Below are 56,566 nucleotides of genomic sequence, written 5' to 3'. Positions count from 1 at the left end.
CCAGACGATTAAAAGGGTAATCACCACTAATGCGATGGCGTTAACAAACGCGGCCAGCGTTGTCAGTCTCAGCCAGCCGAAAGTGTGGCGAATGGTTGGAGGACGACGGGAAAACTGTACGGCCATCAGAGCGAACAACAGGGCTGCGGCATCGGTAAGCATATGCCCGGCATCGGCCAGCAGCGCCAGCGATCCTGAAAGAATGCCGCCCACCACTTCAACCAGCATAAATCCGGAGGTGACACAAAATGCGAACAGCAACCGACGGGCGTTCTTATCTTCCGGCAGATGCGAAGCAGTATGAGAGTGTGAATGTGCCATCGTGTCATCCCTTTGTTATTTTCATTATTACTGTATGACATCATACAAGTTTTGGGCTGACAAAATAAAAAGGAGAGCGTCAGCTCTCCCGTTACCAGGCCTTTTTTCAGGCTTACTGCGTGGTGCCATCGGTTTTAGTATCAACGTCGTTGTTGATGCCGTCGCCGGTCTCCACTTTCTTATTCACGTCCGGGCAGCGGCCGTCCTTACACATGGTGTTTTTATGCACTTCATCGGAGGTCATGCCGTCGTGGTTCATTGATGAGCCATCCGGGTGAAGCATGGTGCCGCCGGAATTAATCTGACTGTTGTCCACATTGTTTGGCGCGACGTTTTCGCGGGCGTCAGGGGCGACCTGTCCGGCATCCGCCGAAGAGTTTGCCTGTCCGTTGTTGGACTGCGTATTCGCGTCAGCGGCCAACGCTGCGCCACTGGCAAGGCTGAGTATGGCAGTAAGAAAAAGTGTGGCCAGTTTTGTCATTTTCATAAGATGCTCCTGTTATGGTCGATATGTCGGATAACTCTTCCAACAGTGCATGTGCCAGTAAAATCTCAGAGAGGGGTTAAAGATCCCGCACTGGCGATTTAGCCCAGCAGAGAATCTTGAAAAAACTCACAAAAAGAGTGTTTGCAGTTAAAAATTGTAGGTTAGATCTCGTTTTTCGCTACTTTCTGGCGTTTTTTTCTCTAATTCCAGGATTAGTCCGTTCGAAGTGTAAAAGTCAGTTTACACTTTTTAGCCAAAGAGATAGATTGAAGGGATTGCATTTAATTAGATAAGTATGGCAACACTGGAATAATCATGAATTATCAGAACGACGATTTACGTATTAAAGAGATCAACGAGTTATTACCGCCAGTCGCACTCCTTGAAAAATTTCCCGCTACAGAGAATGCAGCAAACACCGTTGCCCATGCCCGCAAAGCGATTCATAAAATCCTGAAAGGGAATGACGATCGCCTGCTGGTGGTGATTGGGCCGTGCTCAATTCATGATCCGGTTGCCGCCAAAGAGTATGCCGCTCGTTTAATGACGCTGCGTGAAGAGCTAAAAGGCGAGCTTGAAATTGTCATGCGCGTCTATTTTGAAAAACCGCGCACCACGGTGGGCTGGAAAGGGCTGATCAACGATCCGCATATGGATAACAGCTTCCAGATTAACGATGGCCTGCGTATTGCTCGCAAGCTATTGCTCGACATTAACGACAGCGGATTACCTGCTGCGGGTGAGTTCCTTGATATGATCACCCCGCAATATCTGGCGGATCTGATGAGCTGGGGCGCGATTGGCGCACGTACCACGGAGTCTCAGGTTCACCGCGAGCTGGCCTCCGGTCTTTCCTGCCCGGTCGGCTTTAAAAATGGCACCGACGGCACCATCAAAGTGGCGATTGACGCCATCAATGCCGCCGGTGCGCCTCACTGCTTCCTCTCCGTCACTAAGTGGGGGCACTCCGCCATTGTGAATACCAGCGGCAACGGCGACTGCCACATTATTCTGCGTGGAGGCAAAGAGCCAAACTACAGCGCGCAACATGTGGCAGAAGTAAAAGAAGGTCTTGCTAAAGCGGGGCTTGCGCCGCAGGTTATGATCGATTTCAGCCATGCGAACTCCTCCAAACAGTTTAAAAAGCAGATGGACGTTTGTGCGGATGTTTGCCAGCAGATTGCGCGTGGCGAAAACGCGATCATTGGCGTGATGGTGGAAAGCCATCTGGTGGAAGGTAATCAGAGCCTGGAAAGCGGCGAACCGCTGACCTACGGTAAGAGCGTTACCGATGCCTGCATCGGCTGGGAAGATACGGATGCGCTGCTGCGTCAGTTGTCGAATGCGGTGAAAGCCCGTCGCGGATAATTCCTCCTGCCAACGCACGTTGCGCAATTGAAAAACCGGCAAATCAGGCCGGTTTTTTTCTACTAACTGTTTGTAATCCAAAAGAGTTAGTTCTTTGTTTAAAAGTTTTGATGTGATCGTGATCAACTTTTTACACTTATATCGGTCGTAATATAAATTTTTACATAACGATTGATAATACAAATGAATAAGCCCACTCAACTGGCAACGCTGTTGCCTCTTCTCATTTCCCTGGCGCCGCACAGCGCACATGCGGCAAACACCTCTGAAGATGAAATTATCGTCACCAGCCAGCCTTCTGCCGATACCACGCATGCCGCTTCCGGCGCTGGATTCAAAACCAATGATATCGATGTCGGGCCGCTGGGCAATAAAGCCTGGGTTGATACACCGTATTCGACCACGACCGTCACCAAAGAGATGATTGAGAACCAGCAGGCGCAAAGCGTGAGCGAACTGCTGAAATACTCGCCCAGCACACAAATGCAGGCGCGCGGCGGCATGGATGTCGGCAGACCGCAGAGCCGGGGGATGCAGGGCAGCGTGGTTGCCAACAGCCGCCTGGATGGGTTGAACATCGTCTCAACCACCGCTTTCCCCGTTGAGATGCTGGAACGCCTGGATGTGCTCAACAGCCTGACCGGCGCGCTGTACGGCCCGGCAAGTCCGGCCGGGCAGTTTAATTTTGTCGCCAAACGCCCAACGGAAGAGACGCTGCGCAAAGTCACTCTGGGTTATCAAAGCCGGAGCGCCTTCACCGGGCATGTTGATTTGGGCGGACACATTGATGATGACAACCGTTTTGGCTATCGCGTGAATGTGCTGAATCAGGAAGGTGAAGGGAATCTGGATGACAGTACGCTGCGCCGTAAGTTGCTTTCCGTGGCGCTGGACTGGAATATTCAGCCAGGAACGCAATTACAGCTGGATGCCAGCCACTATGAGTTTATTCAAAAAGGCTATCCGGGAAGCTTCAGCTATGGCCCGAACATTAAATTACCTTCCGCACCCGATCCCAAAGATAAAAATCTGGCGCTCAGCACGGCCGGGAACGATCTGACAACCGACACGGTGAGCACGCGTCTTATTCATTATCTCAATGATGACTGGTCCGTAACGGCAGGCGTTGGCTGGCAGCAGGCGGATCGTGCGATGCGTAACGTATCCAGCAAAATTATCAATAACCAGGGCGATATCAGCCGTTCGCTGAAAGACTCTACTGCCGCAGGACGTTTTCGCGTACTGAGCAATACCGCCACGCTTAACGGTCATGTTGATACCGGTTCTGTCGGGCATGATATTGCGCTCTCGACCACCGGTTATGTCTGGTCTCTGTACAGTGCGAAAGGGACGGGGTCGTCTTATAGCTGGGACACCACCAATATGTACCACCCCTCTGAGATGTACGAAAAGGGCGATGGCAAAATCATAACCGGTGGGGATCGTTATAAATCCAGCGTCAACACGCAACAGAGCATTACCCTTGGGGATACCGTGACTTTCACGCCGAAATGGTCGGCGATGTTCTACTTGAGCCAGAGCTGGATTCAGTCGCAGAACTACAATAAAAGCGGTCATAAAACCGGCCAGATTGATGAGAACGGTTTAAGCCCAAATGCGGCGTTGATGTATAAAATCACCCCGAATGTGATGGCCTACGTCAGCTATGCGGAGTCGCTGGAACAGGGCGGGACGGCGCCAACCAATAGCGACGTGAAAAATGCCGGGCAAACCCTCGACCCGTATCGCAGCAAACAATATGAGATGGGGCTAAAAGCCGATGTCTCCGGGATGAATCTGGGGGCGGCGCTGTTCCGTCTTGAGCGTCCATTTGCCTATGTCGATCCCGGCGACAACGTCTATAAGGAACAGGGGAACCAGGTCAATAACGGTCTGGAGCTGACGGCCTCCGGTAATGTCTGGCAAGGGCTGAATATCTACAGCGGCGTGACGCTCCTCGATCCGAAACTGAAAGATACGGTGAGCGATACCACCAGCGATAAACGGGTGGTAGGCGTACCGAAAGTGCAGGCGAACATGCTGGCGGAGTACAGCTTACCGTCGATGCCGGAATGGGTATACAGCGCTAACGTTCACTATACCGGCAAGCGTGCCGCCAACGATACCAACACCGCATGGGCCAGCAGCTACACCACCTGGGACCTGGGCACCCGCTACACCACGAAAATCAGCAACGTGCCGACCACCTTCCGCGTGGTGGTTAACAACGTGTTCGATAAACACTACTGGGCATCAATCTTCCCGTCAGGCACCGATGGCGATAACGGTTCACCCAGCGCCTTTATCGGCAGCGGGCGTGAAGTTCGCGCCTCCGTCACGTTTGATTTTTAAAGGATGGAGTCATGACGCTAACCCGCATTTTCCCCGCGCTGGCCTGGCTGGTGGCGGGGAGCCTGTTTGCCGCGCAGCCGCACAACGATGTGCGCATCGCTTCGCCGTGGCCGGCGCAAAACACCATCATCACCATGCTGGGGTATGGCGATAATATTGTTGGCACGTCGATGATTGCAAAGACGATTCCGCTTTTTCGCCAGAGTCTGCCGCGTATTGAGAATGTCGCCGTTGTCAGCGTCAACAGCGGTCACGAACTGGACCCGGAGCAGATCATCTCGCTCGGTACGCAACTGCTGTTTGTGCCAAAATCGATGACGGTGCCGAGGGCGTCGCTGCTCCAGCAGGCGGGGGTGCGCGTACTGGCGTTTGAGGCGAACTCCATGCAGGCGCTGACCGCCCGGGTGCATAAAACAGCGGAGGTGCTGGGGCCGGATGCGCAGGATAAAGCGCAGCGGTATCAGCAGTATTTTGACCGCAATGTGGAGCGGGTAAAGGCGCGCTTAAGCGATCTTCCTGAAGATCAGCGAATGACCCTCTATCACAGCATGGGCAATCCGCTGACCACTTCCGGCAGGCCGTCGCTTAATCAGGACTGGATGGATCTGGCCGGTGCAAAAAACGTCGCCGAGCGCTGGTTTAGCCACAAGCAAAACCGGACGGGGGAAGTTGCTCTTGAGCAGATTGTCGCGGCAAATCCGGCGGTGATTGTCGCCATGAATAAGCGGGATGCGGATGCCATCCTGACTTCTCCCCAGTGGGCGCAGGTGGATGCCGTGATTCATCATCGCGTGTATGTGAACCCGAAAGGGATGTTCTGGTGGTGTCGGGAGACCAGCGAAGAGGCGTTACAATTCCTCTGGCTGGCAAAAACGCTCTACCCGCAGCGCTTTGCCGATGTGGATATGCGCAAGGAGACCCGCCGCTTTTACCAGGACTTCTTTGGCATTACACTCAGCGACGCGCAGATTAGCGATGTGCTCAATCCGCCGAAATGACTCTACAGGTAAGGAACGTTATGTCGCTATCCGCTAATGCTCCGTCGATCGACGATCGCTACCGTCTTGTGGTACGCAAGCGGTTGATGCTGGCGCTGCTGATTATTGCGGCGATAGTCGCCTCGCTGGTGCTGGACTCTACGCTTGGCCCGTCTGGTCTGTCGCTCGGCGAGCTCTGGCAAACGCTGCTGCACCCGGCAAGCGTTAATGCGGGGACGCGCGTTATCGTCTGGGATATCCGTTTACCCTATGCGCTGATGGCGTTACTGGTGGGAATGGCTTTGGGGTTGGCGGGCGCCGAAATGCAGACGATCCTGAACAACCCGCTGGCGAGTCCGTTCACGCTGGGCGTTTCTTCCGCAGCAGCCTTTGGCGCTGCGCTGGCGATCGTGTTGGGTATCGGCATTCCCGGCGTTCCTGCCGCCTGGTTTATTCCCGCGAATGCCTTTGCTTTTGCGCTGCTGTCCGCCCTGCTGCTGGACGGGATTACTCGCTGGACGCGCGTGGCGACCTCTGGCGTGGTGCTGTTCGGTATCGCGCTGGTGTTTACCTTTAATGCGCTGGTGTCGATGATGCAGTTCGTTGCCGATGAGGACACGCTACAGGGGCTGGTGTTCTGGACGATGGGCAGCCTGGCGCGCGCGTCGTGGGAAAAGCTCGGCGTGCTGGCGTTGGTGTTTGCCATTGTGCTGCCGTGGTCGATGCGTAGCGCCTGGCAATTGACGGCGCTGCGGTTGGGGGAAGATCGGGCGATGAGTTTTGGCATTGACGTGCGGCGCCTGCGCCTGTCATCGCTGCTGCGCATCAGCCTGCTATCGGCGCTGTCGGTGGCGTTTGTCGGGCCAATCGGTTTTATCGGTCTGGTCGCGCCACACATTGCGCGAATGCTGTTTGGTGAAGATCACCGGTTCTATCTGCCGGGCAGCGTGTTGACGGGGGGGCTGGTGCTGTCGCTGGCCTCGATCGCGTCGAAGAATATTGTTCCTGGGGTGATCATCCCGGTAGGCATCGTAACGTCGCTGGTGGGTGTGCCATTCTTCCTGAGCATTATTTTGCGCCACCGGGGGAGCATGTCATGAGCGGGTTGATCCTCAAGGGAATAAGCGCCGGTTATCCGAAACATCCGGTTATTCGCGATCTCAGCGTGCCTGAGCTGCCGCGCGGTAAAATTACCGTTCTGCTGGGGCCGAACGGCTGCGGGAAATCAACGTTATTACGCGCGCTGGCCGGGCTGAATAAAGCCCGTGGCGAGGTCATGCTGGACGGTGAGAACCTGATGTCGCTGCCGTTTGCCCGGCGTGCGGAAAAGGTGGTGTTTTTACCTCAGTCGCTGCCGCAGGGCGTACATCTGCATGTGCTGGAGTCAATTATCGTGGCGCAGCGGGCGTCCGGCGGGCGGGATGGCGCGAACAGCCACTCGCAGGTGCTGGCAATCCTGGATCAACTCGGCATTGCGCATCTGGCGCTGCACTATCTTGACCAGCTTTCCGGCGGCCAGCGGCAACTGGTGGGGCTGGCGCAGTCGTTGATTCGCTACCCGGAACTTTTGTTGCTGGACGAGCCGCTTAGCGCGCTGGATCTGAACTATCAGTTTCACGTTATGGATCTGATCGCGCGGGAAACGCGGGCGCGCAATATGGTGACGGTTGTGGTGGTGCATGACATTAATATCGCGCTACGCCACAGCGAACATGTGCTGATGCTGAAGGAGGGCAGGCTGGTGGCCAGCGGCGCGCCGGAAGCGGTTATTACCGCAGAAAGCCTGGCGGAAGTGTATAACGTTCGGGGTCGTGTGGAACGTTGTTCACAGGGCAGGGCGCAGGTGGTGCTCGACGGGGTTATCGGGGTTTAAGTGCATGTATTGCCGGATGGCGGCTTACGCCTTATCCGGCCTACAGGACGCATATTGCCAACCCGTAGGCCCGATAAGCGAAGCGCCATCAGGCAAATCAGATTACTTCGCTTTACCCTGGTTCGCTACGGCCGCCGCTTTTGCCGCGATCTCGTCAGCGTTACCCAGATAGTAATGTTTGATCGGTTTGAAGTTTTCGTCGAACTCGTACACCAGCGGTACACCGGTCGGGATGTTCAGTTCGAGAATCTCTTCTTCGCTCATGTTATCCAGGTATTTCACCAGCGCACGCAGAGAGTTACCGTGAGCGGCGATGATGATGCGCTCACCGCTTTTCATGCGCGGCAGAATGGTTTCGTTCCAGTAAGGGATCACGCGATCGATAGTCAGCGCCAGGCTTTCAGTCAGCGGTAGCTCTTTCTCGGTCAGTTGCGCATAACGCGGATCGTGGCTCGGGTAACGCTCGTCATCTTTGGTCAGCTCCGGCGGGGTTACGGCAAAACCGCGACGCCACTGTTTAACCTGCTCATCACCGTATTTTTCAGCGGTTTCCGCTTTGTTCAGACCCTGTAGTGCGCCGTAGTGACGTTCGTTCAGCTTCCAGGATTTCTCAACCGGCAGCCAGGCCTGATCCAGTTCGTCCAGGACGTTCCACAGCGTGTGGATGGCACGTTTCAGCACGGAGGTATAAGCAAAATCGAAGCTATAGCCTTCCTCTTTCAGCAGTTTACCTGCCGCTTTTGCTTCACCCACGCCTTTCTCGGACAGGTCAACATCGTACCAACCGGTGAAACGGTTTTCGTTGTTCCACTGACTTTCGCCGTGACGTACCAGAACCAGCTTAGTTACAGCCATACTCTCACTCCTCAAGCTTTATTGAATGATAATAATTCTCATTATATTGCCGTGACAGGTCAGCGGCAACGCTTACGCATAACCATAGCGAAAATAGTGACGCAGTGTAAGGTTCTTGTGAACCCGGAGTTGCGATTTTGTCTTTGAGTGGTGGGGATTTGAGCAAAGCGACGCGCCACAGGCCCGATAGCTGGCACCATCGGGCCTGTTATGGCTCATCGTCAGGCCGGAATAAACTGATATTCCGTCAGGCTGGCGTACTCGTCGCCGGGATGCAACACGCAGTCAGGTTGCGGCCATTCCGGGTGGTTCGGGCTGTCTGGCAGAAATTCGCTTTCCAGCGCCAGGCCTTGCCAGTCGGCATAAGGTTCAGGCCCGCGCGACGGCGTGCCGCCCAGATAGTTGCCGGAATAGAATTGCAGCGCCGGAGCGGAGGTATAAACCTTCATCTGCAATTTCTCATCCTGCGACCACAGGTGCGCGGCTGGCTGGCTGGCATCGCCTTTGGTCTGCAATAAGAAGGCGTGATCGTAACCTTTTACCTTGCGCTGATCGTCATCGGCAAGAAACGCGCTGGCGATGGTTTTTGCGCTGCGGAAGTCGAACGAGGTTCCGGCAACGGATTTCAGCCCGTCGCGTGGAATACCGCTTTCATCAACCGGCAGGTACGTATCAGCCAGAATCTGTAGCTTGTGCTGGCGTACGTCTGACTGCTCGCCGTCCAGGTTAAAGTAGACGTGATTGGTCAGGTTCACCGGGCAGGGCTTATCTACCGTCGCTCGATAGGTAATGGAGATTCGGTTATCGTTGGTGAGACGATACTGCGCGGTGGCGCAGAGATGGCCGGGGAAGCCCTGATCGCCATCGTCAGACGTCAGTGCGAACAGCACCTGACGATCGTTCTGGTTGACTATCTGCCAGCGACGTTTGTCAAAGCCGTCCGGCCCGCCGTGCAGCTGGTTTTCCCCCTGACTCGGCAGCAGACTGACGGTTTCACCCGCCCAGGTGTAACGGCTGTTGGCAATGCGATTGGCGTAGCGGCCAATCGATGCGCCAAGAAAGGCGGCCTGATCCTGGTAATATTCCGGGCTGGCGCACCCCAGCAACGCTTCACGGACGCTGCCATCGGTTAGCGGGATACGGGCGGAAAGTAGTGTGGCGCCCCAGTCCATCAGCGTGACCACCATCCCTGCATCGTTGCGCAGGGTGAGCAGGCGGTACGGCTGACCATCTGGCGCCAGTGCGGGCGTTTCGTTTAGCACTGTCCGGCTCCTTGTGAGGGTTTGCATACGTAAAACGTTTCTTTGATTCCGGTTTTCGCTTCATACTGCGTGGCCACGGCCTGCTGTACGGCAGGAACCAGCGCTTCCGGGATCAACGCGACGACGCAGCCGCCGAAGCCGCCGCCGGTCATGCGTACGCCGCCTTTATCGCCGATGGTCGCTTTCACAATTTCGACCAGCGTGTCGATCTGCGGGACGGTGATTTCGAAGTCATCGCGCATTGAGGCGTGAGATTCCGCCATCAATTCACCCATGCGTTTCAGGTCGCCTTTCTCCAGCGCGCTGGCGGCTTCAACGGTACGGGCGTTTTCGGTCAGTACGTGGCGAACACGTTTGGCGACAATCGGGTCCAGCTCGCTGGCCACCGCGTTGAACGCCGCAAGGCTGACATCGCGCAACGCCGGTTGCTGGAAGAAACGCGCGCCCGTTTCACACTGCTCGCGGCGGGTATTGTACTCGCTGCCCACCAGCGTACGTTTAAAGTTACTGTTGATGATCACCACCGCCACGCCTTCCGGCATGGAAACCGCTTTCGTACCCAGCGTGCGGCAGTCAATCAGCAGGGCATGATCTTTTTTACCCAGCGCGGAGATCAGCTGATCCATAATGCCGCAGTTGCAGCCGACGAACTGATTCTCCGCTTCCTGGCCGTTGAGCGCGATTTGCGCGCCATCCAGCGGCAGGTGGTACAACTGCTGGAATACGGTGCCGACCGCGACTTCCAGCGACGCAGAAGAACTGAGTCCCGCGCCCTGCGGCACGTTGCCGCTGATAACCAGATCCGCGCCGCCAAATGCGTTATTTCGTTTTTGCAGATGCTTCACCACGCCGCGCACGTAGTTTGACCACTGCTGGCTGTCGTGGGTAACGATCGGCGCATCAAGGGAGAATTCATCAACCTGGTTGTCGTAGTCAGCCGCAATCACGCGCACTTTGCGATCGTCACGCGTGGCGCAGCTAATCACCGTCTGGTAGTCGATAGCGCAAGGCAGCACGAAGCCGTCGTTGTAATCGGTGTGCTCGCCGATCAGATTGACGCGACCAGGCGCCTGAATGGTGTGGGTAGCAGGGTAGCCGAAAATTTCTGCAAACAGAGATTGTGTTTTCTCTTTCAGACTCATTATTTAAACTCCTGATTCGCGAAAATGAATGTCGCTGACCGCGCGCAGACGCTCCGCCGCTTGTTCTGCCGTCAGATCGCGCTGGGTCTCCGCCAGCATTTCATAACCGACCATAAATTTACGGACGGTCGCGGAACGTAGCAGCGGTGGATAAAAGTGCGCGTGCAGTTGCCAGTGCCCGTTCTCTTCACCGTTAAACGGCGCGCCGTGCCAGCCCATGGAGTAGGGGAAGGAGCACTGGAACAGGTTGTCATAACGACTGGTCAGCTTTTTCAGCGCCAGCGCCAGGGAGTCGCGCTGATCGTCGGTCAAATCGGTAATGCGCAGCACATGCGCTTTGGGCAGCAGCAGCGTTTCAAACGGCCAGGCCGCCCAGTAAGGCACGACCGCCAGCCAGTGCTCGGTTTCAACCACCGTACGGCTGCCGTCCGCCAGTTCGCGCTGCACATAATCCACCAGCATTGGGGAGTGCTGTTCGGCGAAGTAGGCTTTTTGCAAACGATCTTCACGCTCGGCTTCGTTCGGCAGGAAGCTGTTGGCCCAAATCTGGCCGTGCGGATGCGGGTTGGAGCAGCCCATCGCCGCGCCTTTATTCTCAAAAACCTGCACCCAGGGGTAGGTTTTTCCCAGATCGGCAGTCTGTTCTTGCCAGGTTTTGATGATGTCCGTCAGCGCGGGGAGGCTCAGTTCCGGCAGCGTCTTGCTGTGATCGGGAGAAAAGCAGATCACGCGGCTGGTGCCGCGGGCGCTCTGGCAACGCATCAACGGGTCATGGCTGTCTGGCGCGTCCGGGGTGTCAGACATCAGCGCGGCAAAGTCATTTGTAAAGACATAGGTGCCGGTGTAATCCGGGTTTTTATCTCCGGTTACGCGCGTATTGCCCGCGCACAGGAAGCAGTCCGGGTCATGGGCGGGAAGCGCCTGCTGAGATGGCGTTTCCTGCGCCCCCTGCCAGGGGCGCTTTGCGCGATGCGGTGAAACCAGAATCCACTGTCCGGTTAGCGGGTTAAAACGGCGATGTGGATGATCGACAGGATTAAATTGCGTCATGACATGTCCTTAGTCTGGATATCCCTGCGGATGGCGTGACTGCCAACGCCAGGTGTCCTGTGCCATTTCGTCAAGTGTGCGGGTTACGCGCCAGTCCAGTTCGCGGTCGGCTTTGCTGGCGTCCGCCCAGTAGGCCGGAAGGTCGCCTTCACGGCGTGGGGCAAAATGATAAGCAACGGGTTTACCGCAGGCTTTACTGAAAGCGTTAACCACATCCAGCACGCTGTTGCCAACACCGGCGCCAAGGTTGTAAATATGCACGCCTTGTTTGCCAGCCAGTTTTTCCATCGCGGTTACGTGGCCGTCGGCAAGATCCATCACATGGATGTAATCACGCACACCGGTGCCGTCTTCGGTAGGGTAGTCGTTGCCAAAGACCGCGAGTGATTCGCGACGGCCAACGGCGACCTGGGCGATGTACGGCATCAGGTTGTTAGGAATGCCCTGCGGATCTTCGCCCATATCACCTGACGGATGCGCGCCGACCGGGTTGAAGTAGCGCAGCAGGGCGATGCTCCAGTCCGGCTGCGCTTTTTGCAGGTCGGTCAGGATCTGTTCGACCATCAGTTTACTTTTGCCATATGGGCTCTGCGGCGTGCCGGTCGGGAAACTTTCGACATAAGGAATTTTGGGCTGATCGCCGTAGACGGTGGCGGAGGAGCTGAAGATGAAGTTTTTGACATTGGCGGCGCGCATGGCGCTGATTAAACGCAGCGTACCGTTGACGTTGTTGTCATAGTATTCCAGCGGTTTGGCGACAGATTCGCCCACGGCTTTCAGACCGGCAAAGTGAATGACGGCGTCAATCGCGTGGTCATGCAGAATTTCAGTCATCAGCGCTTCGTTACGAATATCGCCTTCAACGAAAGTTGGGTGCTTACCACTTAATCGCTCGATAACAGGCAGTACGCTGCGCTTACTGTTGCAGAGGTTATCAAGGATGATGACATCGTGACCGTTTTTCAGTAACTGTACACAAGTATGACTTCCAATGTAACCGCTACCACCGGTGACCAGTACTCTCATAATTCGCTCCGTTAAGCCTATGGTATGGAATAACCATAGCATAACAAAGATGCGAAAAGTGTGACATGGAATATATTAGTGGAATCGTTTACACTTCGGTTTTTTCACCCGCCGACGACTGTTATTTAATGATAAATCATATGCTTTAAGAATGATTGCGCCTTTTATCTGAAAAAGCAGTGAAAAAAGGGGCGTGGCCGCACGCCCCCAGTGAACCGCTAACGCAGCGTCGTCTGTTGGTAGCGGTAACTCTCGCCTTCCGGTACAAACTCCAGCCGATGGGTAATGCAGCCTGGGGCGTCTTCCGCGTGATGGGAGACAAACAGCAACTGCGTTTCTCCCTCGCTAATCAGTACATCGACAAAGCGGCGAACGAGCTGACGATTCAGCGGGTCCAGGCCTTGTAAGGGCTCATCAAGAATCAGCAGCGTAGGGTGTTTGACCAGCGCACGGGCAATCAGCGCCAGTCGTTGTTGCCCCCAGGACAGGCTGTGGAAAGGCGCATCCGCAGTGCGTTTGTCTATTCCCAGAATATCCAGCCATTGCTGCGCCAGCTTGTGCTGCCTGTCGGAAACCGCCTGGTAGATGCCAATCGAGTCAAAGTAACCGGAGAGAATGACATTACGCACCGTGGTGCTGACGCGGTAATCCAGATGCAGGCTGCTGCTGACATAGCCGATATGTTTTTTGATATCCCAGATTGTTTCACCACTCCCGCGACGGCGGCCAAACAGCGTCAGGTCGTTGCTGTATCCCTGCGGATGGTCGCCGGTGATTAAACTTAGCAGGGTGGATTTTCCCGCGCCGTTAGGCCCGACAATCTGCCAGTGTTCACCCGGATTCACCTGCCAGCTCAGATGATTAAGAATAGGGCGATCGTTATAGGAGACGACGCCATCGTTGAGAATAATGCGCGCCGCGCCGTCCGGCAGGGCGTGACGGGCAGAAGGTTCATCCGGTTCGGGCAACTGTACGCCTTCCAGTCGTTCGCTATGCGCGAGTTGGGCAATCAGCGCTCGCTGGAGCAAATCCGCTTTTTCCCCCGTTTCCGTTAACGTGCAGTCGGCAAGGACTCCCGCATACTGAACGAATTCGGGGATCTCATCGAAGCGGTTTAACACCAGCACCAGCGTGTAGCCCGACTGGTGCAGCGTGGCGAGAAGATTCGCCAGTTGCTGGCGGGAGGCGACATCCAGCCCGTCAAACGGTTCATCGAGGATTAATAAATCCGGTTCTGACATCAGCGCCTGACAAAGCAGCGTTTTGCGCGTTTCGCCCGTAGAAAGGTATTTAAAACGTCTGTCGAGCAGAGAAGAAATGCCAAACTGCTGCGCCAGTTCGGCACAGCGGGCGGGATCGCTCACCTCATCCTGAATGATTTCTGCCGTAGTACGTCCGGTGTCGTCTTCGCCAGGGCTGAGCAGGTCGGTGTTATTGCGCTGCCATTCATCGCTGACCAGTTTTTGCAACTGTTCGAATGAGAGGCGGGTGACGCGCGCGAACTGAGACTGGCGCTCGCCTTTCAGTAGCGTCAGTTCTCCCGCCAGCGCGCGGGCCAGCGCCGATTTCCCGCTTCCATTGGTGCCGACAAAAGCCCAGCTCTCCCCCGCCTGCAACGTCAGCGCACTTAACTGAAGTGTTTTTGTGTCGCTCAGGCGAAACGTACCTTGCGAAATATGCAATGATGACATTTTGTATCCCATTTTTTGCAGCGATGAATGACAGGGATACGTGTTCAAAGAACAGATGTCAATGCACTTAGCACAACGTAGCGATAATCACTCTGTCAGCATTAAAATATGCCGTCACGTTAGCACCTTCTTCCAGCGTGGCGGTCTCTTCAACGGGCAGGGTGGCGCACAACGTCTGGCCGTCAGGTAATGTCATGAGGACTTCGCACTGCTCGGCGCCGCGTTCAATATGGCTGATGGTTCCCTGAAGCTGGTTGTCGGCAGCCCGGGCAATCGCCTCGTCCTGGGTAATGCCAACCCACGGCGCTTTCAGCAGGATCAGGACTTCTTTACCTTCATCAAGGCCAAGACGCTCGCCGCTTTGCGCAGTGATGGCGACCTTCAGTCGCGTTTCGCCGTCGGCCAGCAGCACATCGACATGCTGTTGAACCTGATCGTGATCGCGTGCGGTAATGGTGCCGAACCACTGGTTACGGGCGCTGGTTTGCAAAGAGAAACGGGAAATGGCGGCCAGCAGGCTGTCGAGCGGCAGGGCGTCGTCGTCGCTCAGCACGTCGAACGCTTTTTGCTGAATCTGGGCGAGCAAATCGTAAAGCTGGATCAGACGCTGACCGTAGCGGGTCAGTATCGCGCCGCCGCCGCCTTTGCCGCCCGTTGCGCGCTCGACGAGCGTCTGCTCGCTGAGTTGGTTCATCTCGTTAATGGCATCCCAGGCGCTTTTGTAGCTGATGCCCGCATCTTTCGCCCCCTGGCTGATGGAGCCGGAAAGCGCGATATGCTTGAGCAGCGAAATGCGGCGGGGGTCCGCAAACAATTTTTGTTGAAGTTTGAGTGTAAGGAGGATTTCGGCCTGCATAACAAGATCCTGGCAAAAGGGTTATTGTGACGGAAAACCGCTTCCGCGCAAAGTCGACCGCACAAAAGGGGAGTGCTTTTCTCATTTATGCAGTTAGAATATCAAAAGAATCCTATCTGGAGTTGACCATGTTAGAGTTATTGAAAAGTCTGGTATTCGCCGTAGTCATGGTTCCGGTGGTCATGGCCATCATTCTGGGGCTGATTTACGGTCTGGGTGAAGTGTTCAACATTTTCTCCGGTATCGGTCAGAAAGACCAGTCCAGACAGAACCATTGATTTTTAAACGCCCGCTCAGTCGGGCGTTTTACTTTCTTCGACTTTCAGGCCGCATTTTTGTTGGCTGTGCCTGTGAGTCTCAGCGCAACCCGAAATCCATTGGGTAGCGCCCCTCAAGATCCTGCTTTTCCTGCCGATATTTTCTTTGCGTAACCTCAATTGGGTATCAATAACTTCTGGGAAAAACCTTATTTTCTCGCTATATTTGCGCCTACATAACGACACTCAAAGGAGTTACAGATGGCACGTACATGGTTACGCCTGTTTGCTGGGGCAACATTATCTCTGACTGTTGCCGGACATGCGCTGGCGGATGAAGGGAAAATCACCGTATTCGCGGCGGCTTCGCTGACCAACGCAATGCAGGATATTGCGGTTGAATACAAAAAAGAGAAGAACGTTGACGTTGTCTCTTCATTTGCCTCTTCTTCTACGCTGGCTCGCCAGATTGAAGCGGGAGCACCAGCGGATCTGTTTATCTCTGCTGACCAGAAATGGATGGACTACGCGGTAGACAAAAAAGCGATTGATACCGCAACGCGTGAAACGCTGCTTGGCAACAGCCTGGTTGTGGTCGCGCCAAAAGCCAGTGAACAGAAAGACATCACCATCGACAGCAAAACCAACTGGACGACTCTGCTGAATGGCGGTCGTCTGGCGGTGGGCGACCCGGAACACGTTCCGGCTGGCATTTATGCAAAAGAAGCGCTGCAAAAACTGGGCGCATGGGATACCCTGGCGCCGAAACTGGCTCCTGCGGAAGACGTGCGTGGCGCACTGGCGCTGGTGGAGCGTAGCGAAGCACCGCTGGGCATCGTTTACGGTTCTGATGCCGTTGCCAGCAAAGGCGTGAAAGTGGTTGGCACGTTCCCGGAAGATTCCCATAAGAAAGTGGAATACCCGATCGCGATTGTTGATGGACACAAAAACGCAACGGTCAGCGCGTTCTATGACTACCTGAAAGGACCGCAGGCTTCCGAAATCTTTAAACGTTATGGATTTACGACGAAGTAATGATACTGACTGATCCAGAATGGCAGGCCGTTCTACTGAGCCTGAAAGTTTCTTCCCTGGCCGTGTTGTTTAGTCTGCCGTTTGGGATCTTTTTTGCCTGGTTACTTGTGCGATGCAAGTTTCCAGGCAAAGCGTTGCTCGACAGCGTACTGCATCTGCCGCTGGTTTTACCGCCCGTGGTGGTCGGTTATCTGCTGCTTGTCGCGATGGGCCGACGCGGATTTATTGGTCAGTGGCTTTATGACTGGTTCGGCATTACCTTTGCCTTTAGCTGGCGAGGCGCCGTGCTGGCGGCGGCGGTGATGTCTTTCCCGTTAATGGTTCGCGCTATTCGTCTGGCGCTTGAAGGGGTCGACATTAAGCTGGAGCAGGCCGCCAGAACGCTGGGCGCAGGACGCTGGCGTGTTTTCCTCACCATTACGCTACCGCTGACATTGCCTGGCATCATCGTCGGAACCGTGCTGGCGTTTGCCCGTTCGCTCGGCGAGTTCGGCGCTACCATCACTTTCGTGTCTAACATTCCGGGTGAAACCCGCACCATTCCTTCCGCGATGTATACCCTGATCCAGACCCCTGGCGGCGAAAGCGCGGCGGCGAGATTGTGCATTATTTCTATTGTGCTGGCGCTGATCTCATTGTTGATTTCGGAATGGCTGGCGCGTATCAGCCGTGAGCGCGCGGGGAGATAAACATGCTGGAACTCAATTTCTCCCAGACGCTGGGCACCCACTGTCTGACGCTCAATGAAACGCTACCTGCCAATGGGATCACCGCTATTTTTGGCGTTTCCGGCGCTGGGAAAACATCGCTGATCAATGCCATCAGCGGACTGACGCGCCCGCAAAAAGGGCGCATTGTGCTCAATGGTCGCGTGCTTAATGATGTTGAAAATGGCATCTGCCTGACGCCGGAAAAACGGCGCGTCGGTTATGTGTTCCAGGATGCCCGACTGTTTCCGCATTACAAAGTGCGCGGCAATCTGCGCTATGGCATGGCGAAAAGCATGGCCGGACAGTTCGACAAGCTGGTGGATCTGCTCGGTATCGAACCTTTGCTGGAGCGTTTGCCTGGCAGCCTTTCCGGCGGGGAAAAACAGCGTGTGGCGATTGGCCGCGCGTTGCTGACCGCGCCGGAGCTACTGTTGCTTGATGAGCCGCTGGCTTCGCTGGATATTCCGCGCAAACGCGAACTGCTGCCGTATCTGCAACGCCTGGCGCGCGAAATTAATATCCCCCTGCTGTACGTCAGCCACTCGCTGGACGAGATTTTACATCTGGCAGACAGAGTCATGGTGCTGGAAAACGGGCAGGTGAAAGCGTTTGGCGCGCTGGAAGAGGTCTGGGGCAGCAGTGTGATGCACCCGTGGCTGCCGAAAGAGCAGCAGAGCAGCATCCTGAAAGTGAGCGTGCTGGAGCATCATCCGCATTATGCAATGACCGCGCTGGCGCTGGGCGATCAGCACCTGTGGGTCAACAAACTGGAAGAGCCGCTGCAAACCGTGCTGCGTATTCGTATTCAGGCCTCGGACGTGTCGCTGGTATTACAGCCACCGATGCAAACCAGTATCCGTAATATCCTGCGGGCAAAAGTGGCAAACTGTTATGACGATAACGGGCAGGTGGAAGTCCAGCTTGAAGTCGGCGGGAAAACGCTGTGGGCGAGAATCAGCCCGTGGGCCAGGGATGAGCTGGGCATCAAACCTGGCCTGTGGCTGTACGCGCAAATCAAGAGTGTTTCAATTACCGCCTGATTACAGCAGGTGGGTATAAATAAACTTCGCAATGCTGTCCGTGGTGTTATCGCCGATCACGATATTCGCCTGCGTTTTCACCGCGTCGTCAGCATTGCCCATCGCGACGCCGGTGCCTGCCGCTTCCAGCATACTGATATCATTGTAGTTATCGCCAAACGCCACCACATTCTCCATCGACCAGCCCTGCGCTTCAATCCACTGGGTAAGGCGCTTCCCTTTGCTGTTCCCTTTACGCGCGATATCCACCTGATCGTGCCAGGACCATTCGCATTCCAGACCCAGCTGATGCTCAACCTGCTGCACGAACTGTTGCAGTTTTGGCAGATTTTCATCGGTCAGCGCGAATTTCCAGACGGCGTTGACGTCGCGTGCCGACTGCGCCAGCGACGGCACCTGAGTAAAGGTCGGGCGCTGTTCCGGCGGCAGCGTCTGCGCCCAGTTAGCGGTACGGATCACATGGCCGGTCGGGCGTTCATAAACCATCGCGTCATCAACGTACATCAGACCGTGAATCTGATGCGCATCCAGCAGATCAATCAATTGCAATGCCTGATCGACAGGCAGCGGATCGGCTTCAAGAACATTTTTTGCTTGATAATCATACAAGTAAGTGCCGTTACAGCAAATTGCAGGTGTATCCAGCGCCAGTGCCTGATAAAAAGGATGAATCGCAACGTGATGACGGCCAGTGACGATGATAAGTTGGTAGCCTGCCTCTCTGGCGCGAGAAAGCGCCTCAAGCGAGGAGGGGAGCAATGTTTTTTTCGGCGTCAGTAAGGTGCCGTCTAAATCCAGGGCAATCACACGAGCGGTCATAGGGAGTTCCAGATTAAGGTTGAGAATTTTGCCTGCGGGAATGGTACACCGAGACGGTTGGCCGGACAAAATTCTGAGCGTTAATTCAGCATTCACCGTTAAAAGCGTCTACGTTAAGCTGTATTCCGCAATTGCAGACAGTTGCCATAAGGAAGGAGTAGTCATGAAGCAAACCGTTTATACCGCCAGCCCTGAGAGCCAGCAAATTCACGTCTGGAGCCTGAATCATGACGGCTCGCTGAAGCTGGTGCAGGTGGTTGATGTTCCGGGGCAGGTTCAGCCGATGGTGGTCAGCCCTGATAAGCGCTATCTCTATGTTGGCGTCCGTCCTGAGTTCCGCGTGCTGGCTTACCGTATTGCGCCGGATGACGGCGCGCTGACCTTCGCGGCGGAGTCCGCTCTGCCGGGTAGCCCAACCCATATCTCTACCGATCATCAGGGCCGTTTTGTGTTTGTTGGCTCGTACAATGCCGGTAACGTCAGCGTGACCCGTCTGGATGATGGCCTGCCGGCTGGCGTGGTGGATGTCGTTGAAGGGCTGGAAGGGTGCCACTCAGCGAATATCTCACCGGATAACCGGACGCTGTGGGTGCCTGCGCTGAAGCAGGATCGCATTTGCCTGTTTACGCTCAGTGACGACGGCAAACTGGTCGCCCAGGAACCGGCGGAAGTCACCACCGTTGAAGGGGCCGGGCCGCGCCATATGGCGTTCCACCCGAACCAGCAATATGCCTACTGTGTGAATGAACTGAACAGCTCTGTTGATGTCTGGGAGCTGAAAGATCCGCACGGCAATATTGAATGCGTGCAGACGCTGGATATGATGCCTGCCGATTTTTCTGACACGCGTTGGGCGGCGGATATCCATATTACGCCGGATGGCCGTCATCTGTATGCCTGCGACCGTACCGCCAGCCTGATTACCGTTTTTAGCGTTTCTGAAGACGGCAGCGTACTGACGAAAGAGGGCTTCCAGCCGACTGAAACGCAGCCGCGCGGCTTTAACGTCGATCATAGCGGTAATTACCTGATTGCCGCCGGGCAGAAGTCACACCATATTGCGGTGTATGCCATTGCCGGTGAGCAGGGGCTGCTGACGGAGAAAGGCCGTTATGCGGTAGGCCAGGGGCCAATGTGGGTCGTGGTTAACGCGTATTAATATTCCGTGACGTTGTGCCCGGTGGCGCTCGCTTACCGGGCCGTCGGCCGGATACGGCGTTATTGTTGCCGCTGTGGTTCAGCAAAGGGCGTCCACAGCGTGTCTTTATCATCGGCCCAGACATTCAAAAGTAGAGAGAAAAAACGCTCTGCCGGAGGAGAGAGAACGGCGTCTTTGCGCCGGATAATCCCTAACGTGCGTCTGATAACGGGTTCGATCAACGGGATCCCGATAAGCGTGGGATGCACTGTCTGAGGCATTGCCAGCCCCGGCAGCGCAGAAATACCCAGCCCGGCCTCAACCAGGCCAAGCGAGGTCGATAAATGACGAACCTCGTAAAACCAGTCCAGCTTCCAGGGTTTATCTGCCAGATTGTGCTCAATAAGCAGCCTGTTACCGCTGGATGACCGCACGCCAATCAATTTGTAGCCCACCAACTCCTGCCATTCGACCAGTTGCTTACTGGCTAAGGGATGGTTTCGTCGACAGGCCAGAACAAACGGTTCATTCACCAGCGGGGTGAAGTCAATAGCAGAATTTGTGATGCTGTTCATATTTATGCCGAAATCAGCTTCGTTACCCAACACCGATTCCATGCAGTTGTTCGTACCTTTTTCAAGAATTCGTATTTTGATATTGGGGTACAACTCATTAAATTTTCCGATAGCAAGGGGTAGAAAATAGAAAACAGCGGTCGGAATACAGGACAATGTGATCGTGCCGTGGTGATAAGCATTCATTTCGCGAACATTAAAAAGAGCTTCATCCAGTTTTCTTATTAATTCTCTGGCTTCCGGTAACAGCATCCTCCCCGCTTTTGTTAATTCTACTTTACGTGTTGTTCTCTCAAAAAGCAGGGTATGTAAATCATCTTCCATCTTTTTTATTCTGCGAGTTAATGCAGGTTGCGTAATGTTAAGTAATTTAGCGGCTTTGTTAAATGATCCTGCCTCTGCCAGTGTGACAAATGCCTTCATACTTGATAATTCGTGTTTCATCATAACTCCAGAAAATAGAATCCAGGGATTCCCTGATTTGCTGCCCCAGGAGAGAAAAACGTAGTTTATATGTAAATTATCCGTCTTGATTAATGCAAATAAATTATCAATCATAAATTTAAAGTCATTAGCCTCTCTATTCTGCGCGTGCAACCATGTCCTCATTAACGCTAATGTTTTTTAATTGAGGGCAATGTTATGAAAAAAATTCCCTGCACGTTGATGCGAGGGGGAACATCCAGAGGGGCGTTTTTATTAGCAGAACACCTTCCTGAGGAGAGACAGCGGCGCGATGCCATATTGATGGCAATTATGGGATCGGGGAATGAGCTGGAAATAGATGGCATTGGCGGCGGTAATCCGTTGACCAGTAAAGTGGCCATTATCCGTCGTTCGGATGACTCAAAAGCAGATATCGACTATTTATTTGCTCAGGTTCTGGTACATGAACACCGCGTTGATACCACGCCGAACTGTGGAAATATGCTTTCCGCGGTAGGCGCATTTGCGATTGAACATGGCTTAATTGAGACTACGCCGCCCGTCACGCGCGTGCGTATACGTAATGTAAATACAAATACGTATATCGAAGCGGACGTGCAGACGCCGGACGGCGCCGTTGAGTACGAAGGCCAGGCAAAAATCGATGGCGTACCGGGAACGGCCGCGCCCGTGGCACTCACGTTTTTGAACGCTGCTGGCGCCAAAACCGGGCAAATTTTTCCGACCGGTCATCGTGTCGATCATTTTAATTCCGTTGCCGTCACCTGTATTGATATGGCGATGCCGGTGGTCATTATCGCTGCCGAAGATGTCGGTAAAACGGGTTATGAATCCCCTGCGGAACTCGATGCCGATACTGAATTATTGCGCCGCATTGAATCCATCCGTTTGCAGGCGGGTAAAGCGATGGGGTTAGGCGACGTCAGCAATATGGTTATTCCTAAACCGATGCTTATTTCCCCGGCCAGACGGGGCGGGACGATCAATGTGCGCTATTTTATGCCGCACTCCTGCCATAAGGCGCTGGCGATTACTGGTGCTATCGCGCTTGCCAGTAGTTGTGCGACAGAAGGGACGGTCGCCCACCGGATGACGCAATTGACGGACTATGGCGATATAAATATCGAACACCCGAGCGGGTGCCTTGATATTCATTTAACAAATGAAGGTAATGAGCCTTCTTCAATACGTGCTTCTGTTATTCGCACAGCAAGAAAGATTTTTGCAGGTGAAGTTTATATTCCTGAATGATGTTGATCTCATTTCGCTGTGATTAAGGAAAATAAAACAATGCCTTTTCTGTATAACGAATACAGATAAATCAGGGTGCAAAAAAATGAATAAAAAATCTATATGGAAGCTAATTATTATATTAGCGATCCCGTGTATTATTGGCTTAATTCCTGCGCCAGCCGGTCTGAGTGAACTCGCCTGGGTTCTCTTTGGCATCTATCTTGCGGCAATCGTGGGGCTGGTGATAAAACCGTTTCCCGAACCCGTTGTATTATTGATTGCCGTTGCGGCATCGATGGTCGTGGTCGGAAATTTAAGTGAAGGGGCGTTTAAAACGACCAGCGTGCTCAGCGGTTATGCCTCTGGAACGACGTGGTTGGTATTTTCTGCGTTTACGTTAAGCGCCGCGTTTGTCACTACCGGTCTGGGCAAACGCATTGCGTATATTCTGATTGGTAAGATTGGGAATACCACGCTGGGGCTGGGCTACGTCACGGTTTTTCTCGATCTGGTTCTCTCTCCGGCAACGCCGTCAAACACGGCGCGCGCAGGCGGCATTGTTTTACCTATTATCAACAGTGTGGCCGTCGCGCTGGGTTCTGAGCCTGAAAAAAGCCCCCGTCGTGTCGGTCATTACTTAATGATGTCCGTGTATATGGTCACGAAAACGACCAGTTATATGTTTTTTACCGCAATGGCAGGGAACATACTGGCGCTGAAAATGATCAACGATATTTGCCATCTGCAATTAAGCTGGGGAGGATGGGCGCTGGCAGCAATGGTGCCGGGTATCATTATGTTACTGGTGACGCCGCTGGTGATTTATACCATGTACCCACCGGAAATTAAAAAGGTTGATAATAAGACGATCGCGAAAGCCGGGCTTCAGGATCTCGGGCCAATGAAAGGCCGTGAGAAATTACTGCTGGGTATTTTTGTCCTCGCGCTGTCAGGCTGGATTTTCAGTAAACAACTTGGCGTGGATGAATCAACCGTTGCGATTGTGGTGATGGGCGCGATGTTGTTACTGGGCGTGGTGAGCTGGGATGATGTCGTTAAAAATAAGGGCGGCTGGAATACATTAATCTGGTACGGCGGTATCATTGGCTTAAGCTCTTTATTATCGAAAGTGAAGTTTTTTGACTGGCTGGCTGAACTGTTTAAAAACAACCTCTCTTTTGATAATCATGGTAACGTGGCGTTCTTCGTCATTTTGTTCCTGAGTATTATTGTCCGTTATTTCTTTGCCTCCGGTAGCGCTTATATTGTGGCGATGATGCCGGTATTTGCCATGCTGGCGAATGTCTCTGGCGCGCCATTAATGCTAACCGCGCTGGCCTTATTATTCTCCAACTCTTATGGCGGAATGGTCACGCACTATGGCGGTGCCGCTGGCCCGGTTATTTTCGGGGTCGGTTATAACGATATAAAGTCCTGGTGGCTCGTCGGCGCGGTTCTGACCATCTTAACGTTCCTGGTACATATCACGATTGGTATCTGGTGGTGGAACATGTTGATTGACTGGAACATGCTGTAATCAACCGTCAGCGTTCATTTTTATTATTAATGACATTGTCTGTTGTCCGTGCATGGAAACATGCACGGCAATGTGGAGTAATGAATGATTAAGTTATATGACAAAGGGATTTATCTCTCCGGTAACAATGAGATAATTGCAGAAGAACAGTATTGCGGTAATGTACAAAAAGAGGAAGCCAAAAAAGGCACCATCGCATGGTCCATTCTTGCGTCTCATAATACGTCAGGAAATATGGATAAACTTAAAATCAAGTTTGATTCGTTAACCTCCCACGATATTACCTATGTAGGCATAATTCAGACCGCGAAAGCGTCCGGGATGGCGCGTTTTCCATTACCTTATGTTCTCACAAACTGTCATAACTCATTATGCGCCGTTGGTGGAACCATTAATGGCGATGATCATCTTTTTGGACTTTCCGCCGCGCAGCGCTATGGCGGTATTTATGTGCCGCCCCATATTGCGGTCATCCACCAATATATGCGCGAGATGATGGCGGGTGGTGGAAAAATGATTTTAGGCTCAGACAGCCACACGCGCTACGGTGCGCTGGGGACGATGGCCGTAGGGGAGGGCGGAGGTGAACTCGTCAAACAACTGTTGAATGATAGCTGGGATATCGATTATCCAGGCGTCGTGGCGGTATATCTGACGGGAAAACCGGCGCCAGGCGTTGGCCCGCAGGATGTGGCGTTAGCCATCATTGGCGCCGTATTTAAAAATGGCTATGTCAAAAATAAGGTCATGGAATTTGTGGGGCCGGGCATTAGCGCAATGTCCACGGACTTCCGTAACAGTGTTGATGTCATGACCACGGAGACGACCTGCCTGAGTTCGGTGTGGCAAACGGATGATGAAACCCGTAGCTGGCTGGCGTTACATGGCCGTGAACCGGACTATCGACAGCTGAATCCGCAGCCAATGGCCTGGTACGATGGCTGTATTTATGTTGATTTGAACACAATTAAACCGATGATCGCGCTACCTTTCCATCCGAGCAATGTGTATGAAATCGACACATTAAATGAGAATTTGACGGATATTCTGCACCAGGTAGAAATTGAGTCTGCGTGCATTGCCCGTGGGAAAGCCAAAATCTCACTGCTGGATAAAGTTGAGAAGGGAAGATTAAAGGTTCAGCAGGGAATTATTGCCGGATGCTCAGGCGGTAACTATGAGAACGTCATTGCGGCGGCGAATGCGTTGCGCGGTAAATCGTGTGGTAACGAGACGTTCTCACTCGCGGTTTACCCCTCTTCACAGCCTGTATTTATGGATCTGGCGAAAAAAGGCGTGGTGGCCGATTTAACTGGCGCGGGCGCAATCATCAGAACCGCTTTCTGCGGCCCATGCTTTGGCGCTGGCGATACGCCCGTTAACAACGGGCTGAGCATTCGCCACACCACCCGTAACTTCCCGAACCGTGAGGGTTCGAAACCGGGTAATGGTCAAATGTCCGCGGTTGCGCTGATGGATGCGCGTTCTATTGCGGCGACGGCAATAAATGGGGGCTATTTGACCTCCGCCGCTGAACTGGACTGCTGGGAAAACGTTCCTGACTATGCGTTTGATCCCACTCCGTACAAAAACCGTGTCTATCAGGGTTTTGTTAAAGGGGCGACGCAGCAATCGCTCATCTATGGCCCGAATATCAAAGACTGGCCGGCGCTGGGGGCGCTGACGGAAAATATTCTGCTCAAGGTGGCGTCAAAAATTCTTGATGAAGTCACAACGACGGATGAGCTGATCCCGTCCGGGGAGACCTCGTCTTTTCGCTCAAACCCGGTTGGTCTGGCGGAGTTCACCCTGTCACGCCGCGATCCAGACTATGTTGGCCGAAGCAAAGCAACCGCGACGCTGGAAAAACAGCGTCTGGCAGGCGAGGTGAGCGAGCTGGAGCCGGTCTTTGCCCGTATTCGCACAATTGCGGGCCAGGAAAACACCGATCCGTTAGCCACCGGGATTGGCAGCATGATTTATGCCGTTAAGCCGGGAGACGGTTCCGCGCGTGAACAGGCGGCAAGCTGTCAGCGCGTGATTGGCGGTCTGGCGAATATAGCTCAGGAGTATGCGACGAAACGCTACCGTTCGAATGTGATCAACTGGGGAATGTTGCCGCTGCAAATGGCGGGTGAGCCTGGGTTTGACGTCGGGGATTATATTTACATTCCTGGCGTCCGTACGGCGCTGGATCAATGCGCAACCACCTTAAAAGGCTATGTGATTCATGACGATGAAATCACGGAAATCAGTCTGTATCTGGAAAGCCTGACCGCCGAGGAACGTGAAATTATCAAAGCGGGAAGTCTGATTAATTTCAATAAAAACCGTCAGATGTAAAAAAAGGTCGTCACGCCCGGCGTGACGACCTTTTCTCTTTTATCTGGCCTGAAGAATAATCGTCAGCAGATATTATTGCTTCGGTTCGGCAACCACTTTACTGCCTAAACCCCGGTTGTTGTATTCCCACATCCGGTTAAAGTTCGTGTCGTTCAGGTTACGCTGTACCTCGTCTTTATCATCCTTCGCGCCAGTATTCCCGGCAAAAGGACGTTTGGAGATAACGGCGTCAGCCCACGGTTTCGCCATATTGAACCCTTCGTTAATCACGCTATCGCGGATAACGACCTGACCGTTGGTGTTGGCATCCACATCCAGCGAACGACCTAGTTGCGCGACGCCATCACCTGCGGCGGTAAAGCGGCTGTTGGTGGCGAGGAAACCGTAATAAATATTCGACAGCGTTGCCGGAGCGAAAACATACGCTTCCTGCTGGGTACGGGAGTTCACCACGCGGAAATCGGTGTTATCGAACACCACTGCGCCGCGACCGGAAACCATATCCACATCCCCTTCAATGTAACTGTTCGTCACCAGCGTGCGTGGTTGGCGATCGTTTTGCAGGCGGTTCTGCACGCCGCTGTTGGTCACGAAGAAGGTATTCTGGCGACCCAGAATGTTCACTTTATTAATCTGCACTTTGTCGCCGTCAGTGCGTAAGGCCACTGCCGGATGGTTGCCGGCGTCAACGCTGTCACCGAGATTGTTTTCGATGGTCAGATTTTGTAACTGCAAGCCGTCATTCTGTGACCAGACCACCGCAGAACACATCACGCCAATGCTGGCGCCGCGTTTGCTCTGGCAGTTATCAAACATATACCACGCAGGTTTGCCCGGCATGTATTTACCGCCCGGGTTCACTGAACGACGCCAGTCGGTCGTGCTCATTTCGCCGTCAATCGCCTGGCCGATTTTCACATCAATCGCGTTCTCGCCCGTACCGTACAGCGTCAGGCTGCCAGGCGCCGCCGGGATATACACGGTTCCCTGATACTCGCCCGGCATAATGGCGATGTACAGACGCTTGCTGCTGCGCTGCGTAATTGCTGCATCTACCGCCGCCTGAATGCTGGTGTGCGTCACGCCTGGCGTGCCAGCCGGGCCGACAACGAAGTCAGGTTGCGCAGGCAGCGTAATGGCGGAAGGCGTCCACGGCGCCGTATTCGGCGTCAGTGACGAGAAATAGTGTGCAGCAACGAAATTCTGCGCTTCGTTCGCCGACAGGATCGGACGCGAGGAGGTGCCTGGCGCGGTCTGATCGGATGGGATTTGATCGGGCGGCGTAGAGCTACAGGCGGTCAGCGTCACGCCAAAAGCCAGTGCCAGCGCCAGACGGGAAACCGAAAATGTGTTCACAGGTTGCTCCGGGCTTTGAAAGTTAAATTAATTCCATTGAAGCCTGCTTTTTTATACTAAGTTGAGCGAAACGGGAAGGTGAAAAGGTAAAAAGTTCTTTTTTAGACGCCGCGCACCCGATGTTCCAGGCAAGTACATCACAAATAAATAACATTCATGGCCTGTAAGATTGACAACCCCGGCAGAATAAAAAATAAATGTATAGACAACCCATGACAAGTGATGAACCCAATGGCGCAACTTTTACCTGATGACACGATCTGGCGGAATGGCCGACTGGCGACGATGGACCCTGAACGCGGTAGCCCTTATGGGATGGTGGACGATCATGCGCTTGTCGTCCGCCAGGGCCGGATACTGGATATTGTGCCTGCGTCGTCGCTCAACGCCGCGCACCGCAATACCGTGGATCTGCAAGGCCGACTGGTCACGCCCGGACTGATTGACTGTCACACCCACCTGATTTTTGGCGGCACGCGCGCCGGGGAGTGGGAGCAGCGGCTTAACGGCGTGTCGTACCAGCAGATCAGCGCGCAGGGCGGCGGTATCAACGCGACCGTCGCCGCGACCCGGACGGCCTCTGAAGATGAACTTTTAACCGTTGCACGCGCGCGGATGGCGCGATTGCTGCAAGAAGGCGTTACGTTGCTGGAGGTGAAATCCGGCTATGGCCTGAATTTCGCCACGGAAGAGAAAATGTTGCGCGTTGCCGCTGCGCTGGCGCATGAAAACAGGGTGGAAATCAGTCCTACCCTGCTGGCGGCACATGCGACGCCAGCAGAATACCGCGACGATCCCGACGGCTATATCACGCTGGTTTGCGAAAGTATTCTGCCCGGATTATGGGCAAAAGGGCTGTTTGAGTCGGTGGATCTTTTCTGTGAAAGCGTGGGGTTTAACCTGGCGCAGAGTGAGCGGGTATTTCAGGCCGCTCAGGCGTTGGGCATTCCGGTAAAAGGGCACGTTGAGCAGCTCTCCTTGCTGGGGGGCGCACAACTGGTGGGTCGTTATCAGGGGTTATCCGCTGACCATATTGAGTATCTGGATGAGGCTGGCGTGGCGGCGATGAGTCGCAGCGGCACCGTGGGCGTTCTGCTGCCGGGGGCGTTTTATTTCCTCAAAGAGACGCAGCGCCCGCCGGTGGCGTTGCTCCGCCACTATGGCGTGCCAATGGCGGTTGCAACGGACTTTAACCCCGGCACCAGTCCGTTTATCAGTTTGCATCTGGCGATGAACATGGCCTGCGTACAGTTTGGCTTAACGCCGGAAGAGGCGTGGGCGGGCGTGACGCGGCATGCTGCGCGCGCGCTGGGGCGGCAGACGACGCATGGGCAATTGAAAGCGGGATATGTCGCTGACTTTGCCGTATGGGACGCTGAGCTTCCGGTTGAAATCCTTTATGAACCGGGGCGTAACCCGCTCTGTCACCGTGTATTCAGAGGAGAAGTAACATGACGCAATGGCAACCCGCATCCCCCACGCTCTGGCAGGGGCGTGATGACAGCGCCGAGGCGGCTAACGCGCTGCGTCTCTTTCAGACGGTGACGCGCAGCCCGACGTTTTCTCCCGAAATGTATCGTGAAAAAATTGCCTTACTCGGCTTTGCCTGTGACGAAGGCGTGAAGCGAAACCAGGGGCGGCCTGGCGCTGCTGGCGCGCCGGATGCCCTGCGCCGGGCGCTGGCGAACCTGGCCTCTCACCACGGCCACGATCGGCTGGTGGATTTAGGTAACATTATTGCGCAAGCCCCCGATCTGGAAGGCGCGCAGCAGGCGCTTCGCGATGCGGTACGGCGCTGCCAGCAGGCGGATATGCGCACGTTTGTGCTAGGCGGCGGACATGAAACGGCGTTTGGGCATGGCGCGGGACTGCTCGATGCGTTCCCGCATGCCAGAGTCGGCATTATTAATCTTGATGCGCATCTGGATCTGCGTCGGGCTGACCACGCCACCTCCGGTACGCCGTTTCGCCAGTTGGCGCAATTATGCGATGAACAGCAGCGTGAGTTTCATTACGCCTGCTTTGGCGTCAGTCGGGCGGCAAATACGCAGGCGTTATGGGATGAGGCGCAACAACGCGGAGTGACCATCGTAGAAGACGTGGATTGTGATACCGCTCAGGCGCCGTTGGCGCAGGTTATCGACAGCGTGGATAAGATCTACCTGACCATCGATCTTGATGTGCTGCCCGCCTGGGAGATGCCCGCAGTGTCTGCGCCCGCAGCGCTCGGTGTGCCGTTGGCGACGGTGATGCGGCTTGTCGATGCCGTTTGTCGCAGCGGTAAGTTACAGGCGGTGGATATGGTTGAATTTAATCCGCGCTTTGACGATGATGGCAACGCCGCGCGTGTTGCGGCACGCCTCGGCTGGCAAATCGCACACGGGTGGCGTTAATCGCGATGTTTGTCCGGCCCGAAATCGCGTTACAGGCCGGATAATGCCATCCGGCAAATAAAATCATACGCTTAAGGAAGGCTTACGCATGCTCCCATCCCGTTCTGCCCCTGTGCCTTTCTATGAAAAGGTCAAACAGACGATCAGCGACAACATCGCCAGCGGCGTCTGGCGCCCGCATGACCGTATTCCCTCGGAAGCGGAACTGGTGGCGCAATTTGGCTTCAGCCGGATGACAATCAACCGGGCGTTGCGGGAATTAACGGATGAAGGGCTGCTGGTGCGTTTACAGGGCGTCGGCACATTTGTGGCGGAACCGAAAGGGCAGTCCGCACTGTTTGAAATTCGCAGCATTGCCGATGAAATCGCCGCCCGTCACCATCAGCACCGCTGTGAGGTGCTGACGCTGGAACAGACGCAGGCGAATGCGCTTCAGGCCACGGCCCTGAATGTGCGTGAAGGCACGCTGATTTTTCATTCGGTGATGGTGCACTATGAAAACGATCTGCCGGTGCAGATTGAGGATCGCTGTGTGAATGCCGGCGTTGTACCGGATTATCTGGCGCAGGATTACAGCCAGACCACGCCTCATGCATACCTGTCGCTGATCGCCCCGCTAACGGAAGGGGAGCACATTGTGGAAGCCGTGCGCGCCACGGCGGAAGAGTGCGCGCTGCTGAACATTAAGGAGCACGATCCCTGCCTGTTAATTCATCGGCGCACCTGGTCTGCGTCGCACATTGTTTCTCACGCTCGCCTGCTTTTTCCCGGTTCTCGCTACCGGTTGCAGGGCCATTTTATGTCCTGAATGACGGCGCGATAAAAAGCGTGATTGCTGACGCAATATAACAAAAATGTATCTAAGTTGTTAAAATCAGCCTTGCGACAAGTTGTATAGACAAGTATATGTTACTTATCTGTCCGATCATCGTAAGGAGTCTGGTGTCATGCCTCAAAGCAAGTATCGTCAGCAGGATATCCGCGCCCCGAGGGGAACAACCCTGACGGCAAAAAGCTGGTTAACCGAAGCGCCGCTGCGCATGTTAATGAACAACCTCGATCCCGATGTTGCCGAGAATCCGCATGAACTGGTGGTTTATGGCGGCATTGGCCGCGCGGCGCGCGACTGGGAGTGCTATGACGCCATCATCAATGCGTTGACCAAACTGGAGGCCGATGAAACCCTGCTGGTGCAGTCCGGTAAACCGGTCGGCGTGTTTAAGACCCACGAAAACGCGCCACGTGTCCTGATCGCTAACTCCAACCTGGTGCCGCACTGGGCGACCTGGGAACATTTCAATGAGCTGGACGCCAAAGGGCTGGCGATGTACGGCCAGATGACCGCCGGAAGCTGGATCTACATTGGCAGTCAGGGCATCGTGCAGGGTACCTATGAAACCTTCGTTGAAGCAGGACGGCAGCACTATCAGGGGAATTTGTCCGGGCGCTGGGTGCTGACCGCCGGGCTTGGCGGTATGGGCGGCGCACAGCCGCTGGCCGCGACGCTGGCGGGGGCGTGCTCGCTGAATATCGAATGCCAGCAAAGCCGTATCGATTTCCGTCTGCGTACCCGCTACGTCGATGAACAGGCCACCTCGCTGGACGACGCGCTGGCGCGAATTGAAAAATATACCCGCGAAGGTAAAGCCGTCTCCGTTGCGCTGTGCGCCAACGCGGCGGACGTCGTGCCGGAACTGGTAAAACGCGGCGTTCGCCCGGATCTGGTGACCGACCAGACCAGCGCGCACGATCCGCTGCACGGTTATCTGCCCTCTGGCTGGCGTTGGGAGGAGTATCAGGCGAAAGCAGCGTCAGATCCACAGGGCACGGTACAGGCGGCGAAACGCTCAATGGCGAAGCACGTACAGGCGATGCTGGCGTTCAGTGAAATGGGCGTCCCGACCTTCGATTACGGCAACAATATCCGCCAGATGGCGAAAGAGATGGGCGTAGAGAACGCCTTTGATTTTCCTGGGTTCGTACCGGCCTATATCCGCCCGCTTTTCTGTCGGGGGATCGGCCCATTCCGTTGGGTGGCGCTTTCCGGCGATCCAGAAGATATTTATAAAACCGATGCCAAAGTCAAAGAGGTTGTGGCGGATGACAAACATCTGCATCACTGGCTGGATATGGCGCGCGAACGTATTAACTTCCAGGGCTTACCGGCGCGTATTTGCTGGGTGGGGCTGGCGTGGCGGCAAAAGCTGGGTCTGGCGTTTAACGAAATGGTACGCCGTGGAGAGGTCTCCGCGCCGATCGTCATTGGCCGCGACCATCTGGATTCCGGCTCCGTCGCCAGTCCAAACCGGGAGACGGAAGCGATGCGCGACGGCTCTGATGCGGTATCCGACTGGCCGTTACTGAACGCGCTGCTCAATACCGCCAGCGGTGCGACCTGGGTTTCGCTGCATCATGGCGGCGGCGTCGGCATGGGGTTCTCGCAACATGCCGGAATGGTGATTGTCTGCGACGGCACCGACGAGGCGGCGGCGCGTATCGCCAGAGTGCTGCATAACGATCCGGCGACAGGCGTGATGCGCCATGCTGACGCCGGGTATGAGATTGCGGTTGAATGCGCCGCAGAACAAGGGCTGAACTTGCCGATGATCGCGGCTACTCAAGGAAAACGCTGATATGAATACGCTTACGTTAACGCCGGGTCATCTGAGTTTTGCGCAGCTTCGCGCCGTCTGGCAGCAGCCAGTGCAACTGCGTCTTGATAGCAGCGCGGTTGACGGTATTAATGCCAGCGTCGACTGCGTGAACAATATCGTCGCCGAGGGGCGCACGGCCTACGGTATCAATACCGGTTTTGGTCTGCTGGCGCAGACGCGCATCGCCACGGAGGATCTGCAAAACCTGCAACGTTCGCTGGTGCTCTCCCACGCGGCGGGTATTGGCGAGCCGCTGGACGACGCGATGGTGCGTCTGATCATGGTGCTGAAAATCAATAGCCTGGCGCGTGGTTTCTCGGGCATCCGCCTGAGCGTGATTGAAGCGCTGATTGCGCTGGTCAACGCAGAGGTCTGGCCGCTGATCCCGGCGAAAGGTTCTGTAGGGGCATCGGGCGATCTGGCGCCGCTGGCGCATATGTCGTTGACGCTGCTTGGCGAAGGGAAAGCCCGCTGGCAGGGGGAGTGGCTTCCGGCGAAAGAGGCGTTGAAAAAGGCCGGACTGGAACCGATCACGCTGGCGGCGAAAGAGGGACTGGCGCTGCTGAATGGCACCCAGGCCTCCACCGCCTTTGCGCTGCGTGGGCTGTTCGAAGCGCAGACGCTGTTCGCCTCTGCGGTGGTCTGCGGGGCGTTAACCACCGAAGCCGTTCTGGGGTCGCGCCGACCGTTTGATGCGCGCATTCATGCCGCGCGCGGTCAGCGTGGGCAGATCGACGCCGCCGGGCTGTTCCGCCACGTTCTGACGGAGACCAGCGCGATAGCACAGTCGCACCATAACTGTGAAAAGGTGCAGGACCCGTACTCGCTGCGCTGTCAGCCGCAGGTGATGGGCGCGTGCCTCACACAACTGCGTCAGGCGATGGAGGTGCTGCTCGTTGAAGCCAACGCCGTTTCGGATAACCCACTGGTGTTTGCCGAAGAGGGGGATGTGATTTCCGGCGGTAACTTCCATGCCGAACCGGTGGCGATGGCGGCGGATAATCTGGCGTTGGCGATTGCGGAAATCGGCGCGCTGTCGGAAAGGCGTATCGCGCTGATGATGGATAAACATATGTCGCAGTTGCCGCCTTTCCTGGTGAAAAACGGCGGCGTCAACTCCGGTTTTATGATTGCGCAGGTGACTGCTGCGGCGCTGGCCAGCGAGAACAAAGCGCTGGCGCATCCGCACAGCGTGGACAGCCTGCCGACGTCGGCCAATCAGGAAGATCATGTGTCGATGGCGCCCGCTGCGGGTCGGCGACTATGGGAAATGGCGGCAAACACGCGTGGGGTCATTGCGGTAGAGTGGCTGGCGGCCTGTCAGGGGATCGACCTCCGGGAAGGATTAACCTCAAGTCCGCTGCTGGAGCAGGCGCGAAAAGCGCTGCGCGAGCAGGTGCCGCATTATACTCAGGACCGTTTCTTCGCGCCGGATATTGAGTGCGCGACCGAACTGCTGGCGCGCGGGGACTTGTTCCGCTTATTACCTGATTTCTTGTAAAAAAATGCCGGATGACGCTGACGCTTATCCGGCCTACGGCACTTAGCTGAACATTGCGGTAATCGACGCGCTGGCGAGCGAATGGAAATGGACGTTAAAGCCCACCATCGCGCCGCTGGCGCCTGCATCGACATCAATGCGCTCCACATCCAGCGCGTGAACGGTAAAGATGTAGCGGTGCGTTTCCCCTTTCGGCGGAGCTGCGCCGCCGTAGCCTGCTTTACCAAAATCGGTGCGCGTCTGGAGAGTCCCTTCCGGCATCGCCACCAGGCCGGAACCAAACCCTTGCGGCAGTACGCGGGTATCGGCTGGCAGGTTGGCGACAATCCAGTGCCACCAGCCTGAGCCGGTTGGCGCATCGGGATCGTAGCAGGTCACGACAAAGCTTTTCGTACCGGCGGGCACCTCGTCCCAGGCCAGATGCGGGGAGATGTTGTCCCCGTCATAGCCCATGCCGTTAAACACATGGCGATGGGGCAGTTTTTCCCCGTCGCGCAGGTCGTTGCTGATAAGTTTCATACCGCCTCCATTAATCTACTGATTAGCAAGGAAGTGTAGCCAGAACCGCTACAGCTTACCGCTGATTAATGGATAAAAAATGTTTCATTGCGCACAGCGTCGTTCACCGCCTGCGTCAGACGATGCAATTGTTCCGGCTGGATGATATAGGGCGGCATCAGGTAGATCAGTTTACCGAACGGGCGCACCCAGACGCCTTGCCCGACAAAGAAACGCTGCAATGCCGCCATATTGACCGGGTGCGTGGTTTCCACGACGCCGATGGCGCCGAGTACGCGCACGTCAGCAACCCAGGACGATGCGCGCGCGGGCGCTAATTCCTGGCGTAACTGCGCGTCAATCGCCGCCACCTGCTGCTGCCACTCGCCTGTTTCCAGCAGGGAAAGACTGGCGCAAGCTACGGCGCACGCCAGCGGATTGCCCATAAAGGTCGGGCCATGCATAAAGCAACCGGCTTCGCTGTTGCTGATGGTTTCAGCGACCCGACGGGTGGTTAACGTGGCGGAAAGCGTCATCGTGCCGCCGGTGATGGCCTTACCGAGACACAAGATATCCGGTGTAATGTCCGCATGTTCACAGGCAAACAGTTTACCTGTGCGGCCAAATCCGGTGGCGATCTCATCGGCAATCAGCAGAATCCCTTCGCGATCGCACATCTTACGGATGCGGCGAAGCCACTCCGGGTGGTACATCCGCATCCCGCCTGCGCCCTGGACAATGGGCTCCAGAATCACCGCCGCAATCTCATGCCGGTGCGCCGCCATCAGGCGGGCAAAGGCCACCATATCCCGCTCGTCCCATTCGCCATCCATCCGGCTTTGCGGGGCGGGGGCAAAGAGGTTTTCCGGCAGATAGCCCTTCCACAGGCTGTGCATTGAGTTATCTGGATCGCATACCGACATCGCGCCGAAGGTGTCCCCGTGATAGCCGTTGCGAAAGGTCAGAAAACGCTGACGAGACTCGCCTTTCGCCTGCCAGTATTGCAGCGCCATTTTCATCGCCACTTCCACCGCCACCGAACCGGAGTCCGCCAGGAACACGCACTCCAGCGCTTGCGGCGTCATCGCCACCAGCTTGCGACACAGGTTGACCGCAGGGGCATGGGTAATGCCGCCAAACATCACATGCGACATGGCGTCAATTTGCGTTTTCATCGCGGCGTTGAGCTGTGGATGGTTGTAACCGTGGATCGCCGCCCACCATGACGACATGCCGTCGATCAGACGGTCGCCGTTGGCCAAAATCAGTTCGCAACCCTCGGCGCGCGCAACCGGATAAACCGGGAGCGGGGAGGTCATGGAGGTATAGGGATGCCAGATATGGCGTTGGTCAAAGGCAAGATCGTCCGTTGTCATAATCGACTTGTAAACCAAATTAAAAACATTTAGGTTTACGAGTCTACACCGAATCAAGAATTAACAACACCCTTTGGAGAGGCCCTATGGCTCACCACCCACGCTGGACATTGTCGCAAGTTACCGAATTATTTAATAAACCGCTGCTGGATCTGCTGTTTGACGCGCAGCAGATCCATCGTCAGCATTTCGATCCGCAACAGGTGCAGGTCAGCACGCTGCTGTCGATTAAAACCGGCGCCTGCCCGGAAGACTGCAAATATTGCCCGCAGAGTTCCCGCTATAAGACGGGGCTGGAAGCGGAACGTCTGATGGAAGTGGAGCAGGTGCTGGACTCCGCGCGCAAAGCGAAGAACGCCGGTTCAACCCGTTTCTGCATGGGCGCGGCATGGAAAAACCCGCACGAGCGCGATATGCCGTATCTGGAACAGATGGTGCAGGGTGTGAAGGCGATGGGGCTGGAAGCCTGTATGACCCTCGGCACGCTCAATGAATCTCAGGCGCAGCGCCTCGCCAACGCCGGGCTGGACTACTACAACCACAACCTGGATACCTCCCCGGAATTTTACGGCAACATCATCACGACCCGCTCGTATCAGGAACGTCTTGATACGCTGGACAAAGTGCGTGAAGCGGGGATTAAAGTCTGCTCTGGCGGTATCGTTGGCTTAGGCGAAACGGTTAAAGATCGCGCCGGGCTGCTGTTGCAACTGGCGAATTTGCCGACCCCGCCGGAAAGCGTGCCGATCAACATGCTGGTGAAGGTCAAAGGTACGCCGCTGGCGGATAATGAGGATGTGGATGCGTTTGATTTCATCCGCACGATCGCTGTCGCGCGCATTATGATGCCAACCTCCTACGTGCGTCTTTCTGCGGGTCGCGAACAGATGAACGAGCAGACGCAGGCGATGTGCTTTATGGCGGGGGCGAACTCCATCTTCTACGGCTGTAAGCTGCTGACCACGCCGAACCCGGAAGAAGACAAAGATCTCCAGCTGTTCCGCAAACTGGGGCTGAATCCGCAGCAAACGTCGGTGCTGGCTGGCGACAACGAACAGCAACAGCGTCTGGAACAGGCGCTGATGACCCCGGATACCGACGACTATTACAACGCGGCAGCAGTATGACCTGGCAGCAAAAAATCGACGATGCGCTTACGGCGCGTCGTTCTGCCGATGCGTTGCGTCGCCGCTATGCGGTGGCGCAGGGGGCAGGGCGTTGGCTGGTGGCTAACGAACGCCAGTATCTGAATTTCTCCAGCAATGACTACCTCGGTTTAAGTCACCATCCGCAGATTATTCGCGCCTGGCAACAGGGTGCGGAGCGCTTTGGCGTCGGCAGCGGTGGCTCCGGCCACGTCAGCGGCTACTCCGTGGCGCATCAGGCGCTTGAGGAGGCGCTGGCAGGCTGGCTTGGCTATTCGCGGGCGCTGCTGTTTATCTCTGGCTTTGCGGCGAATCAGGCGGTTATCGCCGCGCTGATGGCGAAAGACGATCGGATTGTCGCGGACCGTCTCAGCCACGCCTCATTGCTGGAAGCGGCAAACCTCAGCCCGGCGACGCTTCGCCGCTTTACCCACAACGATCCTCAGCACCTGGCGCGCCTGCTGGACGCCCCGTGCGGCGGGCAGCAACTGGTGGTGACAGAGGGCATATTCAGTATGGACGGCGATGGCGCGCCGCTGGCGGAGATCCACCGTGTCGCACGGCAGCGTAACGCCTGGCTGCTGGTGGATGATGCGCACGGTATTGGCGTTACGGGCGATGAGGGGCGCGGAAGCTGCTGGCGACAGCAGGTCAAACCTGAGCTGCTGATTGTGACGTTTGGCAAAGGTTTTGGCGTCAGCGGGGCGGCGATTCTCTGCTCTGAAAGCGTTGCGGATTATCTGTTGCAGTTTGCCCGCCATCTGATCTACAGCACCAGTATGCCGCCGGCCCAGGCGCAGGCGCTGAGCGCGGCGCTGGCGGTGATCCGAAGCCCGGAAGGCGCAGATCGCCGGGATAAACTGGCTGCGTTAATTCAGCGCTTCCGTTCGGGCGTTAAGGCCAGCGATTTTACGCTGGCAAATTCGCACAGTGCGATTCAGCCGCTGATTGTCGGAGACAATGCGCGCGCGTTACGGCTGGCGGATACTCTGCGGGAGCAGGGATGCTGGGTGAGCGCGATCCGACCGCCTACCGTTCCGGCCGGTACTGCCCGGTTGCGCCTGACGCTCACTCAGGCGCATGAAGCGCAGGATATTGATCGCTTACTGGAGGTGCTGGATGGCGCAGGTTGATAAGCAGGCGATTGCGGCCGCGTTTGGGCGCGCCGCGTCGCATTATGAGCAGCACGCTGAACTGCAACGCCGGAGTGCGGACGCGTTGCTGGCGCTGCTGGCAGGGCGCGAATGTGCGCACGTTCTGGACGCTGGCTGCGGGCCAGGGCGGATGAGTCGCTTCTGGCGAGAGCAGGGATACGAGGTCACGGCGCTCGATCTCTCGGCGCAAATGCTGGATGAGGCGCGTCGTCAGCAGGCTGCTCACCATTACCTTGCGGCGGATATCGAAGCCATCCCGCTGGCGGCGGCGCGGTTTGATTTGGCATGGAGCAACCTGGCGGTGCAGTGGTGCGGCGACTTGCGCGGCGCGCTAAGCGAACTGTATCGCGTGGTGCGTCCTGGCGGCGTGGTGGCGTTTACCTCGCTGGCGCACGGATCGCTGCCGGAACTGCGTCAGGCCTGGCAGGCGGTAGATAACCGGGGGCATGCCAACCATTTTTTGTCGCCGGAGACGATCGGCAATGCGATGCACGGCTGGCGCGTCCGTCAGCAGATCCAGGCGATCACTCTGTGGTTTGATGATGCGCTCAGCGCGATGCGTTCGCTTAAAGGTATTGGGGCGACGCATCTGCACGAGGGGCGTGAACCGCGCGTGTTAACGCGTTCGCAGTTGCGGCAGTTGCAGTTGGCCTGGCCGCAGCAGCAGGGGAAATATCCGCTGACGTATCAGCTTTTTTTGGGAGTCATTGAACGTGATTAAACGGTATTTTGTCACCGGGACGGACACTGAAGTTGGAAAAACGGTCGCCAGTTGCGCCCTGTTACAGGCTGCCGCGCAGAGCGGCTTTCGGACGGCAGGCTACAAGCCCGTGGCGTCGGGCAGCGAGATGACGGCGCAGGGGCTGCGCAATAGCGATGCCCTGGCGCTACAGCGCAACAGTACGCTGACGCTGGCCTATGAAGCGATCAATCCCTACACCTTTGCGGAACCGACCTCGCCGCACATTGTGAGCGCAGAGGAGGGGAGACCCGTTCAGGCCTCGGTGATGTCCGCCGGTTTACGCACGCTGGAACGGCAGGCCGACTGGGTGTTAGTGGAAGGGGCGGGCGGCTGGTTTACTCCGCTTGGCGAAACGCTGACGTTTGCCGACTGGGTTGCGGCGGAGCACCTGCCGGTGATTCTGGTGGTGGGCGTGAAGCTTGGGTGTATCAATCATGCCATGCTGACGGCGCAGGCCGTGCAGCAAGCCGGGCTGACGCTTGCCGGGTGGGTAGCCAATGACGTGACGCCGCCCGGAAAGCGCCATGCGGAATACATGGTGACGCTAACGCGGGTGATTACGGCTCCTCTGCTGGGCGAAATCCCCTGGCTTTCCGGGAAGGCGGAAAGCGCATCGACAGGACAATATCTCGACCTGACGCGCCTGAAGGCGGTGTAAAACGGGTGAAAATGCGAGCAGGATCTCGCCTGCCGACCGCGTTTCGTTAGCTGATAAAAATCAAAAAAAAGCGATAATTTTTTTTTAGCCCCTCATCAAAGGGCATCCGCGCGATTTTGCCAGGCGGCAGTCCATACGGGCTGGACGCAGTTATCCACCATTCCTGTGGATAACCTTGTGTATTAGAGTTAGAAAACACAACGTAAGCGAGAGAAGACGCGGCCTGCGACTAAATTGATGCGAAAGGCGTCTTAAGTAAATAGTGCTTATGAAACAATTTGTTAGATAAAAGCAATGGCTGTAAGGAAAGTGTCACGGGTTGCCACAAATCTTTCATCACACATCTTGACAAGTGTTAAAAAAGTCTTTGGTTTGGGGATAACCGCATCTCACTGGTTTTTTATCTCGTCAGGGTCTACATTTTACGTCGCAATGCCGGGTGTTATCCCTTATTTGAGTAATACCTTAAGTCGCCACTGTTTTTTCATCCAGTATATTTTGCTGGCAATATTAGCGGCTCCGGGTAAAATTAGTGTCCTGCCCGCCCATTCCTTCAGGTAGCTGCCCATGAGTAAACCGTTCAAACTGAATTCCGCTTTTAAACCCTCAGGCGATCAGCCGGAGGCGATACGTCGTCTGGAGGAAGGTCTTGAAGATGGTCTGGCGCACCAGACGCTGTTGGGCGTAACGGGGTCAGGGAAAACGTTCACCATCGCCAATGTGATTGCCGATTTACAGCGCCCGACGATGGTGCTTGCGCCCAATAAAACGCTGGCGGCCCAGTTATACGGCGAAATGAAAGAGTTCTTCCCTGACAACGCGGTGGAATATTTCGTCTCTTACTATGACTACTATCAGCCAGAGGCGTATGTGCCCAGCTCCGACACCTTTATCGAAAAAGATGCGTCGGTGAACGAACACATAGAACAGATGCGACTGTCGGCGACCAAGGCGCTGCTTGAGCGGCGGGACGTTGTGGTCGTGGCTTCGGTTTCCGCTATCTACGGTCTGGGCGATCCCGATTTATACCTGAAGATGATGCTGCACCTGACGGTGGGGATGATCATCGATCAGCGCGCTATCCTGCGCCGCCTGGCGGAGTTGCAATATACCCGCAACGATCAGGCCTTCCAGCGCGGCACTTTCCGCGTACGCGGCGAGGTCATCGACATCTTCCCGGCGGAGTCTGACGATATTGCGCTGCGGGTTGAGCTGTTTGACGAAGAGGTTGAACGTCTGTCGCTGTTTGACCCGCTGACCGGGCAGGTTGAATCGACTATCCAGCGCTACACCATCTACCCGAAAACGCACTACGTTACGCCGCGCGAGCGCATCGTACAGGCGATGGAGGAGATCAAAGACGAACTGGTGGACAGACGCAGGATCATGCTGGAAAACAATAAGTTGCTGGAAGAACAGCGCTTAACCCAGCGTACGCAGTTCGATCTGGAAATGATGAACGAGCTGGGATATTGCTCGGGGATTGAAAACTACTCCCGCTACCTTTCCGGGCGCGGGCCTGGCGAGCCGCCGCCGACGCTGTTTGATTATCTGCCAGCCGATGGCCTGTTAGTCGTGGATGAATCTCACGTCACGATTCCGCAAATCGGCGGGATGTTTCGTGGGGACAGGGCGCGCAAAGAGACGCTGGTGGAGTACGGTTTCCGTCTGCCGTCAGCGCTGGATAACCGTCCGCTAAAATTTGAAGAGTTTGAAGCGCTGGCCCCGCAAACCATCTACGTTTCCGCCACGCCGGGCAACTATGAGCTGGAGAAATCCGGCGGCGAGGTGGTGGATCAGGTGGTGCGTCCCACCGGGCTGCTGGACCCGATCATTGAAGTTCGGCCGGTGGCGACGCAGGTTGATGATCTGCTCTCTGAGATCCGCCTGCGGGCGGCGATTAACGAACGTGTGCTGGTGACGACGCTGACCAAGCGAATGGCGGAAGATCTTACCGAATATCTCGAAGAACACGGCGAGCGCGTACGTTACCTGCACTCGGACATCGATACCGTTGAGCGTATGGAAATCATTCGTGATTTGCGTCTGGGCGAGTTTGACGTGCTGGTGGGGATCAACCTGTTGCGAGAAGGGCTGGACATGCCTGAGGTCTCGCTGGTGGCGATTCTGGACGCAGACAAAGAAGGGTTCCTGCGTTCAGAGCGTTCGCTGATTCAGACCATTGGCCGTGCGGCGCGTAACGTCAACGGGAAGGCGATCCTCTATGGCGATAAGATCACCCCGTCGATGGCGAAAGCGATAGGCGAAACCGAACGTCGTCGCGAGAAACAGCAGTTATACAACGAAGAGCACGGTATCGTTCCGCAGGGGCTGAATAAGAAAGTGGTCGATATTCTGGCGCTGGGTCAGAACATCGCGAAAACCAAAGCGAAGGGCAAAGGGAAGTCCCGCGCAGCGGCGAAATCGGGTGTGGTTGAGTTGGATATGACGCCGAAAGCGTTGCAGCAGAAAATTCATGAGCTGGAAGGCCAGATGATGCAGCATGCGCAAAACCTGGAGTTTGAAGAAGCCGCAGAGATCCGCGACCAGTTGCATCAGCTACGTGAGCTGTTTATCGCGGCGTCCTGACGATGCCGGATGGCGACGCAAAGCGTCTTATCCGGCCTACGGTTGTGCCGCCTGTTGTGTGTAGGCCCGGTAAGCGAAGCGCCACCGGGCAAATCTGAACGCTTACCCCAACGCCTGTATCGCTTTCTCCAGCGCGTTATGCAGCAGCTGTCGGTCATGGCGATACGGAATATCGCTGGCTTCCAGCACTTCCTGAATCACAATCCGGCCCGTCACCGCCGAGGCATCCACTTTCGGGCCAACCACAATGGCGTCGATAACCTGTTTCCCGACGTATTGCTCCATAATCGCCAGTTTGTCGACAAGCGTTAAGCTGGCGGCGGGCAGACTCAATTCGCGCCCCAGATTACCGATATAGACCATCGGCGCCGGAGTACGGCGCAGCGCCTGCGCCAGCTCATCAAGCAGCAGAATCGGCATCAAACTGGTGTAGAAACTTCCGGGGCCAATCAGAATCAAATCGGCTTCGCTAATGGCCTGCACCGCTTCCCGGGTGGTGGGGACTTTCGGTGACAGCATCAGCTCCTGCGGCGGCGTCGCCAGTTGATCGATATTCACTTCGCCGTATACTTCATGCCCCTGATCGTCGATGGCCATCAGGTCTACCGGCAGCTCCGACATAGGGATTAAATGCGCATCCACCTTCAATAAGTTGCGAATTAAATTTATCGCTTCGAGAGGCCGCACGCTCAGGTGATCCAGCGCCTTTAACATCAGATTTCCGAGGTTATGGCCGGAAAGTTCACCATTACCGCCAAAACGGTACTCAAACATCGCCGACGCGACGCTGGGTTCGGTAATTAACTGGTTCAGACAGTTGCGCATATCGCCCCAGGCGATGCCCCCTTCAGAGCGGCGAATACGGCCTGTGGAACCCCCGTTATCGGTGGTGGTGACAATACCGGTCAGGCGTGAGCCTAATGAAGAGAGTGAAGAGAGAACGCGTCCTAATCCATGCCCTCCGCCGAGAGCGACAACACGATCCAGGTCTGCCAGCGTACGATTGCGCATACAAATTCCTAATATCAGAGGTACTGCGCTACAGTAGCGCAAATAGCGCCTTTTCAGCAATTAGCCAACGAACAACGATGGAAAATAAATCCATCCCCTCTACCTCTTTCGGATAGGGTTAGCCTGATGGCTAACTGATGTATATCAATGCAAAAGTGTGATTTTTGCTTATTCTGTAGCGAAATAGCACGATCATGACGCTATATACATGATTATATAGCGTAAAGTGGGAATGGCAAAAATGCTATTTACACGCTAGTATCGGCATAACCACCTTTTTAAGCGATGCTTAAAAAGACACTCTAGCCTCTACGCCTGTGTCAAATTGATATGGTGTTTTGGCCGTGACAAGCCTCGAAAGAGTTTGCCACCAGGGCGCAGGAAGAAATGACTCCGCCTCCCGTATTTGGAAAGGTGTACATGGCCTCACAACTTACCGATGCTTTCGCACGTAAGTTTTATTACTTACGTCTGTCGATTACTGATGTGTGTAACTTTCGTTGCACATACTGCCTGCCGGATGGCTACAAGCCTGGCGGTGTCACCAATAACGGCTTTCTGACCGTCGATGAAATTCGCCGTGTGACGCGCGCGTTTGCCAGTCTGGGCACCGAAAAAGTGCGCCTTACCGGCGGTGAACCGTCGCTGCGTCGCGACTTTACCGACATCATTGCCGCCGTGCGTGAAAACGACGCGATTCGCCAGATTGCGGTGACCACTAATGGGTATCGTCTGGCGCGTGATGCGGCGAACTGGCGCGACGCGGGTCTGACGGGCATCAACGTCAGCGTCGATAGCCTCGACGCCCGCCAGTTTCACGCCATTACCGGGCAGGATAAATTCCAGCAGGTGATGGCGGGCATTGACGCCGCGTTTGACGCCGGTTTCGCAAAGGTCAAAGTGAATACCGTGTTGATGCGCGATGTGAACCATCATCAACTGGACACCTTTCTCGCCTGGATTCAGGCACGCCCCATTCAACTGCGCTTCATTGAACTGATGGAGACGGGAGAGGGGAGCGAACTCTTTCGTAAACACCATATTTCTGGACAGGTGCTGCGTGATGAACTGCTGCGTCGCGGTTGGATTCATCAGCTGCGCCAGCGCAGCGACGGCCCGGCGCAGGTTTTTTGTCATCCTGACTATGCCGGTGAAATCGGTCTCATCATGCCGTATGAAAAAGATTTCTGCGCCACCTGCAACCGTCTGCGCGTTTCCTCGGTCGGTAAACTCCATCTTTGCCTGTTTGGCGAAGGCGGCGTAAGCCTGCGCGACCTGCTGGAAGACGATGCACAGCAACATGCGCTGGAAGAACGCATTTCAGCCGCGCTGCTGGAGAAAAAGCAGACCCACTTCCTGCACCAGAACAATACCGGTATTACGCAAAATCTATCGTACATAGGCGGTTAACGCCTTAACGGACAAGGAGTTTTTATGAGTCAGGTAAGCGCTGAGTTTATCCCTACCCGCATTGCTATTCTTACGGTTTCCAGTCGTCGCGGCGAAGAAGACGACACTTCCGGTCATTTTCTGCGCGACGCCGCGCTGGAAGCGGGGCATCAGGTCGTGGACAAAGCCATCGTTAAAGAGAACCGCTACGCCATTCGCGCGCAGGTTTCCGCGTGGATCGCCAGCGATGACGTTCAGGTGGTGCTCATCACCGGCGGCACCGGGCTGACCGATGGCGATCAGGTGCCGGAAGCGTTACTGCCGCTCTTTGATCGCGAAGTCGAAGGGTTTGGCGAAGTGTTCCGCATGTTGTCGTTTGAAGAGATTGGCACATCGACCCTGCAATCTCGCGCGGTGGCCGGCGTTGCCAACAAGACGCTGATTTTTGCGATGCCGGGCTCCACAAAAGCGTGCCGCACCGCCTGGGACAACATCATCGCGCCGCAGCTTGATGCTCGCACACGCCCGTGTAACTTCCACCCACATTTGAAGAAATAAGTATGTCGCAACTGACCCATATTAATGCCGCTGGCGAAGCGCACATGGTGGACGTCTCCGCCAAAGCGGAAACCGTACGTGAGGCGCGCGCCGAAGCGTTTGTGACGATGCGCAGTGAAACGCTGGCGATGATTATCGACGGTAGCCACCATAAGGGCGATGTTTTCGCGACCGCGCGTATCGCCGGGATTCAGGCGGCTAAACGTACCTGGGAGCTGATCCCGCTGTGCCATCCGCTGTTGTTGAGTAAGGTCGAAGTGCAATTGCAGGCGGAACCTGAACACAACCGGGTACGCATTGAATCGTTGTGTCGCTTGACGGGGAAAACCGGCGTGGAGATGGAAGCGCTGACTGCCGCTTCCGTGGCGGCATTGACGATCTACGACATGTGCAAAGCGGTGCAAAAGGATATGGTGATTGGCCCGGTGCGTTTGCTGGCGAAAAGCGGCGGTAAGTCTGGCGATTTTAAGGTGGATGCGCATGATTAAGGTTCTGTTTTTCGCTCAGGTGCGTGAACTGGTGGGAACGGATGCGTTAGAGGTCGCCGCCGATTTCCCAACCGTAGAAGCGCTGCGTCAGCATCTGGCGGCGCAAAGCGATCGCTGGGCGCTGGCGCTGGAAGACGGCAAGCTGCTGGCCGCCGTCAATCAGACGCTGGTCAGTTTTGAACATCCGCTGACGGCGGGTGATGAAGTGGCCTTTTTCCCACCGGTGACAGGAGGCTGATATGGCTGAAACGCGAGTGATCGTTGGCCATGCGCCGTTCAGCGTCGGGGAGGAGTACCCCTGGCTGGCGGAGCGTGATGAAGATGGCGCAGTCGTGACCTTTACCGGTAAAGTCCGCAATCATAATCTGGGCGACAGCGTTAAAGCGCTGACGCTGGAACATTACCCGGGGATGACGGAAAAAGCGCTGGCGGATATCGTGGACGAGGCGCGCTCGCGCTGGCCGCTGGGGCGCGTGACGGTGATCCATCGTATTGGTGAACTGTGGCCGGGCGATGAGATTGTCTTTGTCGGCGTAACCAGCGCGCACCGCAGCAGCGCGTTCGAGGCCGGGCAATTCATTATGGATTATCTGAAAACCCGCGCGCCGTTCTGGAAGCGTGAAGCGACGCCGGAAGGCGACCGCTGGGTGGAAGCGCGCGATAGCGATCGGCAGGCGGCAAAACGCTGGTAGCAGAATGTGATACCCTTATTCAGGGGTATCACTTTTAATCAGGAGATCATCATGGACCGATTCCCACGATCCGATTCTATCGTACAGACCCGTTCCGGCCTGCAAACGTATATGGCGCAGGTATATGGCTGGATGACGGTTGGGCTGCTGCTGACCGCATTTATCGCCTGGTATGCGGCGAATACGCCTGCGGTGATGATGTTTGTCTTTTCCAGCAAAATCACCTTCTTTGGCTTGATTATCGCCCAGCTTGCGCTGGTTATTGCGCTGTCGGCAATGGTGCAAAAACTTAGCGCCGGGATGGCGACCACGCTGTTTATGCTCTATTCGGCGCTGACGGGCCTGACGCTGTCGAGCATTTTTATCGTTTATACCTATTCGTCTATCGCCAGCACGTTTGTCGTGACCGGCGGGATGTTTGGCGTGATGAGCCTGTATGGCTACACCACGAAACGCGATCTCAGCGGCTGGGGCAGCATGCTGTTTATGGCGCTGATTGGTATCATTCTGGCATCGTTGGTCAACTTCTGGCTCAAAAGCGAAGCGTTGATGTGGGCGGTGACCTATATCGGGGTGGTTGTCTTTGTCGGCCTGACCGCCTATGACACGCAGAAGCTGAAAAACATTGGCGAGCAGATTGATGTTCGTGACAGCTCGACGCTGCGGAAATACGCGATTCTCGGCGCGTTAACGCTGTATCTGGACTTCATCAACCTGTTCCTGATGCTGCTGCGTATTTTCGGTAATCGCCGTTAATTGGCGTTGCGCCAGCGGGCGGCGTGAACGCTGTATCCGGCCTACAGGTTAGGCCGGTAATACACCTGATAAGCAGCAAATAACCCGTCACTTCGCTAAGGCTTTCTCGTTTTTCGCCCGCAGCTTCTTTGCCCGACTTTCCAGCAGCAGATAGCAAATCAACGCCAGCAATAGCGGAATAAAATAATAGAGCACACGCCAGGCGAGCAGGGCGGCGATAATGGTGCCTTGCGACGTATGCTCACCCGCCAGCAGCGCCATAAACACAGCCTCCAGAACGCCGATCCCGGCCGGGATATGCACGATCACTCCGGCAATACTGCTCACCAGCAGCACGCCAAGTACAAAGAAATAATTAACGTCTTGCCCCATCAGCAGCCAGATAATGGCGCCCATCACCATCCAGTTAGCGCTGGAAATCCCCATCTGCGCGAGGGCGAATTTCCATGACGGAAGCATCAGCTTTTGGCCTTTGATCGTGATATGACGCCGTTTTGCAAAGGCGCAAAACCACAGGTAGACGGCAATCACCAGCAACAACACAATACCGAGAATGCGCAGCGTATTTTCATCGATATACCAGTGGGCCGGGAGTTGCACGACGCCGAAGGTAAAAATAATTCCGCCCAGCAGAATATAGCCCAGCCAGTTGGTGGTAATGCTCAGCGAAAAAATACGCGTGATGGTGCTCCCCGGTAAGCCGAGGCGGGAGTACAGACGGTAGCGCATACCGATTCCGCCGACCCAGGTGCTTAACGTCAGATTGAAGGCGTAACAGATAAACGACACCAGCATGACCTGCCGCTTCGCCAGCTTGTGGCCGCAGTAAAAACGTCCCAGCAGATCGTAGCAGCCGTAAAGAAGGTAGCTGACAACCACCAGCCCAACCGCGCTTAACAGCGCAATCCGGTTGTAATCCCGGATCACCGTCCAGACATCTTCCCAGTTGACCTTTCCGGCATAAATGACCAGCAGGACAATCACCGCGATAAAAAACAGCCAGGTGAGGATCTTTTTCGCCAGCCGCCATCGCGGGTGTGATGTTGACATCAGGGCTTCACCCCCGTGTTTTCCGCTTCGACCCGATCCTGCGTTTCCATCGTCGGTTGAGCGGGTGGTTCAACCTGCGCCAGATGCGGCGTGTGCGCCGGCAGCCAACCGACCAGCGCCGGGAAGTGGCGCAGGAAGTGGAACGCCAGCACGCTTTTGCTCAGATTCCACCAGGTGCGCTTCGGCAGCATAGACTCGTCCACCTGCTTGCAATCATTGGCGATAATGGCGTTCAGGTTGTCGCGCAGCGTCTGGTTAAACGTGCGGTCATGAATAATGACGTTTGCTTCAAGGTTAAGCGACAGACTGAGCGGATCGAGGTTGCTGGAGCCGACGGTCGCCCAGTGATCGTCCATCAACGCCACTTTGCCGTGCAGCGGGCGACGGCGATATTCATAGACATGGACGCCGCCTTTCACCAGATAGTTGTACAGCAGACGCGCGCCGACTTTGACGATGGGCATATCGGGTTCCCCCTGGATTACCAGTTTTACCCGCACGCCGCGTCGGGCGGCTTTGCGCATGGCATGCAGCAGGCGATAGCCGGGAAAGAAATAGGCATTGGCGATAATCACTTCACGTTTCGCCTGCGTAAGCATCTTCAGATAGTGACGTTCAATATCGTTGCGATGTTCATCATTATCGCGCCAGATAAACAGCACCTGCGCTTCGCCGGGTTTCCGGTTTTCTTCGGCGCGATGATGGCGTCGCCACCAGCGGCGCGCGGCGCTTTGCCCCGGCAGGTTTTCCAGCTCAAACTGCAAAATATCCTCCACGACCGGCCCTTCGACGCGAACGGCGTAATCCTGTTTGGCTTCCGGGCCGTAATCGGACATATGTTCTGCGGAGTAATTCAGCCCGCCGACAAACGCGACCCGATCGTCAATAACCACGATTTTACGGTGCATACGGCGAAAGAGGTTGGTGCGCATGCCGAACAGGGGAGGACGCGGATCGTAATAGCGGAAGATTATCCCTGCTGCGGTCAGCTCCCCGACAAACGCCTCGCTGAGGTCAGGTGAGCCGTAGCCGTCTAACAGCACTTCCGCTTTTACGCCGCGTCTGGCCGCTTTAAGCAGCGCCGCGTGTAGCTGCTTACCTACGTCATCTTCAAACCAGATGAAGGTTTCCAGGATGATCCTCTGCTGTGCCTGCGCGATGGCGTCAAACACGGCGGGATAGAACTGGTCGCCGTTTTCCAGTAGCTGAATCTGATTGCCTTCACGCCATCCACATTTCATAGATGTATCTCCGCGCTAAGAGGGGCATGGTCAGATAAATGTCGCCAGTTACGCAACGGCAACGCCGCAGGAGAGCTGGCATTGGCATTCTTGACGTATATACGATCGAGTCGCAGTATCGGTAGCCTGACCGGAAAGGTGCGCGCCGGGCGGCCATGTGCGCGGGTGAAAATCTCCTCCAGCCCCGCAGACGCTTTTAACGGATAGTTGGCTTTCTGCCGCCAGTCGTTGAAATCCCCGGCGACCACCACGGGTTCGGATTCGGGAAGGGCGTTAACCCATTCAACCAGCATATCCAACTGCGCCTGGCGGTGGCCTTCCCGTAAGCCGAGATGTACGCACATCACATGAATTGGCTGAGCCAGCATCGGCGGAACAATACGGCAATACAGCACGCCGCGTTTTTCACTGCCGCCGACGGAGACATCGCGATTTTCATAGTGTTCAATCGGATAGCGCGACAGTACCGCGTTGCCGTGATGCCCTTCCGGGTAGACGGCATTACGACCATAGGCAAAATCGCTCCACATGGTGTCGGCAAGAAATTCGTAATGGGTGGTATCAGGCCAGTTCTCGACGTGCAGCGGATGAACTTCATGCGCGCCCATCACTTCCTGTAGGCAGACAATATCCGCGCTGACGGTTCTGACGGCGTCGCGCAGCTCCGGCAGAATAAAGCGCTTATTAAAGGCGGTAAAACCCTTATGCGTGTTAATTGTGAGCACTTTGAATGAAAAATTTCGCGTTTGTTGGATCATTTTCTTCCTGTCCGCGTCACTATCCTGATTGAAATAGTGTAGTCGTCGTCACAAAAAGATGCGGTCTTACGGAATTTTCCGTAAAGTTCGGTACTCTGAATAATTAGATAAAAATCCTTCAGGAGAAAAAGCCATGAGGTGGCAACAACGTGTTCGTGTCGCAACGGGTCTTAGTTGCTGGCAGATAATGTTGCATTTACTGGTAGTGGCGCTGCTGGTAATGGGCTGGATGAGCGGCGCTTTAGTCCGCGTCGGCCTGGGATTATGCGTGCTTTATGGCGTGACGGTGCTGCTGATGCTGGCGTTACAACGCCACCACGAACAGCGCTGGCGCGACGTTGCGGATGTGCTGGAAGAGCTGACGACCACCTGGTATTTCGGCGCCGCGATGATTGCCCTGTGGCTGCTGTCCCGCGTACTGCACAACAACCTGCTGCTGGCGCTGGCTGGGCTGGCGATCCTTGCCGGGCCTGCTGTGGTTTCGCTGCTGGCGAAGGAGAAAAAGCTACATCACTTTGCGTCTAAACATCGCATACGCCGCTGACCCCGTTGTGGCCGTGATCACCAGTAGCGGCCACAAACTCCCCCAGACGATCTTCAGACTCGCATCTTTCAAATAAATCTGCTTGGTGATGTCCGTAAAATGGCGGATAGGGTTTATCCACGTCAGATTTTGTAGCCATACCGGCATGTTCTCGACCGGAGAAACGTATCCCGATAGCAGGATAGCAGGCATCATAAAGACGAATACGCCGATGAAAGCCTGCTGTTGGGTGGAGCAGAGCGACGAGATTAACAAGCCAAATCCAACCAGCGACAGCCCGTAAATCACCATTGTGAAGTAGAACAGCGCCAGCGAACCGGCAAAGGGGATGTGGTACGCCCAGATGCCAATAGCCAGTACGATCGTGGCCTGAAAAGTGGCGACAATCAGCGCGGGCACCGCTTTACCGATGAAAATTTGCCAGGTGGTGAGAGGGGAAACCAGCAGTTGATCCAGCGTACCCTGTTCGCGCTCGCGGGCAACGGAAAGCGAGGTGACGATCATGACGCCTATCGTGGTGATCATGGCGATCAGAGACGGTACCACAAACCACTTATAGTCCAGATTCGGGTTGTACCAGTTGCGCACCACCAGCTCGCTGTTGTTGGGCTTGGGTTTGCCCTCTATCAGCTCCTGCTGATAATCCTTGACGATCTGCTGGAGATAATTGGCGGCGATTTGCGCGCTGTTGGAGTTACGGCCATCAAGAATGAGCTGTAGCGGCGCGGGCTGGAGGTTATCCAGCTGACGGGAAAAATCGGCCGGAAAGCGCACCAGCAACAATGCTTTTTGCGTGTCGATCGTCGGCTGGATTTCCTGCGGGTTTTTCAGCAGCAGGATATGGGTAAACGCTTTGGCGCGCGCGAACCGTTGCGTCAGCTCGACGGCATGTTTGCCATTATCTTCGTTATAAATGGCAATGGTGGCATTGGTCACTTCCAGCGTGGCGGCAAAGGGAAACAGCAGCACCTGGATCAGCACCGGTAAGATCAGGATCGCGCGGGTCTGCGGCTCGCGTAACAGCGATTGCAGCTCTTTGCGGATTAATGTCCACAGGCGATGAAACATGTTTCTCTCCCTTATGCATGCCATGCCGGATGGCGGCTGCGCCTTATCCGGCCTACAAACTTAACGTCTTTGCCGGATGGCGGCGTAAACGCCTTATCCGGCCTACAAACTTAATGTCTTTGTCGGATGGCGGCGTAAATGCCTTATCCGGCCTACAAATTTAATGTCTTTGTCGGATGGCGGCGTAAACGCCTTATCCGGCCTACAAAATATGTGGTCGTAGGCCTGATAAGCGAAGCGCCATCAGGCAGAAAACTTAATCCAACCGGCGTTTGGTCTTCATCCACGTCAGGCCGATAAACATGGCTGCCGAAGCGATTAAAAATAACGTATTAACGATCAACACAATGGGGATGTTCCCCGCCAGAAACAGGCTTTGCAGGGTGCTGACGAAATAGCGCGCCGGAATAATGTAAGTCACCGCGCGGATGACGGCAGGCATACTGTCTATCTGGAAAATAAAGCCTGACAGCATAATCGACGGTAAAAAAGCGGCGTTCAGCGCGACCTGCGCGGCGTTAAACTGGTTACGGGTAATGGTGGAAATCAGCAGCCCCATTCCCAGCGTACTGAGCAGAAACAGGCTGGTGATAAGAAACAGAATCACCAGCGAGCCGCGCCAGGGCACGCCAAGAATAAACACCGACACCAGCATACACAGCAGCATCGCCAGCATGCCGAGGAAGTAGTAGGGGATCAGTTTGCACAGCAACAACTCTGCGCGCGTCACCTCGGTCGAGAGCAGGGCCTCCATCGTCCCGCGCTCCCACTCTCGTGCAACCACCAGCGAAGTGAGAATGGCGCCAATCACCGTCATGATAATGGTGACCGCGCCGGGAATGATAAAGTGCTGGCTGATGGCCGCCGGGTTAAACCAGTAGCGGGTCTGCACGTCGATCAGCGGTTCAAATTCTTCCCCACGATCTTCAGCCCGCTGCATTTGCCAGATCTGCCAGACCCCCTCCACGTAACCCTGCACGAAGTTGGCGGTGTTCGGTTCGCTGCCGTCGGTGATAACCTGTATCGGCGCGGTGTCATTCTCTCGCGCCATCTTTTGCGCAAAATCGACCGGGATCACCACCAGCCCGCGAATGCGCCCGGCCTGCATTTTCTCAATAAGCTCATGGCGGCTATCGCTGATGGTGGCGTCGATATACGGCGAACCGGTCATAGCGTGGGTGAAATCCAGCGCCTCCTCGCTCTGTTGTTCGAGCAGAATGCCGACCCGCAGCTTGCTGGAGTCGAGGTTAATCCCGTAGCCAAAAATAAACAGCAACAGCAGCGGGATCACCACGGCGATCAGCCAGCTACTGGGATCGCGGATAATCTGACGCGTCTCTTTCACGCACAGCGCGCGTACGCGCCGCCAGGAGAGCAGGGCGTTACTCATGAGCATGCTCCTTATCCCAGTCGTGAATGAGCGTGATGAAGGCCTGCTCCATCGTCGGGTCCGGCGTGTCGTCGTCTGCCGCCTGCGCTTTCAGATCGTCCGGCGTCCCGCTGGCGATCAGCTTGCCGCGATAAACCAGCCCGATACGGTCGCAGTATTCCGCTTCGTCCATAAAGTGGGTGGTGACCATCACCGTGACCCCTTTTTCTACCATGCTGTTGATGTGCAGCCAGAACTCACGGCGGGTGAGGGGATCGACGCCGGAGGTAGGTTCATCGAGAAACAGAATGTCGGGTTCATGCATCAGCGAACAGGCCAGCGCCAGACGCTGTTTAAAACCGAGCGGCAGCGCATCCGTCGCATGAGAGGCGATGCTTTTCAGGCCGAAGGCTTCGCTCATGCGGGTGATTTTTTCGTTTTGCGCCCGGCCTCGCAGGCCATAAACCCCGGAAAAAAAACGCAGGTTTTGCTCTACCGTCAGGTTGCCGTACAGGGAAAATTTTTGCGCCATATACCCTAAATGCTGGCGCGCCTTGCCGGAGCTGACTTTCAAATCCATATCCAGCACCAGCGCTTTGCCGGAAGTTGGCACCAGCAAACCGCACATCATCTTGAACGTGGTGGATTTCCCCGCGCCGTTGGGGCCGAGCAGACCGAAGATTTCTCCGCGCTCAACGGCGAAGTTAACGTGGTCGGTGGCGGCGAAGTCGCCGAATTTTTTGGTCAGTTCTTTGGCCTCAATGACCGTCTCACCCGGCGTGCCGTCAACGGTATGCAGGATCGCGCCGAGCGGAGACTCCGACGTACCCGCGCCGCCAAGCAGGTCGATAAAGGCATCTTCAAAGCGCGGCGTGGTGTCGTTAATCGTTATCTCCGGCATCCCTTCGGCCCGGCGGATATCCTCTGCGGTAGCCTCTTTTTTCAGGATCAGCCGTACCGATTTCCCCTGAATCATACCGTCGCTGACCTGCGGCAGTTTCAACGCGCGTTGCAGGAGCTTGCGGTTATTCTCCTGCGGGCTGCTCATTAAGAAACTGCGTCCTGCCATGGTCTGCGTTAGCTTAGTCGGTTCGCCCTGATACAGCAGCTCTCCTTCGTTCATCAGCAGCACGTCGCGACACTGTTCGGCTTCGTCCAGGTATGACGTACTCCACAGGATAAGCATGCCGTCACCCGCCAGTTCATGCACCATTTGCCACAGCTCGCGACGGGAGATGGGGTCAACGCCGACGCCCGGTTCGTCAAGCAGCAGCACTTTCGGTTCGCCGACCAGCGTACAGGCCAGCCCGAGTTTTTGTTTCATCCCGCCCGAGAGCTTGCCTGCCAGCCGTTTGGTGAAGGGGCCGAGGGCGGTAAATTCCAGCAGACGGGCAAACGTTTTTTGCCGTTCTTCGCCCGTTACGCTGCGTAAGTCCGCATAGAGATTGAGATTCTCCATCACGGTCAGATCTTCATACAGACCAAATTTTTGCGGCATGTAACCAAGTACCGCATGCAATTCACTGTCGTTTTTGATCGGATCGAACCCGATCACCGACGCGCTGCCGCTATCGGGCTTGAGCAGCCCTGCCAGCATCCGCATCAGCGTGGTTTTACCTGCGCCATCCGGCCCGACCAGACCCGTGACATAACCGGCGTGAATTGTACAGTCGAGCGGGGCGACCGCCGGTTTTTCCATTCCGGCGAAGCGCTTCACCAGGCCGTTTAACGTAATGACGGCGTCATTCATGCCGCGCCTCGTCGCTGAACGTCAGCGTCACCGGCATTCCCTGGCGCAGCGCATCGTCTGCGTCAGTCACCACAATGCGCAGTCGATAGACCAGGTCTGTGCGCAGATCCGGCGTTTCAACGGTTTTCGGGGTGAATTCAGCGGTCGGCGATACGAAGCCGATTTTACCGTGGTAAGGCTTGTCAGGGCGGCCATCGGTGTAGAGTAAAATTTCGCGGCCGGGCTGCGCCTGGCTGAGGTTGCGTTCATCCACGTAGGCGCGAACCCATACCGGACGAGTCAGCGACAGCGTCAGCACGGTGCTGCCTGCGTTGAGCATACTGCCGGGCTCTACCGCGCGGGTTAACAGCGTACCGTCAGAGGGGGCGATCAGCGTTGTATCCTGTAAATCGAGTTCTGATTGCGCCAGCTGCGCCTGCGCCTGTTCGAGGCTGGCTTTTGCCTGGGCGATATCCTGCTGGCGGTTACCGGTACGGTACTGGCTCAATTTGTCCTGTGCGGATTTCAGCTGCGCCTGCGCCTGATCGCGGGATGAGCGAGCGTTTTCCAGGTCGTTGGCGGAAATCGTGCGGCTTTTCCACAATCCCTGCTGGCGCTGATAAAAGTTCTGCGCATAGTCAAATGCGGCCTGCGCCTGTTTCACGGCGGCAGCGGCCTGGGCTATCTCTTCATCGCGATACCCTGCGAGCATCAGATCATACTGCGCCTGGGCGACGGAGACGCCTGCTTTAGCCTGCATCAACGCGTTCTCGTACGGGGCTTTATCCAGCACGCCCAATACCTGCCCGGACGTAATGGCGTCGCCTTCGTCAACGGCCAGCGAAGCCAGCCGGCCTCCGACGCGAAAACTCATATTGACGGTGCGAATATCCACATTGCCGTAGAGCGTCAGCCCGTTATCCTGCCGACTCTGATACCACCATGTACCTCCGGCAAGCACGGCGGCCAGCGCCGCGACAGCCAGTGCGATAACGACAGGTTTTTTCATTGCTCCTGACTCCTTTGCGTTAAGCCTTGCAGAATGAGATCGATATGACAGGTGATCGTCTGGTAAATCTGTTCTGTTTTCTCTTCATCAAACGTTGACCAGCCGGTACGCAGCAAAATGGTTTCTTTCCCCAGGCGGAAAGCCAGCACTTCGCCCAGCAGCGCGTGCGTGTGGAGAATGGTTTGCGTATCTCCCGGATCGCGGCCGGTATACCCCGCAATCAGGCGCGTCAGATGCGTGTGAAGGGGGTTGAGAACCTGATCGTGTACCCGTTGATAGGCCGCCGTCGGGGAGAGCTGTTCGCGCGAAATAAATTTGCTCAGGTTGACCGTGTCGTCCTGGGTTAACAGCATGATCATATTTTTGCAGGCGCGCAGGATCAGCTCGCGCATTGCGGCGCGATCGGGCTGCGGCCGGGCGAACAGTCGTTCCGCTTCCTCGGCA

At 55.7% G+C, this 56,566-nt stretch carries 53 protein-coding genes and 1 riboswitch (2 of these 54 only partly in view); of the genes, 30 read left to right on the top strand and 23 right to left on the bottom strand.

What is annotated here, in order from left to right:
• Both zitB and OGX80_RS11760 read right to left on the bottom strand, forming a co-directional pair.
• A protein-coding gene (gene zitB / locus OGX80_RS11765; protein WP_115181830.1) for a CDF family zinc transporter ZitB crosses the window boundary here: on the bottom strand, window positions 1-321 show its 5' end (the start). The gene continues 621 nt to the left of window position 1, outside the view; only the first 321 of its 942 coding nucleotides appear in the window; the start codon lies at window positions 319-321; the stop codon falls past the left edge of the window.
• A gap of 112 nt (window positions 322-433) precedes the next feature.
• Window positions 434-808 carry a YbgS-like family protein gene (locus OGX80_RS11760; RefSeq protein WP_047458049.1) on the bottom strand — a complete coding sequence of 125 codons (375 nt, stop codon included), beginning with the start codon at window positions 806-808 and terminating at the stop codon, window positions 434-436.
• A 315-nt stretch (window positions 809-1,123) separates the two neighbouring features.
• On the opposite strand from OGX80_RS11760, the gene aroG reads away from it, so the two are divergent.
• From aroG to OGX80_RS11735, 5 genes are all read left to right on the top strand, one after another.
• Window positions 1,124-2,176 (top strand): 3-deoxy-7-phosphoheptulonate synthase AroG, encoded by a 1,053-nt coding sequence (gene aroG / locus OGX80_RS11755; protein ID WP_012133235.1) that lies wholly within the window; start codon window positions 1,124-1,126, stop codon window positions 2,174-2,176.
• A 183-nt stretch (window positions 2,177-2,359) separates the two neighbouring features.
• Window positions 2,360-4,528, top strand: a complete 2,169-nt coding sequence (locus OGX80_RS11750; protein WP_115181829.1) for a TonB-dependent receptor — start codon at window positions 2,360-2,362, stop codon at window positions 4,526-4,528.
• An 11-nt stretch (window positions 4,529-4,539) separates the two neighbouring features.
• The gene (locus tag OGX80_RS11745) at window positions 4,540-5,526 is read left to right on the top strand and encodes an ABC transporter substrate-binding protein (RefSeq protein ID WP_115181828.1); all 987 of its coding nucleotides are present in this window, start codon (window positions 4,540-4,542) and stop codon (window positions 5,524-5,526) included.
• On the top strand, window positions 5,523-6,605 hold the full coding sequence (locus OGX80_RS11740; RefSeq protein ID WP_052194398.1) for a FecCD family ABC transporter permease: 1,083 nt from the start codon (window positions 5,523-5,525) through the stop codon (window positions 6,603-6,605). Before OGX80_RS11745 ends, OGX80_RS11740 begins: the two co-directional genes overlap by 4 nt.
• Window positions 6,602-7,378 carry an ABC transporter ATP-binding protein gene (locus OGX80_RS11735; protein ID WP_200053548.1) on the top strand — a complete coding sequence of 259 codons (777 nt, stop codon included), beginning with the start codon at window positions 6,602-6,604 and terminating at the stop codon, window positions 7,376-7,378. The genes OGX80_RS11740 and OGX80_RS11735 overlap by 4 nt, the downstream gene beginning before the upstream one ends.
• Window positions 7,379-7,480: 102 nt before the next feature.
• On the opposite strand, the gene gpmA is transcribed toward OGX80_RS11735, so the two are convergent.
• From gpmA to modE, 7 genes are all read right to left on the bottom strand, one after another.
• Window positions 7,481-8,233 (bottom strand): 2,3-diphosphoglycerate-dependent phosphoglycerate mutase, encoded by a 753-nt coding sequence (gene gpmA / locus OGX80_RS11730; protein WP_286471227.1) that lies wholly within the window; start codon window positions 8,231-8,233, stop codon window positions 7,481-7,483.
• A 221-nt stretch (window positions 8,234-8,454) separates the two neighbouring features.
• Complete coding sequence (gene galM, locus OGX80_RS11725; RefSeq protein WP_060815868.1) at window positions 8,455-9,495, bottom strand: galactose-1-epimerase; 1,041 nt, start codon at window positions 9,493-9,495, stop codon at window positions 8,455-8,457.
• Complete coding sequence (gene galK, locus OGX80_RS11720; protein ID WP_047458033.1) at window positions 9,489-10,637, bottom strand: galactokinase; 1,149 nt, start codon at window positions 10,635-10,637, stop codon at window positions 9,489-9,491. The genes galM and galK overlap by 7 nt, the downstream gene beginning before the upstream one ends.
• Before the next feature lie 3 nt (window positions 10,638-10,640).
• On the bottom strand, window positions 10,641-11,687 hold the full coding sequence (gene galT / locus OGX80_RS11715; RefSeq protein ID WP_104868901.1) for a galactose-1-phosphate uridylyltransferase: 1,047 nt from the start codon (window positions 11,685-11,687) through the stop codon (window positions 10,641-10,643).
• 9 nt (window positions 11,688-11,696) lie between these two features.
• A complete protein-coding gene (galE, locus tag OGX80_RS11710; protein WP_024130520.1) occupies window positions 11,697-12,713 on the bottom strand; it encodes a UDP-glucose 4-epimerase GalE in 1,017 nt (338 codons plus the stop codon).
• A gap of 218 nt (window positions 12,714-12,931) precedes the next feature.
• The gene (gene modF / locus OGX80_RS11705) at window positions 12,932-14,404 is read right to left on the bottom strand and encodes a molybdate ABC transporter ATP-binding protein ModF (protein ID WP_115181826.1); all 1,473 of its coding nucleotides are present in this window, start codon (window positions 14,402-14,404) and stop codon (window positions 12,932-12,934) included.
• A 67-nt stretch (window positions 14,405-14,471) separates the two neighbouring features.
• Window positions 14,472-15,260 carry a molybdenum-dependent transcriptional regulator gene (gene modE / locus OGX80_RS11700; protein ID WP_012133223.1) on the bottom strand — a complete coding sequence of 263 codons (789 nt, stop codon included), beginning with the start codon at window positions 15,258-15,260 and terminating at the stop codon, window positions 14,472-14,474.
• Between the two features lie 128 nt (window positions 15,261-15,388).
• Between modE and OGX80_RS11695 the strand changes: the two genes are divergently transcribed.
• The 4 genes from OGX80_RS11695 (at window position 15,389) to modC (ending at window position 18,302) form a co-directional block, all read left to right on the top strand.
• Entirely contained in the window at window positions 15,389-15,538 is a 150-nt protein-coding gene (locus OGX80_RS11695; protein ID WP_024130518.1) for an AcrZ family multidrug efflux pump-associated protein, read from the top strand.
• Window positions 15,539-15,778: 240 nt separating this feature from the next.
• Entirely contained in the window at window positions 15,779-16,552 is a 774-nt protein-coding gene (gene modA / locus OGX80_RS11690; RefSeq protein ID WP_012133221.1) for a molybdate ABC transporter substrate-binding protein, read from the top strand.
• A complete protein-coding gene (modB, locus tag OGX80_RS11685; protein ID WP_047458025.1) occupies window positions 16,552-17,241 on the top strand; it encodes a molybdate ABC transporter permease subunit in 690 nt (229 codons plus the stop codon). The genes modA and modB overlap by 1 nt, the downstream gene beginning before the upstream one ends.
• A 2-nt stretch (window positions 17,242-17,243) precedes the next feature.
• Window positions 17,244-18,302 (top strand): molybdenum ABC transporter ATP-binding protein ModC, encoded by a 1,059-nt coding sequence (gene modC, locus OGX80_RS11680; RefSeq protein WP_012133219.1) that lies wholly within the window; start codon window positions 17,244-17,246, stop codon window positions 18,300-18,302.
• Here modC and OGX80_RS11675 read toward each other — a convergent pair whose 3' ends face one another.
• A complete protein-coding gene (locus OGX80_RS11675) occupies window positions 18,303-19,121 on the bottom strand; it encodes a pyridoxal phosphatase (protein ID WP_115181825.1) in 819 nt (272 codons plus the stop codon).
• A gap of 163 nt (window positions 19,122-19,284) precedes the next feature.
• Here OGX80_RS11675 and pgl point away from each other — a divergent pair, with 163 nt between their 5' ends.
• On the top strand, window positions 19,285-20,280 hold the full coding sequence (gene pgl, locus OGX80_RS11670; RefSeq protein ID WP_115181824.1) for a 6-phosphogluconolactonase: 996 nt from the start codon (window positions 19,285-19,287) through the stop codon (window positions 20,278-20,280).
• Window positions 20,281-20,339: 59 nt separating this feature from the next.
• Here the strand turns inward: pgl and OGX80_RS11665 are convergent, their stop codons facing one another.
• Window positions 20,340-21,278: a LysR family transcriptional regulator gene (locus OGX80_RS11665; RefSeq protein WP_047458020.1), complete on the bottom strand. Its 939-nt coding sequence runs from the start codon at window positions 21,276-21,278 to the stop codon at window positions 20,340-20,342.
• Window positions 21,279-21,476: 198 nt separating this feature from the next.
• Here OGX80_RS11665 and OGX80_RS11660 point away from each other — a divergent pair, with 198 nt between their 5' ends.
• The 3 genes from OGX80_RS11660 (at window position 21,477) to OGX80_RS11650 (ending at window position 26,394) form a co-directional block, all read left to right on the top strand.
• On the top strand, window positions 21,477-22,532 hold the full coding sequence (locus tag OGX80_RS11660; RefSeq protein ID WP_115181823.1) for a 4-oxalomesaconate tautomerase: 1,056 nt from the start codon (window positions 21,477-21,479) through the stop codon (window positions 22,530-22,532).
• A gap of 85 nt (window positions 22,533-22,617) precedes the next feature.
• The gene (locus tag OGX80_RS11655) at window positions 22,618-24,051 is read left to right on the top strand and encodes an anion permease (protein ID WP_012133213.1); all 1,434 of its coding nucleotides are present in this window, start codon (window positions 22,618-22,620) and stop codon (window positions 24,049-24,051) included.
• Window positions 24,052-24,135: 84 nt separating this feature from the next.
• Window positions 24,136-26,394: a hydratase gene (locus OGX80_RS11650; RefSeq protein WP_115181822.1), complete on the top strand. Its 2,259-nt coding sequence runs from the start codon at window positions 24,136-24,138 to the stop codon at window positions 26,392-26,394.
• Between the two features lie 72 nt (window positions 26,395-26,466).
• Here OGX80_RS11650 and OGX80_RS11645 read toward each other — a convergent pair whose 3' ends face one another.
• Complete coding sequence (locus tag OGX80_RS11645; protein ID WP_115181821.1) at window positions 26,467-27,750, bottom strand: putative acyl-CoA thioester hydrolase; 1,284 nt, start codon at window positions 27,748-27,750, stop codon at window positions 26,467-26,469.
• Between the two features lie 231 nt (window positions 27,751-27,981).
• Between OGX80_RS11645 and hutI the strand changes: the two genes are divergently transcribed.
• From hutI to hutH, 5 genes are all read left to right on the top strand, one after another.
• A complete protein-coding gene (gene hutI, locus OGX80_RS11640) occupies window positions 27,982-29,205 on the top strand; it encodes an imidazolonepropionase (protein ID WP_115182346.1) in 1,224 nt (407 codons plus the stop codon).
• Complete coding sequence (gene hutG / locus OGX80_RS11635) at window positions 29,202-30,143, top strand: formimidoylglutamase (RefSeq protein ID WP_012133208.1); 942 nt, start codon at window positions 29,202-29,204, stop codon at window positions 30,141-30,143. The genes hutI and hutG overlap by 4 nt, the downstream gene beginning before the upstream one ends.
• A gap of 88 nt (window positions 30,144-30,231) precedes the next feature.
• Window positions 30,232-30,951 carry a histidine utilization repressor gene (locus OGX80_RS11630; RefSeq protein WP_012133207.1) on the top strand — a complete coding sequence of 240 codons (720 nt, stop codon included), beginning with the start codon at window positions 30,232-30,234 and terminating at the stop codon, window positions 30,949-30,951.
• 139 nt (window positions 30,952-31,090) lie between these two features.
• Window positions 31,091-32,776 (top strand): urocanate hydratase, encoded by a 1,686-nt coding sequence (gene hutU, locus OGX80_RS11625; RefSeq protein ID WP_049010066.1) that lies wholly within the window; start codon window positions 31,091-31,093, stop codon window positions 32,774-32,776.
• Window position 32,777: 1 nt separating this feature from the next.
• Window positions 32,778-34,298 carry a histidine ammonia-lyase gene (gene hutH / locus OGX80_RS11620; protein ID WP_115181820.1) on the top strand — a complete coding sequence of 507 codons (1,521 nt, stop codon included), beginning with the start codon at window positions 32,778-32,780 and terminating at the stop codon, window positions 34,296-34,298.
• Window positions 34,299-34,340: 42 nt separating this feature from the next.
• Here hutH and OGX80_RS11615 read toward each other — a convergent pair whose 3' ends face one another.
• Together OGX80_RS11615 and bioA are read right to left on the bottom strand one after the other, a co-directional pair.
• Window positions 34,341-34,817, bottom strand: coding sequence for a kinase inhibitor (locus OGX80_RS11615; RefSeq protein ID WP_049010068.1), 477 nt, complete (start codon window positions 34,815-34,817; stop codon window positions 34,341-34,343).
• Window positions 34,818-34,882: 65 nt separating this feature from the next.
• Window positions 34,883-36,172 (bottom strand): adenosylmethionine--8-amino-7-oxononanoate transaminase, encoded by a 1,290-nt coding sequence (bioA, locus tag OGX80_RS11610; protein WP_115181819.1) that lies wholly within the window; start codon window positions 36,170-36,172, stop codon window positions 34,883-34,885.
• An 86-nt stretch (window positions 36,173-36,258) separates the two neighbouring features.
• Here bioA and bioB point away from each other — a divergent pair, with 86 nt between their 5' ends.
• From bioB to uvrB, 5 genes are all read left to right on the top strand, one after another.
• Window positions 36,259-37,299: a biotin synthase BioB gene (bioB, locus tag OGX80_RS11605; protein WP_012133202.1), complete on the top strand. Its 1,041-nt coding sequence runs from the start codon at window positions 36,259-36,261 to the stop codon at window positions 37,297-37,299.
• On the top strand, window positions 37,296-38,450 hold the full coding sequence (gene bioF, locus OGX80_RS11600; protein ID WP_115181818.1) for an 8-amino-7-oxononanoate synthase: 1,155 nt from the start codon (window positions 37,296-37,298) through the stop codon (window positions 38,448-38,450). The genes bioB and bioF overlap by 4 nt, the downstream gene beginning before the upstream one ends.
• Complete coding sequence (bioC, locus tag OGX80_RS11595) at window positions 38,437-39,192, top strand: malonyl-ACP O-methyltransferase BioC (RefSeq protein WP_233644123.1); 756 nt, start codon at window positions 38,437-38,439, stop codon at window positions 39,190-39,192. The genes bioF and bioC overlap by 14 nt, the downstream gene beginning before the upstream one ends.
• Complete coding sequence (gene bioD, locus OGX80_RS11590; protein ID WP_115181816.1) at window positions 39,185-39,871, top strand: dethiobiotin synthase; 687 nt, start codon at window positions 39,185-39,187, stop codon at window positions 39,869-39,871. Before bioC ends, bioD begins: the two co-directional genes overlap by 8 nt.
• Window positions 39,872-40,438: 567 nt before the next feature.
• A complete protein-coding gene (gene uvrB / locus OGX80_RS11585) occupies window positions 40,439-42,460 on the top strand; it encodes an excinuclease ABC subunit UvrB (RefSeq protein WP_049008949.1) in 2,022 nt (673 codons plus the stop codon).
• A gap of 102 nt (window positions 42,461-42,562) precedes the next feature.
• On the opposite strand, the gene yvcK is transcribed toward uvrB, so the two are convergent.
• A complete protein-coding gene (yvcK, locus tag OGX80_RS11580) occupies window positions 42,563-43,471 on the bottom strand; it encodes a uridine diphosphate-N-acetylglucosamine-binding protein YvcK (protein WP_024130513.1) in 909 nt (302 codons plus the stop codon).
• A gap of 286 nt (window positions 43,472-43,757) precedes the next feature.
• A riboswitch (molybdenum cofactor riboswitch) is annotated at window positions 43,758-43,904 on the top strand.
• Between yvcK and moaA the strand changes: the two genes are divergently transcribed.
• The 6 genes from moaA (at window position 43,892) to OGX80_RS11550 (ending at window position 47,354) form a co-directional block, all read left to right on the top strand.
• A complete protein-coding gene (gene moaA, locus OGX80_RS11575) occupies window positions 43,892-44,881 on the top strand; it encodes a GTP 3',8-cyclase MoaA (protein WP_024130512.1) in 990 nt (329 codons plus the stop codon). Its footprint overlaps the riboswitch before it by 13 nt.
• A 24-nt stretch (window positions 44,882-44,905) precedes the next feature.
• A complete protein-coding gene (moaB, locus tag OGX80_RS11570; RefSeq protein WP_115181815.1) occupies window positions 44,906-45,418 on the top strand; it encodes a molybdenum cofactor biosynthesis protein B in 513 nt (170 codons plus the stop codon).
• Between the two features lie 2 nt (window positions 45,419-45,420).
• The gene (gene moaC / locus OGX80_RS11565; protein WP_012133192.1) at window positions 45,421-45,906 is read left to right on the top strand and encodes a cyclic pyranopterin monophosphate synthase MoaC; all 486 of its coding nucleotides are present in this window, start codon (window positions 45,421-45,423) and stop codon (window positions 45,904-45,906) included.
• Window positions 45,899-46,144, top strand: coding sequence for a molybdopterin synthase sulfur carrier subunit (gene moaD, locus OGX80_RS11560; protein ID WP_012133191.1), 246 nt, complete (start codon window positions 45,899-45,901; stop codon window positions 46,142-46,144). Before moaC ends, moaD begins: the two co-directional genes overlap by 8 nt.
• Window position 46,145: 1 nt before the next feature.
• Window positions 46,146-46,598: a molybdopterin synthase catalytic subunit MoaE gene (gene moaE, locus OGX80_RS11555; protein ID WP_012133190.1), complete on the top strand. Its 453-nt coding sequence runs from the start codon at window positions 46,146-46,148 to the stop codon at window positions 46,596-46,598.
• Between the two features lie 51 nt (window positions 46,599-46,649).
• On the top strand, window positions 46,650-47,354 hold the full coding sequence (locus OGX80_RS11550) for a Bax inhibitor-1/YccA family protein (protein ID WP_115181814.1): 705 nt from the start codon (window positions 46,650-46,652) through the stop codon (window positions 47,352-47,354).
• An 87-nt stretch (window positions 47,355-47,441) separates the two neighbouring features.
• Here the strand turns inward: OGX80_RS11550 and OGX80_RS11545 are convergent, their stop codons facing one another.
• The 3 genes from OGX80_RS11545 to OGX80_RS11535 are packed head-to-tail and all read right to left on the bottom strand — an operon-like array spanning window position 47,442 to window position 50,403.
• Window positions 47,442-48,404, bottom strand: a complete 963-nt coding sequence (locus tag OGX80_RS11545) for a lysylphosphatidylglycerol synthase domain-containing protein (protein ID WP_115181813.1) — start codon at window positions 48,402-48,404, stop codon at window positions 47,442-47,444.
• A complete protein-coding gene (gene clsB / locus OGX80_RS11540) occupies window positions 48,404-49,645 on the bottom strand; it encodes a cardiolipin synthase ClsB (RefSeq protein WP_012133187.1) in 1,242 nt (413 codons plus the stop codon). Before clsB ends, OGX80_RS11545 begins: the two co-directional genes overlap by 1 nt.
• Window positions 49,642-50,403 (bottom strand): endonuclease/exonuclease/phosphatase family protein, encoded by a 762-nt coding sequence (locus OGX80_RS11535; protein ID WP_012133186.1) that lies wholly within the window; start codon window positions 50,401-50,403, stop codon window positions 49,642-49,644. The genes clsB and OGX80_RS11535 overlap by 4 nt, the downstream gene beginning before the upstream one ends.
• Before the next feature lie 133 nt (window positions 50,404-50,536).
• Here OGX80_RS11535 and OGX80_RS11530 point away from each other — a divergent pair, with 133 nt between their 5' ends.
• Window positions 50,537-50,947, top strand: coding sequence for a YbhQ family protein (locus OGX80_RS11530; protein WP_024130510.1), 411 nt, complete (start codon window positions 50,537-50,539; stop codon window positions 50,945-50,947).
• Here OGX80_RS11530 and OGX80_RS11525 read toward each other — a convergent pair.
• From OGX80_RS11525 to cecR, 5 genes are all read right to left on the bottom strand, one after another.
• Window positions 50,909-52,015: an ABC transporter permease gene (locus tag OGX80_RS11525; RefSeq protein WP_233644122.1), complete on the bottom strand. Its 1,107-nt coding sequence runs from the start codon at window positions 52,013-52,015 to the stop codon at window positions 50,909-50,911. The two genes, OGX80_RS11530 and OGX80_RS11525, sit on opposite strands and share 39 nt — an antisense overlap.
• Before the next feature lie 256 nt (window positions 52,016-52,271).
• Entirely contained in the window at window positions 52,272-53,405 is a 1,134-nt protein-coding gene (locus tag OGX80_RS11520; RefSeq protein WP_012133183.1) for an ABC transporter permease, read from the bottom strand.
• Window positions 53,398-55,134 (bottom strand): ATP-binding cassette domain-containing protein, encoded by a 1,737-nt coding sequence (locus OGX80_RS11515; RefSeq protein ID WP_112002203.1) that lies wholly within the window; start codon window positions 55,132-55,134, stop codon window positions 53,398-53,400. The genes OGX80_RS11520 and OGX80_RS11515 overlap by 8 nt, the downstream gene beginning before the upstream one ends.
• Window positions 55,127-56,122, bottom strand: a complete 996-nt coding sequence (gene hlyD / locus OGX80_RS11510) for a secretion protein HlyD (RefSeq protein WP_012133181.1) — start codon at window positions 56,120-56,122, stop codon at window positions 55,127-55,129. The genes OGX80_RS11515 and hlyD overlap by 8 nt, the downstream gene beginning before the upstream one ends.
• On the bottom strand, window positions 56,119-56,566 hold the 3' portion of the coding sequence (gene cecR / locus OGX80_RS11505; protein ID WP_049011134.1) for a transcriptional regulator CecR. It continues 230 nt past the right edge of the window; only the last 448 of its 678 coding nucleotides appear in the window; its start codon lies off the right edge, out of view; the stop codon is at window positions 56,119-56,121. Before cecR ends, hlyD begins: the two co-directional genes overlap by 4 nt.

The organism is Citrobacter sp. CK194, from assembly GCF_030333395.1.
Lineage (GTDB): Bacteria > Pseudomonadota > Gammaproteobacteria > Enterobacterales > Enterobacteriaceae > Citrobacter_B > Citrobacter_B koseri.
The sequence above is the reverse complement of the archived record's forward strand: the minus strand, read 5'-3'. Positions and strand labels throughout refer to the sequence as shown.

Excerpts from the sequence above, each read along its gene's own strand:
- OGX80_RS11760 (WP_047458049.1), bottom strand. The coding sequence starts at position 808 with ATGAAAATGACAAAACTGGCCACACTTTTTCTTACTGCCATACTCAGC.
- aroG (WP_012133235.1), top strand. The coding sequence starts at position 1,124 with ATGAATTATCAGAACGACGATTTACGTATTAAAGAGATCAACGAGTTA.
- OGX80_RS11750 (WP_115181829.1), top strand. The coding sequence starts at position 2,360 with ATGAATAAGCCCACTCAACTGGCAACGCTGTTGCCTCTTCTCATTTCC.
- OGX80_RS11745 (WP_115181828.1), top strand. The coding sequence starts at position 4,540 with ATGACGCTAACCCGCATTTTCCCCGCGCTGGCCTGGCTGGTGGCGGGG.
- OGX80_RS11740 (WP_052194398.1), top strand. The coding sequence starts at position 5,523 with ATGACTCTACAGGTAAGGAACGTTATGTCGCTATCCGCTAATGCTCCG.
- OGX80_RS11735 (WP_200053548.1), top strand. The coding sequence starts at position 6,602 with ATGAGCGGGTTGATCCTCAAGGGAATAAGCGCCGGTTATCCGAAACAT.
- gpmA (WP_286471227.1), bottom strand. The coding sequence starts at position 8,233 with ATGGCTGTAACTAAGCTGGTTCTGGTACGTCACGGCGAAAGTCAGTGG.
- galK (WP_047458033.1), bottom strand. The coding sequence starts at position 10,637 with ATGAGTCTGAAAGAGAAAACACAATCTCTGTTTGCAGAAATTTTCGGC.
- galT (WP_104868901.1), bottom strand. The coding sequence starts at position 11,687 with ATGACGCAATTTAATCCTGTCGATCATCCACATCGCCGTTTTAACCCG.
- galE (WP_024130520.1), bottom strand. The coding sequence starts at position 12,713 with ATGAGAGTACTGGTCACCGGTGGTAGCGGTTACATTGGAAGTCATACT.
- modF (WP_115181826.1), bottom strand. The coding sequence starts at position 14,404 with ATGTCATCATTGCATATTTCGCAAGGTACGTTTCGCCTGAGCGACACA.
- modE (WP_012133223.1), bottom strand. The coding sequence starts at position 15,260 with ATGCAGGCCGAAATCCTCCTTACACTCAAACTTCAACAAAAATTGTTT.
- OGX80_RS11695 (WP_024130518.1), top strand. The coding sequence starts at position 15,389 with ATGTTAGAGTTATTGAAAAGTCTGGTATTCGCCGTAGTCATGGTTCCG.
- modA (WP_012133221.1), top strand. The coding sequence starts at position 15,779 with ATGGCACGTACATGGTTACGCCTGTTTGCTGGGGCAACATTATCTCTG.
- modB (WP_047458025.1), top strand. The coding sequence starts at position 16,552 with ATGATACTGACTGATCCAGAATGGCAGGCCGTTCTACTGAGCCTGAAA.
- modC (WP_012133219.1), top strand. The coding sequence starts at position 17,244 with ATGCTGGAACTCAATTTCTCCCAGACGCTGGGCACCCACTGTCTGACG.
- OGX80_RS11675 (WP_115181825.1), bottom strand. The coding sequence starts at position 19,121 with ATGACCGCTCGTGTGATTGCCCTGGATTTAGACGGCACCTTACTGACG.
- pgl (WP_115181824.1), top strand. The coding sequence starts at position 19,285 with ATGAAGCAAACCGTTTATACCGCCAGCCCTGAGAGCCAGCAAATTCAC.
- OGX80_RS11665 (WP_047458020.1), bottom strand. The coding sequence starts at position 21,278 with ATGAAACACGAATTATCAAGTATGAAGGCATTTGTCACACTGGCAGAG.
- OGX80_RS11660 (WP_115181823.1), top strand. The coding sequence starts at position 21,477 with ATGAAAAAAATTCCCTGCACGTTGATGCGAGGGGGAACATCCAGAGGG.
- OGX80_RS11655 (WP_012133213.1), top strand. The coding sequence starts at position 22,618 with ATGAATAAAAAATCTATATGGAAGCTAATTATTATATTAGCGATCCCG.
- OGX80_RS11650 (WP_115181822.1), top strand. The coding sequence starts at position 24,136 with ATGATTAAGTTATATGACAAAGGGATTTATCTCTCCGGTAACAATGAG.
- hutI (WP_115182346.1), top strand. The coding sequence starts at position 27,982 with ATGGCGCAACTTTTACCTGATGACACGATCTGGCGGAATGGCCGACTG.
- hutG (WP_012133208.1), top strand. The coding sequence starts at position 29,202 with ATGACGCAATGGCAACCCGCATCCCCCACGCTCTGGCAGGGGCGTGAT.
- OGX80_RS11630 (WP_012133207.1), top strand. The coding sequence starts at position 30,232 with ATGCTCCCATCCCGTTCTGCCCCTGTGCCTTTCTATGAAAAGGTCAAA.
- hutU (WP_049010066.1), top strand. The coding sequence starts at position 31,091 with ATGCCTCAAAGCAAGTATCGTCAGCAGGATATCCGCGCCCCGAGGGGA.
- hutH (WP_115181820.1), top strand. The coding sequence starts at position 32,778 with ATGAATACGCTTACGTTAACGCCGGGTCATCTGAGTTTTGCGCAGCTT.
- OGX80_RS11615 (WP_049010068.1), bottom strand. The coding sequence starts at position 34,817 with ATGAAACTTATCAGCAACGACCTGCGCGACGGGGAAAAACTGCCCCAT.
- bioA (WP_115181819.1), bottom strand. The coding sequence starts at position 36,172 with ATGACAACGGACGATCTTGCCTTTGACCAACGCCATATCTGGCATCCC.
- bioB (WP_012133202.1), top strand. The coding sequence starts at position 36,259 with ATGGCTCACCACCCACGCTGGACATTGTCGCAAGTTACCGAATTATTT.
- bioF (WP_115181818.1), top strand. The coding sequence starts at position 37,296 with ATGACCTGGCAGCAAAAAATCGACGATGCGCTTACGGCGCGTCGTTCT.
- bioC (WP_233644123.1), top strand. The coding sequence starts at position 38,437 with ATGGCGCAGGTTGATAAGCAGGCGATTGCGGCCGCGTTTGGGCGCGCC.
- uvrB (WP_049008949.1), top strand. The coding sequence starts at position 40,439 with ATGAGTAAACCGTTCAAACTGAATTCCGCTTTTAAACCCTCAGGCGAT.
- yvcK (WP_024130513.1), bottom strand. The coding sequence starts at position 43,471 with ATGCGCAATCGTACGCTGGCAGACCTGGATCGTGTTGTCGCTCTCGGC.
- moaA (WP_024130512.1), top strand. The coding sequence starts at position 43,892 with ATGGCCTCACAACTTACCGATGCTTTCGCACGTAAGTTTTATTACTTA.
- moaB (WP_115181815.1), top strand. The coding sequence starts at position 44,906 with ATGAGTCAGGTAAGCGCTGAGTTTATCCCTACCCGCATTGCTATTCTT.
- moaC (WP_012133192.1), top strand. The coding sequence starts at position 45,421 with ATGTCGCAACTGACCCATATTAATGCCGCTGGCGAAGCGCACATGGTG.
- moaD (WP_012133191.1), top strand. The coding sequence starts at position 45,899 with ATGATTAAGGTTCTGTTTTTCGCTCAGGTGCGTGAACTGGTGGGAACG.
- moaE (WP_012133190.1), top strand. The coding sequence starts at position 46,146 with ATGGCTGAAACGCGAGTGATCGTTGGCCATGCGCCGTTCAGCGTCGGG.
- OGX80_RS11550 (WP_115181814.1), top strand. The coding sequence starts at position 46,650 with ATGGACCGATTCCCACGATCCGATTCTATCGTACAGACCCGTTCCGGC.
- OGX80_RS11545 (WP_115181813.1), bottom strand. The coding sequence starts at position 48,404 with ATGTCAACATCACACCCGCGATGGCGGCTGGCGAAAAAGATCCTCACC.
- clsB (WP_012133187.1), bottom strand. The coding sequence starts at position 49,645 with ATGAAATGTGGATGGCGTGAAGGCAATCAGATTCAGCTACTGGAAAAC.
- OGX80_RS11535 (WP_012133186.1), bottom strand. The coding sequence starts at position 50,403 with ATGATCCAACAAACGCGAAATTTTTCATTCAAAGTGCTCACAATTAAC.
- OGX80_RS11530 (WP_024130510.1), top strand. The coding sequence starts at position 50,537 with ATGAGGTGGCAACAACGTGTTCGTGTCGCAACGGGTCTTAGTTGCTGG.
- OGX80_RS11525 (WP_233644122.1), bottom strand. The coding sequence starts at position 52,015 with ATGTTTCATCGCCTGTGGACATTAATCCGCAAAGAGCTGCAATCGCTG.
- OGX80_RS11520 (WP_012133183.1), bottom strand. The coding sequence starts at position 53,405 with ATGAGTAACGCCCTGCTCTCCTGGCGGCGCGTACGCGCGCTGTGCGTG.
- OGX80_RS11515 (WP_112002203.1), bottom strand. The coding sequence starts at position 55,134 with ATGAATGACGCCGTCATTACGTTAAACGGCCTGGTGAAGCGCTTCGCC.
- hlyD (WP_012133181.1), bottom strand. The coding sequence starts at position 56,122 with ATGAAAAAACCTGTCGTTATCGCACTGGCTGTCGCGGCGCTGGCCGCC.